Origin of the sequence: Kitasatospora sp. NBC_01266 (assembly GCF_036242395.1) — a bacterium.
Classification (GTDB): Bacteria; Actinomycetota; Actinomycetes; order Streptomycetales; family Streptomycetaceae; genus Kitasatospora.
Window position 1 is genome coordinate 6,524,104 of record NZ_CP108458.1, and the last position, 57,671, is coordinate 6,581,774.

At 72.0% G+C, this 57,671-nt stretch carries 46 protein-coding genes and 2 pseudogenes (1 of these 48 running past the window's edge); 24 read left to right on the top strand and 24 right to left on the bottom strand.

The annotated features are described in order from the left end of the window. Positions 1–574: 574 nt before the first annotated feature. The 5 genes from OG403_RS28160 to OG403_RS28180 all read left to right on the top strand — a co-directional run bounded on the left by OG403_RS28160 (position 575) and on the right by OG403_RS28180 (position 5,692). Positions 575–1,756 (top strand): tryptophan dimethylallyltransferase family protein, encoded by a 1,182-nt coding sequence (locus OG403_RS28160; protein WP_329569135.1) that lies wholly within the window; start codon positions 575–577, stop codon positions 1,754–1,756. A gap of 220 nt (positions 1,757–1,976) precedes the next feature. After that, positions 1,977–2,756, top strand: a complete 780-nt coding sequence (locus OG403_RS28165) for an SDR family oxidoreductase (RefSeq protein WP_329569137.1) — start codon at positions 1,977–1,979, stop codon at positions 2,754–2,756. 156 nt (positions 2,757–2,912) lie between these two features. Next, complete coding sequence (cynS, locus tag OG403_RS28170) at positions 2,913–3,380, top strand: cyanase (protein WP_329569139.1); 468 nt, start codon at positions 2,913–2,915, stop codon at positions 3,378–3,380. A 172-nt stretch (positions 3,381–3,552) separates the two neighbouring features. After that, positions 3,553–4,137, top strand: coding sequence for a PadR family transcriptional regulator (locus OG403_RS28175; RefSeq protein WP_329569141.1), 585 nt, complete (start codon positions 3,553–3,555; stop codon positions 4,135–4,137). Continuing rightward, positions 4,130–5,692, top strand: coding sequence for an FAD-dependent monooxygenase (locus OG403_RS28180; protein ID WP_329569143.1), 1,563 nt, complete (start codon positions 4,130–4,132; stop codon positions 5,690–5,692). Before OG403_RS28175 ends, OG403_RS28180 begins: the two co-directional genes overlap by 8 nt. Positions 5,693–5,802: 110 nt before the next feature. Here OG403_RS28180 and OG403_RS28185 read toward each other — a convergent pair whose 3' ends face one another. The 7 genes from OG403_RS28185 to OG403_RS28215 form a co-directional block, all read right to left on the bottom strand. Beyond that, positions 5,803–6,624: a hypothetical protein gene (locus tag OG403_RS28185; protein WP_329569145.1), complete on the bottom strand. Its 822-nt coding sequence runs from the start codon at positions 6,622–6,624 to the stop codon at positions 5,803–5,805. A 212-nt stretch (positions 6,625–6,836) separates the two neighbouring features. Further along, positions 6,837–9,356, bottom strand: coding sequence for a collagenase (locus OG403_RS28190; protein WP_329569147.1), 2,520 nt, complete (start codon positions 9,354–9,356; stop codon positions 6,837–6,839). Between the two features lie 169 nt (positions 9,357–9,525). Then, entirely contained in the window at positions 9,526–10,482 is a 957-nt protein-coding gene (locus OG403_RS28195) for a LysR family transcriptional regulator (protein ID WP_329569149.1), read from the bottom strand. 129 nt (positions 10,483–10,611) lie between these two features. After that, positions 10,612–11,898, bottom strand: a complete 1,287-nt coding sequence (locus tag OG403_RS28200; protein ID WP_329569151.1) for a DUF3533 domain-containing protein — start codon at positions 11,896–11,898, stop codon at positions 10,612–10,614. Positions 11,899–12,064: 166 nt separating this feature from the next. After that, complete coding sequence (locus OG403_RS28205) at positions 12,065–12,907, bottom strand: siderophore-interacting protein (RefSeq protein ID WP_329569153.1); 843 nt, start codon at positions 12,905–12,907, stop codon at positions 12,065–12,067. A gap of 75 nt (positions 12,908–12,982) precedes the next feature. Continuing rightward, positions 12,983–13,375: a nuclear transport factor 2 family protein gene (locus tag OG403_RS28210; protein ID WP_329569154.1), complete on the bottom strand. Its 393-nt coding sequence runs from the start codon at positions 13,373–13,375 to the stop codon at positions 12,983–12,985. Between the two features lie 121 nt (positions 13,376–13,496). Further along, positions 13,497–14,687: an FAD-dependent oxidoreductase gene (locus OG403_RS28215; protein ID WP_329569156.1), complete on the bottom strand. Its 1,191-nt coding sequence runs from the start codon at positions 14,685–14,687 to the stop codon at positions 13,497–13,499. Positions 14,688–15,071: 384 nt separating this feature from the next. Between OG403_RS28215 and OG403_RS28220 the strand changes: the two genes are divergently transcribed. The 5 genes from OG403_RS28220 to efeB all read left to right on the top strand — a co-directional run bounded on the left by OG403_RS28220 (position 15,072) and on the right by efeB (position 21,677). Further along, complete coding sequence (locus tag OG403_RS28220) at positions 15,072–16,124, top strand: extracellular solute-binding protein (RefSeq protein WP_329569157.1); 1,053 nt, start codon at positions 15,072–15,074, stop codon at positions 16,122–16,124. 14 nt (positions 16,125–16,138) lie between these two features. Beyond that, positions 16,139–17,794, top strand: a complete 1,656-nt coding sequence (locus OG403_RS28225; protein WP_329569159.1) for an ABC transporter permease — start codon at positions 16,139–16,141, stop codon at positions 17,792–17,794. Next, entirely contained in the window at positions 17,791–18,909 is a 1,119-nt protein-coding gene (locus tag OG403_RS28230; RefSeq protein ID WP_329569161.1) for an ABC transporter ATP-binding protein, read from the top strand. The genes OG403_RS28225 and OG403_RS28230 overlap by 4 nt, the downstream gene beginning before the upstream one ends. Positions 18,910–19,092: 183 nt before the next feature. Continuing rightward, positions 19,093–20,307, top strand: coding sequence for a hypothetical protein (locus OG403_RS28235; protein ID WP_329569163.1), 1,215 nt, complete (start codon positions 19,093–19,095; stop codon positions 20,305–20,307). Beyond that, positions 20,304–21,677, top strand: a complete 1,374-nt coding sequence (efeB, locus tag OG403_RS28240; RefSeq protein WP_329569165.1) for an iron uptake transporter deferrochelatase/peroxidase subunit — start codon at positions 20,304–20,306, stop codon at positions 21,675–21,677. Before OG403_RS28235 ends, efeB begins: the two co-directional genes overlap by 4 nt. An 84-nt stretch (positions 21,678–21,761) precedes the next feature. On the opposite strand, the gene OG403_RS28245 is transcribed toward efeB, so the two are convergent. Together OG403_RS28245 and OG403_RS28250 are read right to left on the bottom strand one after the other, a co-directional pair. Continuing rightward, positions 21,762–22,076 (bottom strand): hypothetical protein, encoded by a 315-nt coding sequence (locus tag OG403_RS28245; protein WP_329569167.1) that lies wholly within the window; start codon positions 22,074–22,076, stop codon positions 21,762–21,764. Positions 22,077–22,078: 2 nt separating this feature from the next. Beyond that, positions 22,079–22,510 carry an ATP-binding protein gene (locus tag OG403_RS28250; RefSeq protein WP_329569169.1) on the bottom strand — a complete coding sequence of 144 codons (432 nt, stop codon included), beginning with the start codon at positions 22,508–22,510 and terminating at the stop codon, positions 22,079–22,081. Positions 22,511–22,781: 271 nt separating this feature from the next. Here OG403_RS28250 and OG403_RS28255 point away from each other — a divergent pair, with 271 nt between their 5' ends. The 4 genes and pseudogenes from OG403_RS28255 (at position 22,782) to OG403_RS28275 (ending at position 24,883) form a co-directional block, all read left to right on the top strand. Continuing rightward, positions 22,782–23,663, top strand: a complete 882-nt coding sequence (locus OG403_RS28255; protein ID WP_329569171.1) for a helix-turn-helix domain-containing protein — start codon at positions 22,782–22,784, stop codon at positions 23,661–23,663. Beyond that, the gene (locus OG403_RS28260; protein WP_329569173.1) at positions 23,653–23,856 is read left to right on the top strand and encodes a DUF397 domain-containing protein; all 204 of its coding nucleotides are present in this window, start codon (positions 23,653–23,655) and stop codon (positions 23,854–23,856) included. Before OG403_RS28255 ends, OG403_RS28260 begins: the two co-directional genes overlap by 11 nt. Further along, positions 23,802–24,071, top strand: a complete 270-nt coding sequence (locus tag OG403_RS28265; RefSeq protein WP_329569174.1) for a DUF397 domain-containing protein — start codon at positions 23,802–23,804, stop codon at positions 24,069–24,071. The genes OG403_RS28260 and OG403_RS28265 overlap by 55 nt, the downstream gene beginning before the upstream one ends. A 56-nt stretch (positions 24,072–24,127) precedes the next feature. Next, a pseudogene (locus OG403_RS28275) lies at positions 24,128–24,883 on the top strand (DUF6879 family protein). A 156-nt stretch (positions 24,884–25,039) separates the two neighbouring features. Here OG403_RS28275 and OG403_RS28280 read toward each other — a convergent pair. Then, positions 25,040–25,699, bottom strand: coding sequence for a TetR/AcrR family transcriptional regulator C-terminal domain-containing protein (locus tag OG403_RS28280; RefSeq protein WP_442911002.1), 660 nt, complete (start codon positions 25,697–25,699; stop codon positions 25,040–25,042). A 104-nt stretch (positions 25,700–25,803) separates the two neighbouring features. On the opposite strand from OG403_RS28280, the gene OG403_RS28285 reads away from it, so the two are divergent. Then, positions 25,804–27,261 carry an FAD-dependent monooxygenase gene (locus OG403_RS28285; protein ID WP_329569180.1) on the top strand — a complete coding sequence of 486 codons (1,458 nt, stop codon included), beginning with the start codon at positions 25,804–25,806 and terminating at the stop codon, positions 27,259–27,261. Between the two features lie 48 nt (positions 27,262–27,309). Here OG403_RS28285 and OG403_RS28290 read toward each other — a convergent pair whose 3' ends face one another. The 4 genes from OG403_RS28290 to OG403_RS28305 all read right to left on the bottom strand — a co-directional run bounded on the left by OG403_RS28290 (position 27,310) and on the right by OG403_RS28305 (position 32,307). Beyond that, the gene (locus tag OG403_RS28290) at positions 27,310–28,668 is read right to left on the bottom strand and encodes an ABC transporter ATP-binding protein (RefSeq protein ID WP_329569182.1); all 1,359 of its coding nucleotides are present in this window, start codon (positions 28,666–28,668) and stop codon (positions 27,310–27,312) included. Between the two features lie 17 nt (positions 28,669–28,685). Then, positions 28,686–30,422, bottom strand: coding sequence for an ABC transporter permease (locus OG403_RS28295; RefSeq protein WP_329569184.1), 1,737 nt, complete (start codon positions 30,420–30,422; stop codon positions 28,686–28,688). A 213-nt stretch (positions 30,423–30,635) separates the two neighbouring features. Further along, positions 30,636–31,175 (bottom strand): universal stress protein, encoded by a 540-nt coding sequence (locus tag OG403_RS28300; RefSeq protein WP_329569186.1) that lies wholly within the window; start codon positions 31,173–31,175, stop codon positions 30,636–30,638. Between the two features lie 217 nt (positions 31,176–31,392). Continuing rightward, positions 31,393–32,307 (bottom strand): hypothetical protein, encoded by a 915-nt coding sequence (locus OG403_RS28305; RefSeq protein ID WP_329569188.1) that lies wholly within the window; start codon positions 32,305–32,307, stop codon positions 31,393–31,395. Between the two features lie 288 nt (positions 32,308–32,595). Here OG403_RS28305 and OG403_RS28310 point away from each other — a divergent pair, with 288 nt between their 5' ends. The 4 genes from OG403_RS28310 to OG403_RS28325 all read left to right on the top strand — a co-directional run bounded on the left by OG403_RS28310 (position 32,596) and on the right by OG403_RS28325 (position 39,886). Then, on the top strand, positions 32,596–36,555 hold the full coding sequence (locus OG403_RS28310) for a Pls/PosA family non-ribosomal peptide synthetase (protein ID WP_329569189.1): 3,960 nt from the start codon (positions 32,596–32,598) through the stop codon (positions 36,553–36,555). Between the two features lie 96 nt (positions 36,556–36,651). Beyond that, positions 36,652–37,101, top strand: a complete 450-nt coding sequence (locus tag OG403_RS28315; protein WP_329569191.1) for a hypothetical protein — start codon at positions 36,652–36,654, stop codon at positions 37,099–37,101. Continuing rightward, positions 37,098–39,023 (top strand): GMC family oxidoreductase, encoded by a 1,926-nt coding sequence (locus OG403_RS28320; RefSeq protein WP_329569193.1) that lies wholly within the window; start codon positions 37,098–37,100, stop codon positions 39,021–39,023. The genes OG403_RS28315 and OG403_RS28320 overlap by 4 nt, the downstream gene beginning before the upstream one ends. Continuing rightward, the gene (locus OG403_RS28325) at positions 39,020–39,886 is read left to right on the top strand and encodes a hypothetical protein (RefSeq protein WP_329569195.1); all 867 of its coding nucleotides are present in this window, start codon (positions 39,020–39,022) and stop codon (positions 39,884–39,886) included. Before OG403_RS28320 ends, OG403_RS28325 begins: the two co-directional genes overlap by 4 nt. A gap of 10 nt (positions 39,887–39,896) precedes the next feature. Here OG403_RS28325 and OG403_RS28330 read toward each other — a convergent pair whose 3' ends face one another. Beyond that, entirely contained in the window at positions 39,897–40,595 is a 699-nt protein-coding gene (locus OG403_RS28330) for a mechanosensitive ion channel family protein (RefSeq protein WP_329569197.1), read from the bottom strand. Positions 40,596–40,826: 231 nt separating this feature from the next. Here OG403_RS28330 and OG403_RS28335 point away from each other — a divergent pair, with 231 nt between their 5' ends. Further along, positions 40,827–41,306 (top strand): BP74-related protein, encoded by a 480-nt coding sequence (locus OG403_RS28335; RefSeq protein WP_329569199.1) that lies wholly within the window; start codon positions 40,827–40,829, stop codon positions 41,304–41,306. A gap of 63 nt (positions 41,307–41,369) precedes the next feature. Here OG403_RS28335 and OG403_RS28340 read toward each other — a convergent pair whose 3' ends face one another. Together OG403_RS28340 and OG403_RS28345 are read right to left on the bottom strand one after the other, a co-directional pair. Further along, a complete protein-coding gene (locus OG403_RS28340) occupies positions 41,370–41,924 on the bottom strand; it encodes a GNAT family N-acetyltransferase (protein ID WP_329572616.1) in 555 nt (184 codons plus the stop codon). 122 nt (positions 41,925–42,046) lie between these two features. Continuing rightward, positions 42,047–42,826, bottom strand: coding sequence for a hypothetical protein (locus OG403_RS28345; protein ID WP_329569201.1), 780 nt, complete (start codon positions 42,824–42,826; stop codon positions 42,047–42,049). Between the two features lie 119 nt (positions 42,827–42,945). Here OG403_RS28345 and OG403_RS28350 point away from each other — a divergent pair. Together OG403_RS28350 and OG403_RS28355 are read left to right on the top strand one after the other, a co-directional pair. Further along, a pseudogene (locus OG403_RS28350) lies at positions 42,946–43,398 on the top strand (hypothetical protein); the annotation flags it as partial. A gap of 65 nt (positions 43,399–43,463) precedes the next feature. Beyond that, entirely contained in the window at positions 43,464–44,618 is a 1,155-nt protein-coding gene (locus OG403_RS28355) for an IS701 family transposase (protein ID WP_442911037.1), read from the top strand. Positions 44,619–44,781: 163 nt separating this feature from the next. Here the strand turns inward: OG403_RS28355 and hemC (OG403_RS28360) are convergent, their stop codons facing one another. After that, a complete protein-coding gene (hemC, locus tag OG403_RS28360; RefSeq protein ID WP_329569203.1) occupies positions 44,782–45,708 on the bottom strand; it encodes a hydroxymethylbilane synthase in 927 nt (308 codons plus the stop codon). Between the two features lie 99 nt (positions 45,709–45,807). On the opposite strand from hemC (OG403_RS28360), the gene hemC (OG403_RS28365) reads away from it, so the two are divergent. Continuing rightward, positions 45,808–46,746, top strand: a complete 939-nt coding sequence (hemC, locus tag OG403_RS28365) for a hydroxymethylbilane synthase (RefSeq protein WP_329572619.1) — start codon at positions 45,808–45,810, stop codon at positions 46,744–46,746. A gap of 144 nt (positions 46,747–46,890) precedes the next feature. Here hemC (OG403_RS28365) and OG403_RS28370 read toward each other — a convergent pair whose 3' ends face one another. After that, positions 46,891–49,197, bottom strand: coding sequence for a glycosyltransferase family 39 protein (locus OG403_RS28370; protein WP_329569205.1), 2,307 nt, complete (start codon positions 49,195–49,197; stop codon positions 46,891–46,893). A gap of 466 nt (positions 49,198–49,663) precedes the next feature. Continuing rightward, positions 49,664–50,647, bottom strand: a complete 984-nt coding sequence (locus OG403_RS28375; RefSeq protein ID WP_329569207.1) for a phospholipase D-like domain-containing protein — start codon at positions 50,645–50,647, stop codon at positions 49,664–49,666. A gap of 285 nt (positions 50,648–50,932) precedes the next feature. Between OG403_RS28375 and OG403_RS28380 the strand changes: the two genes are divergently transcribed. Continuing rightward, positions 50,933–52,378, top strand: coding sequence for a glyceraldehyde-3-phosphate dehydrogenase (locus OG403_RS28380; protein ID WP_329569209.1), 1,446 nt, complete (start codon positions 50,933–50,935; stop codon positions 52,376–52,378). 86 nt (positions 52,379–52,464) lie between these two features. On the opposite strand, the gene OG403_RS28385 is transcribed toward OG403_RS28380, so the two are convergent. The 4 genes in view from OG403_RS28385 to OG403_RS28400 are tightly spaced (each overlapping or abutting the next) and all read right to left on the bottom strand, a layout consistent with a single transcriptional unit that may run on beyond the window. After that, positions 52,465–54,396, bottom strand: coding sequence for a TOMM precursor leader peptide-binding protein (locus OG403_RS28385; RefSeq protein WP_329569210.1), 1,932 nt, complete (start codon positions 54,394–54,396; stop codon positions 52,465–52,467). Continuing rightward, positions 54,389–55,873 (bottom strand): hypothetical protein, encoded by a 1,485-nt coding sequence (locus OG403_RS28390; RefSeq protein WP_329569211.1) that lies wholly within the window; start codon positions 55,871–55,873, stop codon positions 54,389–54,391. The genes OG403_RS28385 and OG403_RS28390 overlap by 8 nt, the downstream gene beginning before the upstream one ends. Then, on the bottom strand, positions 55,867–57,282 hold the full coding sequence (locus OG403_RS28395) for a nitroreductase family protein (RefSeq protein ID WP_329569213.1): 1,416 nt from the start codon (positions 57,280–57,282) through the stop codon (positions 55,867–55,869). The genes OG403_RS28390 and OG403_RS28395 overlap by 7 nt, the downstream gene beginning before the upstream one ends. Then, on the bottom strand, positions 57,279–57,671 hold the 3' portion of the coding sequence (locus tag OG403_RS28400) for a thiopeptide maturation pyridine synthase (protein ID WP_329569215.1). It continues 774 nt past the right edge of the window; the window shows 393 of its 1,167 coding nt (coding positions 775–1,167); its start codon lies beyond the right edge, outside the window; it ends in the stop codon at positions 57,279–57,281. The genes OG403_RS28395 and OG403_RS28400 overlap by 4 nt, the downstream gene beginning before the upstream one ends.

Consider the following 57,671-nt stretch of genomic DNA (forward strand, 5'->3'; position numbering starts at 1 on the left):
CTGCGCGGGGCTCCGGAACGCGGCGACCGGCGTCCGGGTCGAGGGCACACGGAAGGGCACCAGGCGGCCTGGTGCTCATGCGGTTCGACGTCGTGTAGCGATCATGCCAAATGCTGGGGCGAAGTGGAGTGCCATGTTCATGTTTTCGGCTCTTCTCGCACACAGCTCGCCGCTGGCGCCGTGACCGGGGGCAATCCCAGCATGCATATGGCTGCGACATGTCCGGCCAGGCAATCTCCATCGGATCGGACCTGCGCTCTCCCGCTGCCGTGCGAGTAGCGAAGCGGCTACGGAAGGTCAGTCATATTGGCTGGAACAGGTGCCCGCCGGTAGGCCAGAGCGGACAAGCTTGGGCAAAGCGCGGACTCAACTCGCCCTGCGATGGGAAGATCGCGCTCGTTTCGGATCGTCCGCGCCACAGATCCCTCAGCGCTCTCCATGCATTCCGGCCTGTCTCGCAGGTCCCGCACGTCTCGCAGGTCCCGCACATCCCAGACGTCACGCACACCTCGCGCACCTCACATACGCCGCACCCACCCATGCCCCGGCTCGCCCGGGGGGACAGGGAGATCCGATGGAAGCCCACGGAACCGACCACCGCGCGGCCGCCGCCGCCGACTTCAGCCCGGACTCGGGCGTCATCGCCGAGATGGTGGGGCGCCCGCTGCGTTTCGACTCCACCCGCTACCTGCCGACGGACAGCTACGCGCAGGTCGCCACCGACCGCGTCTGGCGTGCCCACCAGAGCCTCGGGCTCACCGGCGAGAGCCGCGAGTCGATCCTGGCCCTGCTGGCGGAGTTGACCGAGCCCTGGGGCCGCCTGCCGGTCGGCACGCCCCCCGAGCGGGCCTGCTGGGTCTCCATCGACGGCATGCCCTTCGAGGCCTCGGTCGCCTGGGTGAACGGGACGGCCGGCGTCCGGCTCTCCCTCGAGCCCCCGGGCGAGGGCACCGCCGTCTCCCGGATGCGCGAGGCGATGGCCCTCACCCGCCGCCTGGCCGGCCGACCGGGCGTCTCCGTCGACCGACTGCTCAAGATCGAGGACCTCTTCGTCGAGGACGATCCGCAGGGGTTCTTCACCATGGCCCACGCGCTCGCCTGGCGGCCCGGCGCCCACCCCCAGTACAAGATCTGGCTCAACCCGGCGGTGGCCGGCCGCGAGCAGTCCGCCGACCGCGCCGAGCAGGCGATGCTCCGCCTGGGCCTGGAGCGTCCCTGGCGCGCCCTGGTCGACCACCTCGGCGGCTTCACCTCGGCCCACGAGCCCGTCGCCATCGCCCTGGACCTGGTGGACGGCGAGGACTTCAGGGCGCAGGTGTACCTGGCGCACTCCGGGGTGAGCGCGGCGGAGATCGACGCCAAGGCCGCCGTCGCCCACGACCACGTCCCCGGCCTGTTCGCCCGCGCGCTGCACCAGATCAACGGCCCGCACGACGCGGCGGCCTGGCAGCGCAAGCCCCCCGTCACCACCTTCGCCCTCGACACCCGCCACGAACTGCCGAGCGCGACCATCTACGTCCCGCTGATCCCGGTGCACGACAGCGACGCGGCGGCCCGCGACCGGGTGGCGGCCTTCCTGCGCGCCGAGGGCTCCCCGGCGGCCGACCCCTACGCCGCCCTGCTCGACGACCTCGCCGACCGCCCGCTGGCGCGGTCGCTGACCCAGAACTTCATGTCCTACCGGGGCGGCGACGCCTCGCGCTTCTCCATCTACCTGGCGCCGGGCACCTACCGGGCAGCCGATGAACTGGACTGACCAGCGCCAGAACTGACGATGCGTCCGGGGCTGCCGTCCCGCCCGCTCGGTGCCGAGGGCCTCGGTAGCGGGCCGATCGATCCTGGCGCAACGCTGACGTAGGCGTTCTGGTGGGACGGCAGTTCGCGTCGCACACTGAGGAGGCAGGGGGCTCCGGGTGGCGCACGAGTGGCACGCGGGGCCGGAATCGACCGGGGTGGTACGAGGGGGAGGGACGATCATGGGGGAACTGGACGGCAGGGTCGCACTGGTGACGGGCGGCTCGCGCGGGATCGGGCGCGCGGTCGCGTTGCGCCTCGCCGCTGACGGGGCGCTGGTCGCGGTCCACTACGGGGGCAACGAGGCGGCCGCCGCGGAGACCGTGGCGCGGATCGCCGAGGCCGGGGGGCAGGCGTTCGCGGTGCGGGCCCGGTTCGGCGAGAGTGGTGCGGTGGACCGGTTGTTCGAGGGGTTCACCGCCGGGCTGGCGGAACTGGGGGCGGACGGTCTGGACATCCTGGTCAACAACGCGGGTATCCACTCGGCGAGTTCGATCGGGCAGCTCACCGAGGAGGAGTTCGAGCGGCTGCTGGTGATCAACGTGAGCACGCCGGTCTTCGTGGTCCAGCGGGCACTGCCGCTGCTGCGGGACGGTGGGCGGATCGTCAACATGGGCTCAGCGGCCACCCGGATCGCGGAGCCCCGCCAGATCGGCTACACCGCCACCAAGGCGGCGCTGGCGGCGCTCGGCCCGTCGCTCGCCAACGAGTTGGGCCGGCGCGGGATCACGGTGAACACCGTCAACCCCGGGGTGGTGCTGACCGACAAGATCGCCGACTGGGCCGCGGTTCCCGAGGCGCTGGCCAGCCTCGAGGCGATCACCGCGCTCGGCCGGATCGGTGAGCCGGAGGATGTCGCGGACGTGGTGGGCTTCCTGGCGGGTCCGCAGGGGCGCTGGGTGACCGGCCAGACCATCGACGTCTCCGGCGGCACCTATCTCGGACCGATCGCGGCCGGATGATCCGGCCGGGGTGCGGGCTCGGATGTCGAACATGTCGCTCGGAAACCGATTCTGACGGACCGTTGGCACCGAAGAGCTAGCCTGTCGGGCGAAGCGCGCTGGAACCGCGCTTCGCCCGCACGGCCGTACCCGGCCCCCGTGAAAGGACCCACCGGAATGCACGCGCACGCCGATCCGCAGGCCCGCCGGCAACTCGCGCTGGAAGCAGTCGAAGCGAAGATCCGCAAGGACCTCAGCTGGCAGCAACTCGCCGACGCCGCCGGGCTCTCCCCGGCGTTCGTCACCGCGGCGCTGCTCGGCCAGCACGCCCTGCCCGCCGACGCGGCCAAGGCCGTGACCGAGTTGCTGGGCCTGGACGAGGAGGCCGCCCGGCTGCTGCAGACGATCCCGCTGCGGGGCGGCACCGGCGAGGCCGTCTCCACCGACCCGACCATCTACCGGTTCCACGAGGTGCTCCAGGTCTACGGCACCACCCTGAAGGCGCTGATCCACGAGCAGTTCGGCGACGGCATCATCAGCGCGATCAACTTCACCCTGGACGTCAAGAAGGTCGACGACCCCGAGGGCGGTCACCGCGCGGTGATCACGCTCGACGGCAAGTTCCTGCCCTACAAGCCGTTCTGACCTCCGAGGGCCGGACTGGACCGGATCGGGGGAACGCCAACTGTCGGCGCGCTACGCCACCCAGCTGATCGCGCTGCGCGCCGGGCGGTCGACGGCCCCGCTCGCGAGCAGTACTCGGATCCGAGTAGTAGGATCCGAGTAACCGCGAGCCCGACCCCGACCGTGGAGTGAGATGACCGCCAAACGACCGGCCAACCCCTTGGCCCTCGCCGTGCTGGGCTTGCTGCTGGAGCAGCCCATGCACCCCCACGCGATGGCGACCGTGCTTCGGGAGCGCCAACTGGACTCGGCCTTCAAACTGACCACCGGATCGCTGTACGACACGGTGCGGGCCCTGGTCCGAGACGGCTGGATCGAGGCGACCGACACCGAGCAGCTGGGCGGTCGCCCGACGCGCACCATCTACCGGCACACGCGTGAGGGGCAGCGGTACTTCGTCGAGTGGCTGGACGAACTCATCCGCGAGCCGTCCCGGGAGTACCCGAAGTTCCTGTCCGCGGTCAGCTACCTGGGCGTACTGGGACGGCAGCGGGCGGCACAGGCGCTGCGTGAACGGGCGGCGGCCTTGCGGGCCCGCGCCGCCGAGGGCGAGCAGGCGTATCGGGCCGCCAGGGAGGAGCACCAGGTGCCCCGGCTCTTCGTGATCGAAGCGGAGTACGCCCAGGCGATGCTGCAGGCGGAGTTGCAGTGGGTGTCGCGCACCGCCGAGGAGATCGAGCAGGGCGCCCTGCCATGGCCGGAGGCCCCCGATGCCTGACACGCCCGCGCCGGCGACAGCACGGACCGAGCCGCCGGCAGGCACACCGTACGGCGACGCGGACGTCCTGGTGGTGGGAGCCGGACCCGCCGGCCTGATGCTGGCCTGCGAGCTGGCGCTGGGCCGGGTGCGCACCGTGCTGCTCGAGCGGCACCCCGCCCCGCCGGGCTTCTGCCGCGGCTTCAACCTCAACGCCCGCAGCCTGGAGCTGCTGGACCGCCGCGGCCTCGCCGATCGCTTCCTCGCCGAGGGCCCCACCGTGCCGACCACCGCGTTCGTCGGGGCGGCCCAGCTCAACCTGGCCGCGATGCGCAGCGAACACCCGTACGTACTGGGCATCGCCCAGACCCGGGTGGAGGAGCTCCTCGCCGAGCGCGCGATGGACCTGGGCGTGCGGATCCTGCGCGGTCACCGCCTGACCGGACTGCGCCAGGACGACAGCGGGGTGCATGCCGAGGTCGACTCCCCGGACGGGCGGATGCTGCTGCGCTCCGGCTGGTTGGCCGGCTGCGACGGCGGCCGCAGCACGGTGCGCAAGCTGGCCGGCATCGGCTTCCCCGGCACGCCCGCAACCCGCTTCACCCTGCTCGGGGACGTGGTCCTGGCGGACCCGCAGGCGATCCCGTTCGGAGTGACGGCCGGCGCGAACGGCACGGTGTTCGCCATCCCGCGCCCCGGCTATGTCCGGTTGATCACCAGTGACCCCCAGCCGCCGGACAACCGGGACGAGCCGGTCACGCTCTCCGGCTTCCAGGACGTGCTGGACCGGGCGCTGGGGCGGCGGGTGGAGATAGCCGAAGCCCGCTGGCTCACCCGGTTCGGCGACGCGGCCCGGCTGGCCGAACGGCTGCGACACGGCCGGGTGCTGCTGGCGGGCGACGCCGCGCACATCCATCCCCCCGCCGGCGCCATCGGCGTCAACGCGGCCATCGACGACGCGATGAATCTCGGCTGGAAGCTCGCTCTCGTGGCGCGCGGACAAGCCCCCGAGGACCTCCTGGACACCTACCACGCCGAGCGGCACGCGGCAGGTGCCAGGCTGCTGCGCAACACCCGGGCGCAGCAACTGGTCGCGGCGGAGGGGGAGCGGCTGGCGCCGGTGCGCGAACTGCTCGCCGAGCTGGCGCGGGCCGAGCAGACGGCCGGGTACCTGGCCGAGGAGATCACCGCCGTCGCCACCCGCTACCCCGTCCAGCACGGCTCCGGCCACCCCTGGGAGGGCAGGATGGTGCCGGACGTCCCACTGGAACGGAACAGCCTGCTCTCGCTGCTCGCCCGCACGGGCGGCGGAGCACTGCTGGTGGACGGGAGCACGGGAACGGACTCGCTGCGCGCGGTGGCAGAGCCGTGGACGGACCGGGTGACCGTGCTGTCGGCCCAGTCTGACACCCTGCCGGACACATCCGCAGTACTCGTCCGCCCGGACGGCCACGCCGCCTGGACGGCGACACCCTCGGCACCGCAGCGCACCACCGCCCAGCAGTTGCGCGAAGTCCTGCACCACTGGTTCGGGCCCCCGGCAGCGGTGACAGGGCCGAAGACGTCCGCTGCTTAGCGGTGTCGTGGGTCTTCGGACAGGTCAGTGAGCGGGCAGCGACCCGCAGGTCCGGCGCGCCCTCGGGTGGGGGCGAGGGCGCGCCGGACCGGTCGGCTCGGAGTTGCGGGTCAGGACTGCAGGGTCTCGCCCTCGAACGGGCTGCAGTTCGGGTCGTTCGGGTACGAGGTGACCGACCAGCCGGCCGGCAGGGTCGAGTTGGAGCAGGCCACGATGCCGTTGTAGATGGTGCTGTACTGGAGCCCCTCGTACTGGCCGCAGCCGCCGTAGCTGCCCCAGACCCGGGTGATCACGTAGCCGCTCGGGGCCGGGCCGGCGCCCACGCCGCAGGCGACGATGCCGTTGTAGACCGGGGTGAGGACCTCGGTCCCGTAGCCGGCACAGGGGCCGCCGGTGCCGTCGGAGGTGGCCACGTAGTTGTTCCACTTGATGGTGAGCTGGCAGGCGGTGATGCCGGGGTACTCCTGCTGCAGGGTCATCTGCTGGCCGCTGCACGCGTTGGCGGTGCCGGAGCTGATGTTGGTGATCACGTACGGGCTGGGCAGCGTGCCGCCGAAGCAGGCCACGACGCCGTTGTAGGCCTGGGTGATGGTCTGCGTCTCGAACTGGTTGTCGCACTGCGACTGGGCGGTGGTGGTCCCGGCGATGATCACGTACGGGTACGGCACGGCGACGCCGACCGTACAGAGCACGGCGCCGTTGCTCGGCAGCGCGACCGTGTACAGCAGGTAGCCCTGGCACGCGCTGGTCGGCGACACGGCGGTGACGATGTAGCCCGCCGGGACGGCCTGGTTGGCGCAGACCGACGACACGGTGTGCGGTGTCGCGGCCTGGGCGTTCGCCGCGCCAGGCAGCAGGAAGGCGAAGAACGCCAACGCGGCGGCCACGGGCACGGGGAGGACTCGGCGCAGCAGTTGCTTGAGACCGTTCACGGACATGCTCCTCGGATCGGATCGGGATGCATCGAGTACGAGTACGGGTACGGCCGTGAGGCTAGCAACTGATGTGAATGATCGTCAGAAATCAATTCACTTTGGCTCATTAGTTGTCGACTGTGCGAGGTCCCGCCCAAGAGGTGCGGGGCTGCCGGTCGTTCCCGCTGGGGGCGGGAACGACCGGCAGCCCCGGGGTGGGCGCGGGTGGCTCAGTACTGCGTGGTCACCGTGACGCCGCTGAACGCGGTCTGGGCGTACAGGCTGATGTAGCGGTAGCCCGCCGTGCTGTTGGTGACGGTGAGGCTCTGGGCGCTACCGGAGTTGGTGGACTCGGCGGTGTAGGTGGTGTTGCTGGCCCAGGTGGTGGGGTCGTAGTAGAGGTACGCGGTCCCGGTGCCGCCGCTGGTGCTGACCTGCAGCGTGCTGGTCCCGGCGGGCAGGTAGATCCACAGGTAGTCCAGGTTCCCGGCGGTCGCGGACAGGTTCGCCCGGGAGCAGTTCTGGTCCATCTGCTGCGGGTTGGCGTCCGTGCACGGGGTGGCGGCGCCGCTCACGGTCACCGACTGGGAGGTGCTGGCCGTCTTCCCGCTGCTGTCGGTCACGGTCAGCGTGACGGTGTAGGTTCCGGCCGCCGCGTAGGTGTGCGAGGGGTTCTGCGTCGTGGCACTCGCCCCGTCGCCGAAGTTCCAGGCCCAGCCGGTGATGCTGCCGCTGCCGGACTCGGTGGACCGGTCGGTGAAGGCGGTCGTCAGCCCGGTGGCCGCCGCGCTGAAGGCGGCCGTCGGGGCGCTGGAGGTGCCGCCCGCGATGCCGTCGAGCCAGGTGTTGAAGTCGGCGTCGTAGCGGGTGCCGATGGTGTTGGCGTAGTAGTCGTAGCCGGCGGTGTAGTTGCCGACCCGGTAGTCACCCAGGATCGTCTGCAGGTCGGCGGGGTGTTCCTCGACCATGTAGCGCACCGCCAGGTAGCTCCACGGGAAGACCCGGTCGTCGTTGCTGTTGGCGTAGGTGGTCTGCCACAGGGTGCTCAGCGGGTAGGTGTGCTCACCGGCGTCGGTCACCGCGTCGGTGTCGGTGATGCCCCGGTAGCCGTAGGTGATGTAGCCGGAGATGCCCTCGATCCACCAGATGTTGGGCTCCACCTCCATGTCCGCCCAGGTGCCCATGGTGTCGTAGCGCGCGTCGAGGAAGTGGGTGTACTCGTAGTTGAGGTTCCAGATGTTGTCCGTGTAGCCGTCGGTGCTGGGGTCCTGGTACAGGATCGAGTAGTCCTGGTTCCCGGGCGTGGACGGGGTGTTGTAGATGGTGATGCCGCCGTTGTTCGTGGTGACGCCGTAGATCACCGGGGCGTAGATCTCGTAGTTGAGCGAGCTCGAGAAGACCACGATGTTGTCGGTGTCGTTGTACTGGCCGGGGATCGGACCGCTGTCCTTGACCACGTTCTGGAAGTACGCGTCCTGGCCCGCGAGTTCGTCGCAGGCGGCGGTCAGATCGGCCGAACTGAGTGACTGCGCCAGGATGTTGATCTCGGAGTTGCACGGGTGCGTGGTCGGCAGCGCCGCCGCGGTGGCCTGGGCCACCAGGTTGCAGACGCCGTAGTACGAACAGTCGGCCGCGTCGAAGCCGTTGGCCTGCTGCGCGACGGACATCCACAGCGCGGCGGTCGAGCCGGAGATCGACGAGGCCTGCAGCAGGCCCAGCATCAGCGGCCGGACGGTGGGCTGGAGCGCGGGGAACTGGACGTACGCGGCGAGGTCGTTGCCGGCGTCGGCGTCCATGAAGGTGTTGGCACCGCCGAGCATGGCGGTGTGGCCGAGCGCGAAGGAGTCGAGCGAGTTGATGACGCCCGGGTTCGCGGTCAGCGCGGTGACGAAGGCGGGGTTGTACTGGCCGCGCCACAGCGGGGTGTAGACGTCGTAGATGACGGCGTCCATGCTGTAGTCGGCATCCCAGGAGCTGTTGTACGCGCCGAGTATCTGCTGGTAGGAACTGAGGTAGTCGCCCTGCAGGTTGGCGCTGTCGGTGAGGATCACGGCGTCGCCCAGCACATCGCCGTTGTCCGCGGAGACATCGGTGATCCGCGGGCTGGCGAAGTAGGTGTTGAGGGCGTTCTCGACGTCCGTGGACAGGGTCGCGTCGTAGGAGCCGACGTCCGTCGCGTCGCCGTACTGGACGTAGTAGCCGGCCCGCAGGTAGAGGATGAGCTGCCAGATGCCGGTCGAGTCGTCACCGGTGTAGTTCGCCGCCAGGCTCTGGTAGGCCTGGGCCACCGGGATCATCTGGGATTCCTTGAACACCTGCTGCGCGTCGCTGCCGGTGATCGTGAACAGCGAGTTGATGCAGTCGGTGGTCGAGCTCTCGACGTACGAGGCCAGCGCCGAGCCGCTCAGGGCGCCGAAGGCGGCCGGGGTGCAGGACTGCGCGGCGACGGGTCCGGCGGCCCGCCGGTCGGTGGCGGCCTTCGCCGTCTTCGTGGTGGCCCGCGAGGTCGGCCGGCGCGGCGGGAGCTGGCCGGCGCCGAGCCGGCCGTACTGGACCGCGGAGGCGTCGGTGCCGCCGAGGACGGCGCCCGCCGGTGCGGGTTCGGCCGACTGGTGCGACCCGGTGGCGGGCCGGGCGGTGCCCGTCGAACCTGTCGCGGCCGAGGCCGGGACGGTCGACACGCCCATGAGCATGGCGAGTGCCGCGGTGGAGGCGACGAGGAGGCCGGGCAGGAAGGATCGGTGGTGCATCACTGCTCCTTCGGGACGGTTGTCCGCTTCACGCGTCGTGGGGGAAGCGTGTGACGCACCGTCTCATCGCCCGGCAGCCCGGACAATAAGTCCGGAAACAGCTATTGCACCGTGCATGCCACAACATCCGTGGCGGTTCCTTTGCCGAGGGCCCGCTACCGAAGGCCTGTTACGGGAGCGTCCCGTGGTAGGTGCGCGCCGCCCAGGCCTGGAAGTGCGGCGCCTGGGCGATCAGCTCCCGGTAGGAGGCGGCGGCCGAGCCGAAGAGCGTCGTGACGACCTGCTCGGCGATGCTCTCCTTGCGCCAGGCCAGCAGGTAGCGGCACCAGATCGGGGTGCCGATCAGGGGCCTGACGATGACGCCGGGGACCGGCCGGGTGGTCGCCTGCGTCAGCGAGATGCCCAGGCCCTCGGCGATCATGTTCTGCAACTGCAGCCGGTCGCCGAGGAACTCGTGCACCACCGCCGGGGTGAAGCCGACCGCCTCGCAGGCCGCGTAGAAGACGCCCGGCCATCCCGCGCCGTCGTCGGGGGTGATGAACCAGGAGTCCTCGGCCAGGTCGGCGAGCGAGATCTCCGCGCGGTGCTTGAGCCGGTGGTCCGCGGGCAGTGTCACGAACGAGGGCTCGGTGACGATCCCGCGGTGCTCGACGGCCTCGGAGTGCCGCAGCTCCAGCCCCGGGTAGTCCACGCCGATCGCGGCGTCCAGCTCGCCGCTCTCCAGGAGTTCGACGATCTGGGAGGACTCGTAGACGCTGCTCACCGTCAGCAGCAGCTCGGGCAGCTCGGTCCGTACCCGCCCCACCATGCCGGACAGGATCGGGGAGTTGGTGGCGGCCAGCCGCAGCACCGGTCGCGGCATCCCCTCCTCGGCCGGTCGCCGGCCGATCGCCTCGGCGCGGGCCAGTACGTCGCGGGCCCGGGTGACGACCTCCGCACCGTACCGGGTCAGCCGCACCCCCACGGTGTTGCGCTCGAACAGCGGCTCGCCGAAGTGGCTCTCGATCCGCCGCAGTTGGGTGCTGAGCGCCTGCTGCGAGCAGCCCATCTCGGCTGCGGCCCGCCCGATGCTCGCCGCGTCCGCGATCGCGCGCAGCGCCCGTAGATGCCGAAGCTCCAACTCCATCCGTGCTCCCCTGCGTCCTCGGCGGTGCTCGGGCAGTCGAGTTGATGGTAAGTCAGCGGAGCAGGGGTGACGACGGTCAGGTCGGGGGAGCAGTGGCGACGACGGTCGGGTCGGGGGAGTTGGCGGCGCTCAGGCGAACTTGGGGACCAGCCGGTGCAGGCCCCTGCGGTCGTAGTAGTGGGTGACGGCCAGGCCGACGGCCAACGCCAGGACCGTGGCGATGGCGATGGCGATCCAGGCGCGGAGCAGTCCGGCGTCGGCGCGGGCGTCGAAGTAGAGGATGGCGCGGGTACCGTCGCTGAGTTGGCGCATCGGCTCGAATTCGGCGAACCAGCGGTAGACGGTGGGCAGCGCCTGCAACGGGATCGTCGCACCGGAGGAGGGCAGCGCGACGGCCACGAAGACGAACATGCTGACCAACTGTCCGATACCGCCGAACGCGGCGTTGATGGTCTGCACGCCCAGGCCCACCGCCGCGGTCGCGCAGAACGAGTAGACCCAGAGCAGCGGCAGGTGCGAGGCGTCGATGCCGACGATCGCGATGCCGCCGACCATGATCAGCGTGGTGGTCACCACGGCGAGCCCCAGGGACATGCCCCACTTGGTGATCAGCGTCTGGGTGCGGTCGATCGGAACCACCGGGCGGCGGCTGTGCCAGGGGCCCAACTCGCTGTCCGCGTAGCCGAGGCCGACGTCGACGCCGTTGCTGATGACGTTGGCGCCCAGGAAGCCGGAGAGCACCAGCAGCAGGGTGTAGTAGAACGCCGTCAGCCCCAGGCCGCTGTGCGAGCCGATCGGGTGGCCGACCTGGACCGAGACCGTGATCGGGTCGGCGAGCAGCAGCCGCGTCGCGCTGCTCTGGCCGCCCGGGGCGGCGGCGGTCAGCTCGCCGCCGAGCTGCAACGAGGCCTGGTGGGCGGCCTGCTGGGTGATCGAGGAGGCCAGCGAGGAGGCCAGGCTGCCCACCCCGGGGTTGGTCAGCGCGTTCACGGTGGGGCGCGCGGGCGGTTGGGCGCCGGTGCTGCCGAGCGCGGCGACGGCCGCGGTGAAGCCGTCGGGGACCTCCAGGACGCCGTCCAACTTCCCCGAGGCCAGGCCCTCCTGGGCGCCCGCCTGGTCCAGCACCCGCCAGGAGACCTGCTCCTTCGGGTCGGGGGCGGCGGCGACACCGGAGGTGAGCTGGGCGCCCAGGTTCTCCGGGTGCCCGGCCACGGTGGCGCCGCGGTCGGCGTTGACCAGGCCGATCGGCAGCCGGTGCAGGTTCCCGGTCGGGTCCGCCACCCCACCCAGGTAGAGCAGGGAGAGCAGCAGCGCCAGCAGGGCGACGACGCCGCCGGGGAAGTACCAGGCCTTCGGGTTGCGCAGCACCTGCCCGGCGCGTACCTGCCTCGGCGCGGGTTGTGGCGGAGTGGTCATGGGGCTGCGGCCCTCCCGGTGGCATCGGTGCGATCCCTCGGCAAGGTAGTGGCTCCGCCCGCCCGGCATCCCGTGACCCGCCCGCGCGCCGGCCACGGTGCCCCGGGTGGCTGAGCGGGCGCCCGGGGCAGCGCGGGCAGGGGCAGGTCCTTGGGCAGCTCGGCCGTCAGCCGGCCTGCTCCTGCTCGGCCTCCACCTGGGCGTTCCACTCGCGCTTGGCCGCCCGCCAGGCCTCGTCGCTCTGCCCGAACCGCCAGTAGCCCGAGATCGACAGCCGCTCGCGCGGCACGTCGTGCTCCACGCGCAGCAGCCGCCGCAGCTCCTTCACGAAGCCCGCCTCGCCGTGCACGAAGGCGGACACCGCGCCGGCGGGGAAGTCCAGCGCGGCCACCGCCTCGACCAGCGCCTCGCCCACCGGACGCGCACCGCGGTGCAGCCAGCTGACCTCGACGCCGGCGGGCGAGACGATCTTCTGCTCCTCGGCGGCGTCCGCGACCTCCACGAAGGCGCGCACCACGGCGTCGGCCGGCATCCGCTCCAGCGCCGCGGCGATCGCGGGCAGGGCGCTCTCGTCGCCCACCAGCAGGTGCCAGTCGGCGGTCAGGTCCGGGGCGTAGCCGCCGCCGGGGCCCAGGAAGCGCACCGTCTCGCCGGGCCGGGCCCGCGCCGCCCACGGTCCGGCCAGGCCCTCGTCACCGTGCACCACGAAGTCGACGGTCAGCTCGCGCAGCGCCGGGTCCCAGGTCCGCACCGTGTAGGTCCGGGTGACCGGCCACTGCTCGCGCGCGAACTCCTCGCGGATCCGCGCGATGTCGAAGGGCTCCGGGTAGCTGACGCCCTCGGGTGCGAAGAGCACCTTGATGTAGTGGTCGGTGAACTCCGTGGCGTCGAAGCCGTCCAGCCCCGCACCGCCGAGGACCAGCCGCACCATGTGCGGCGTGATCCGCTCGGTGCGCAGTACCTGTGCTTCGCGGGCCTGCGGTGTCCTGCGGGTCGGCTGCTCTGCCATGGGGTCCCCTGTATGACGTCGTGATGATCTAATTACTTAGGCTTACCTAAGTTAGCACTCCGGGTGCGGTCGCGGTCAGTCCCCGGCCGCCTCCCGGGCGATCCGGTCGAACTGGGCGCCCATCGCCTCGGCCAGCGCCTGCGCGGCGGAGAGCGGGCGGACCATCACGGTGAACTCGTCGATCCTCCCGTCCTCGTCGAAGTGCAGGAAGTCGCAGCCGTGGATCTGCCGCCCGGACACGGTGGCGGTGAAGACGAAGGCGTGGTCGCGACCGCCCGGGTCGGCGATCTCGCGGACGTAGCGGAAGTCCTCGAAGACGCGCAGGACGCCGCGCAGGATCGCCGCGGTGATCGCCTTGCCGGGGTAGGGCTTGAAGGCGACGGGGCTGGTGAAGACGACGTTCTCGGCCAGCAGGTCCTCGACGGCCTGCTCGTCGCGGTCCTCGACGGCCTTGCGGAACGGGTGCACGGGCCAACCTCGCTTTCTCATCGTCGAACAGGTGTTACCGAGGAGTATGGAGGCGATCGCCCGCGCCGTCGATCAGCGGGAGGCGCCCCACCGAGCGCCTCCCGCTGATCGGGTGTCCGCGCTAGCTCTGGCCGACGCGGCGCTGCCCGGTCGCCCGGGAGGCGGCGACCAGCGGGAAGGCGTAGCCGGTCATCCGGCGCTCGTAGTCGCGCACCGCCTCGACCAGCGGCGCGCCGGCGGCCCGGGTGAGCGCGAGCAGGAGTTCCCCCGCGTCGCGCAGGGCGGTGTTGGCGCCCATGGCCAGCACCGGGCTCATCGCGTGCACGGCGTCGCCGATCAGGGTGACCGGGCCCGGCTCCCAACCCGGCACCGGGGCGGCGGTGGAGATCCGCAGCGGGAACAGCGAGTCGGTGTCCCACAGCCGCAGCAGCTGGTGCACCTGCGGGTGCCAGTCGTCGGGGTCGAGCAGACCCACGGCCAACTCCCGTAGCGCGGCCGGGGCCAGGCGGCGCAGCTCGGCGAAGTCGGGCACGGCGGGATGGCCGGCCGGAGCCCCGACCAGGCAGGCGAGGTAGTCGTCCGCCGGTGCCAACTCGACCGGCGGGACCAGGGCTTGCCCCGCCAGCTCGGGGCGTTGTGCCAACTCCACCGGCCCCAGGCCCAGATGGGGGCGGCCGGGGCCGCCGGTGACCACGGTGAAGACGGCCTCCAGCGCCCAGGCGGGGATCGCGGCGCGGGTGGCGGCGGTCAGCGGGATCCGGCCGTAGATCAGGCGCAGTCCGGCGTCCTCGACCTCGGCGTGCGGCAGCAACTGCCGCCGTACGGCCGAGCCCACGCCGTCGGCGCCCACCAGCAGGTCGGCGGTGGCGGTGCTGCCGTCGGCGAACCGGGCGGTGACGGTGCCGTCGGCCTCGCGGCGGTGGTCCAGCAGGCGGGAGCCGAAGCGCACCCGGCCCGCGAGCCCGGCCAGCAGGATCTGACGCAGCGTCGGCCGGTTGACGGCCAGCGGCCCCTGCGCGTCGCCGGTGGCACCCTGCGCGGCGGCGGCCCGGTCCGCGAGCGCATTGAGCTGCGGGTCGCGGACCAGCACCCGGGCGGGCGGGGCGCCGGCGGTGGCCAGGACCAGGTCGAACAGCGGCGCGGGCAGGCAGCGCCGTAGGCCGGTGCGGCCGGGTTCGTCGAGCTGGATCCGGTAGCCCTGCGGACGCGCGCCGGGATGGGCGTCACATTCGTGGACCTGGACTGAGAAGCCCTGCCGGTGCAGTCCTTGGGCCAGCGCGAGGCCGCCCAGGCCGGCGCCGATGATGATCACACGGGGTTGCTGGTGCACAGTCCTCTGCCTTCGTCGATGAGACACGAAGGAAGGCACTGGCTCCCCGCAGCGGGGACGAACACCGTGGTCGGTGCCGCTCCGAAACACCATTCAGGAGCGAGTTTTTCGCGCATTCCGATGAAGCGGGCACACCGTAGCACGCCACGCGGCGGCGGGTTCGTGAGGGTTTCCTGTGAGCCTCCTGGATACCCGCCCGGAGAAGCCTGAGAGAAGGGTCTCGGAGGCGGGGGGCCGGTTCCCGCTCTCAGAACTTAGGTATACCTTAGCTAACGCCTCCCCGGTCCGGGGCTGGCGTCCCTCCCCCCTGTGTCGTAGCTCAGGCATGCCCGGCTGTCGTCGTGCCTGTTCCGGAAAGGCATATCCATGCGACGTATCGCCATGAGACCGGTCGGCCTGCTCGCGGTGGCGGCCCTGGCCGCCGCCGCGCTGGCGGGTTGTTCCAGCTCCGGCTCCGGGGGAGCGTCCGGCTCCGCCTCCGGCACGCAGGCGCTGACCCTCTACAACGGGCAGCACGAGCAGACCACCGACGCGCTGGTGGCGGCCTTCACCAAGGACACCGGGATCAAGGTCAACGTCCGCAGCGACGACGAGGACGTGCTCGCCAACCAGATCGAGGCGGAGGGCTCGCACGCGCCCGCCGACCTCTTCTACACCGAGAACTCCCCGGCGCTGATGCAGCTGCAGAACAAGAACCTGCTGGTGCCGGTGGACAAGTCCGCGCTGGCGCAGGTCCCCGCGCAGTACGACTCGCCGCAGGGCGACTGGCTCGGCGTCTCCGCCCGGGTCAGCGTGCTGATCTACAACACCAAGATGCTGACCCCCGCCCAGCTGCCCACCACGCTGGCCCAGCTGGCCGACCCGCAGTGGAAGGGCAAGCTGGGCCTCGCGCAGGGCGAGACCGACTTCCAGCCGATCGTCACCTCGATGGTCAAGTCGCAGGGCGTCGCCGCCACCAAGACCTGGCTCAACGCGGTGAAGAACAACGCCGGTTCGAACCTGTACCCGGACAACGAGACCCTCACCTCGATGGTGGACAGCGGCAAGGCCGCGATCGGCATCATCAACCAGTACTACTGGTACCGGCTGAAGGCCGAGAACAAGGGCGCGGTGAACTCCGCGATCGCCTCCTTCGCGCCGAAGGACCCCGGCTACGTGCTGGACGTCTCCGGTGCCGGGATCCTCGCCTCCAGCAAGCACCAGGCCGAGGCCCAGAAGTTCATCGCCTTCCTCGGCTCGGCCGAGGCCCAGAAGATCATCGCCACCAGCGACAGCTTCGAGTACCCGATCGGCTCCGGGGTGACCACCGCGCAGCCCGAGACCCCCTTCGACCAGCTGAAGCCGACCGACCTCAGCGTCGCGGACCTCGGCGACGGCTCGCAGGCGATCACCCTGCTCCAGCAGGCCCAGCTCCTCTAGGGCGGCGGCCTCCCATGGCGAACTCCATCGACACCGTCGCGACTTCGGCGGGCCCCGGGCCCGCCGGGGTGCCACGCCCGCCCACCGGATTGCCGCAGCCGCCCGCCGGGTTGCCGCGGCCACGGGCCGCCCGGCGCGGCCGGCGCCTGCCCTGGCTGCTCACCGGCCTGTCGGTCGCGGTGGCCGCGCTGCTGCTCGTGCCGCTCTGCTTCCTGCTGATCCAGGCGAACCAGGCCGGCTGGTCCAGCATCGCCGGACTGATGTTCCGGCACCTCACCTGGGTGCTGCTGCGCAACACCGTCGAGCTGACCGTGATCGTCACCCTCTGCTGCGCGGTGCTGGGCACCGGTGCCGCGTACTGCGTGGAGCGGGTGGCGCTGCCCGGACGACGGCTCTGGGCGGTGCTGCTGGTGCTGCCGGTCGCGCTGCCGGACTTCGTGGTCGGCTACGCCTGGTCCTCCTGGGTGCCGTTCGCCCACGGGCTGACCGGGGCCGTGACCGTGATGTCGCTCTCCCTCTACCCGCTGGTGTACCTGCCGGTGGCCGCCGCGCTGCGCGCCGGTGACGCCGCGCTGGAGGAGCAGGCGCGCAGCCTGGGCCGCGGCCCGCTGCGGGCGTTCGCCCAGGTGACCCTGCGGCAGATCCGCCCGGCCCTGCTGGGCGGCTGCCTGCTGGTCGCCCTCGCGCTGCTCGCCGAGTACGGGGCGTTCGAGATCCTGCGCTTCCAGACCTTCACCACCGAGATCTTCACCGAGTACCTGGAGAGCTTCGACGGTCCCGCGGCCTGCGCGCTGTCGCTGATCCTCGTGGTGCTCAGCCTGGCCGTGCTGCTCGCCGAGTACGCGGCGGGCGGCGGCGGGCGGGTGGCCCGGCAGGTGGCGGTGCGCGCCCCGCGCCGGGCCCGCCCCGGGGTGCTGGGCGGTCTGGCGATCAGCCTGGCGCTGACCGCGCTGAGTTCGGCCGCCCTGCTGCTGCCGGTGGGCACCCTCGCCTACTGGTGCGTGGTCGGCGGCTCGACCACCCTGCCGCCCGCCTCGCTGCTCGGCGCGGCCGGACAGACCGCGCTGTACGCGGTCAGTGCCGCCGCGTTGACCACGGCGCTGGCGCTGCCGGTCGGCCTGCTCTCGGTGCGGCACCGCAGCCGGTTCACGGTGCTGCTGGAGCGCAGCACCTACCTGGTCCAGGGCCTGCCGGGGCTGGCGATCGCGCTGGGACTGGTGTTCTTCGGGATCCGCTACGCCTTCTCGCTGTACCAGAGCCCGCAGTTGCTGGTGATCGGCTACGCGGTGATGTTCTTCCCGCTGGCCCTGGTCGCGGTGCGCGCCTCGGTGGCGTCCGCGCCCGTCGGGCTGGAGGAGATCGGCCGTTCGCTCGGGCGGCCGCGCTGGTCGGTGGCGCTGCGGGTGACCCTGCCGCTGGTCGCGCCGGGGCTGGCGGCCGGCTTCTGCCTGGTCTTCCTCTCCGTGGTCACAGAACTGACCGCGACCCTGATCCTGATCCCGACCGGCGCGCACACCCTGGCCACCCGGTTCTGGGAGTACGAGTCCGACCTCTCCTACGGCGCCGCGGCCCCCTACGCGGCGCTGATGGTGGCGATCGCCGCCGTGCCCAGCTACGTCCTCGGCCGCTGGTTCGACCGGGTCAGAGCCCGACAGGAGCAATCCGCATGACCAGTCTCACGCTGAGCGGGGTCGCCAAGTCCTACGGCCGCCAGCCCGTGCTGCACGGTGTCGACCTGGAGGTGCCGGCCGGTGCGCTGGCCGCCGTGCTCGGCCCGTCGGGCAGCGGCAAGACCACCCTGCTGCGGGTGGTCGCCGGGTTCGAGCGGGCGGATGCGGGCACGGTCAGCCTGGGCGGCCAGGTGGTGGACGACGGGCGGCGCCAACTGCCGCCCGAGCGACGGAAGATCGGCTACGTGCCGCAGGACGGCGGCCTCTTCCCGCACCTCACGGTGGCCGGCAACGTCGCCTTCGGACTGCCCGGCCGCGCCCGGCGGCACACCGCCGCGGTCGGCGAACTGCTGGAGCGGGTCGGCCTGACCGGCCTGGACGGGCGCTACCCGCACCAGCTCTCCGGCGGCCAGCAGCAGCGCGTCGCGCTCGCCCGCGCACTCGCCGTCCGCCCGCAACTGGTGCTGCTGGACGAGCCGTTCTCGGCGCTGGACGCCGGCCTGCGGGCCAGCATCCGGGCCGACGTGCAGACGATCCTGCGGGAGTTCGGGGCCACCGCGATCCTGGTGACGCACGACCAGGACGAGGCCCTGTCGATGGCCGATCTGGTGGCGGTGGTGCGCGACGGGCGGATCGCCCAGTGCGCGACCCCGCACGAGCTCTACCGGCGGCCGGCGGATCCGCAACTGGCCTCCTTCGTCGGCGAGGCCAACCTGCTGCCCGGCACCTTCGAACCGGAGGGCGGCAGCGGCCCGGCCACGGTGCGCACGGTGCTCGGCAGCCTGCCGCTGCACGCCGCGCCCGAGGGGTCCGGCAGCGGGCCGGCCCTGGTGCTGCTCCGCCCCGAGCAGGTCGAGGTCCGTCCGCTCGCCGGGGAGCACAACGACGACCTGGACCTGGACTTGGCCGCCGTGGTCGCCGACTGCCGCTACCACGGTCACGACACCGTGCTCCGCTGCACGCTCGACGGGCCCGACCGGGACCCGGCGGGGGAGCGGTTGGAGATCACCGCGCGGTTGAGCGACGGCGCGGCCTGGCCGACCGGAAGCCGGGTCGGCCTGCGGGCCCGGGGACCGGTCACCGCCTGGCCGGCTCCGGCTGCCGCTACCACCTAACCCGCGCCGCCGCTTTCGTCCTTCACAACCCCTGGCGACGAGTCGCCAGGGGAGCGGTACCCCCTGCCCGATTCCGGGCAAGGTCAGGCAAGGCTTGCCTATCCAATCGGTATCCACCGTGTCACCACCGTGTCCCCACCGTCCGTTGACCGCGCCTGTGTGCGGCACCGAAAGGACCGACTCATGCGACCCACCAGACCCGCCAACCGAACCCGAGCCGCACGGGTCCAGGCCCTGGGCGCCGTGCTGTTCGCGGTGGCTCTCGCCGGGTGCTCCTCCTCGTCCTCCGCCGGATCGGCCGCCTCCGCCGCCGCCTCGGCCCCCGCTCCGGCGCCCTCCGACAGCGCGCAGTCCGCCACCGACCAGCCCCAGTCGGGCTTCCTCGCCGGTCTGCACACCACCAGCACCCTCGCCTCGACCATCCCGGAGAACCTCGACGTCAACCCGTACGCGGTGCTGGTGGCCTCGACCACCGCCGGGAAGATCACCAAGGGCAACGTCCTGGTGGACAACTTCAACAGCAAGGCCAACTTCCAGGGCACCGGCACCACGATCGTGCAGATCGACCCGCAGGGTCAGCTGACCACCTTCGCCCAGATCCCGGCGAACCAGCCGGGCTGCCCCGGCGGCATCGGGCTGTCCACCGCGATGACCCAGCTCAGCTCCGGCTACGTGATCGTGGGCAGCGCGCCCAGCACCGACGGCACCACCGCCACCCAGGGCGCCGGCTGCCTGCTGGTGCTCGACCCGCAGGGCCAGGTGGCCTCCACCATCCAGGGCGGACAGCTCGACGGCCCGTGGGACCTGACCGCCACCGACCAGGGCAGCAGCGCCACCCTCTACGTCACCAACACGCTGCACGGCATCCAGGCGGTCGGCCAGCCGGTCCAGCAGGCCGGCACGGTGGTGCGCGTCCAGCTGACCGAACCCGCGAACGCGGCACCCACGGTGGCCTCCGAGACGGTCATCGGCAGCGGCTTCCCCGAGCAGGCCGACCCCAACACCTTCGTCGACGGCCCGACCGGGGTGGCGCTGGGGGCGGACGGCACCCTCTACGTCGCCGACCGGCTGGGCAACCGGATCGCGGCCATCCCGCAGGCCGCCACCCGCACCGACAGCGCGGGCACCGGCACCACCCTCACCACGGGCGGCCGGCTCGACGGCCCGCTGGCGATGACCCTGGCCCCCAACGGCGACCTGCTGGTCACCAACGGCCTCAACGGCCAGCTCGTCGAGGTCACCCCGGCGGGCAAGCAGGTCGCCAACGCCTGGCTCGACCAGGACCAGGCGCAGACCCCGGCCGGCAGCGGCGACCTGTTCGGCCTCGCGCTGACCGCCGACCACACCGGTGTCTACTTCGCGATGGACGACAACAACGCCCTGGGGGTCATGAAGTGACGGACCAGCAGCCCACCGAACCGGCCGAGCCCGAACCGGCCGAGCCCGAATCGGCCGATGGTGCGGCGACCGAGACGGCCACCGACGCCGGACGCTCGCGCAGCGCGCTGGGCCGGCGCGGCTTCCTGGCCGCCGTCGGCCTCGGCACCGGCGCGGCCGCCGCGCTGGGGGCCGGCGTCGCCGTGGCCGTGGAGAGCGGCGGCAGCAGCGGCAGCCAGAACGAGAGCGGCACCATGCCGTTCTGGGGCACCCACCAGCAGGGCGTGACCAACACCCCACAGGAGCAGACCTACTTCGCGGCCTTCGACCTCCTCACCGAGAAGCGCTCCGACGTCGAGGACCTGCTGCGCACCTGGACCCAGCAGGCCGCCGAACTCACCGCGGGCAACCCGGCGGTGAGCACCGCGCAGCGCCCCACCGCCCCGCCGGTGGACACCGGCGAGAGCCTGGACCTCGGCCCCGCCCAGCTGACCCTCACCTTCGGCTTCGGCGCCACCCTGTTCACCAAGGACGGCACCGACCGCTACGGCTTGGCCGCCCGCCGCCCGGCCGCCCTGGTGAACCTCCCGGTCTTCCACGGGGACCAGCTGAACGCGGCGACCACCGGCGGCGACCTCACCATCCAGGCCTGCGCCTCGGACCCGCAGATCGCCTTCCACGCGGTCCGCCAACTGGCCCGCGCCGCCGCCGGGGTGGCCCAGATCCGCTGGGTCCAGGCCGGCTTCAACCAGGCGGCCAAGACCAAGGGCACCGTCCGCAACCTGATGGGCTTCAAGGACGGCACCGCCAACCCGCCCACCAGCTCGGCCACCCAGATGAACCAGTACGTCTGGGCGGGCAGCGACGGGCCGTCCTGGATGGTCGGCGGCACCTACCTGGTGGCCCGGCTGATCCGGATCAGTCTTGAGCACTGGGACACCATGTCGCTGAACACCCAGGAGGCCGTGATCGGCCGCCACAAGGTGTCCGGCGCCCCGCTGGGCGGCACCCGCGAGGCCGACCCGATGGACTTCACCGCCCGCAACAGCGACGGCACGGCCACCATCCCGCTGAACTCGCACATCAGGCTCTCCTCGCCCGCGATGAACGGCGGGGCCCAGATGCTGCGCCGCTCGTACAGCTACAACAACGGCGTGAGCCCGTTCGTCGAGCGCTGGCCCCCGTGGAAGCAGGCCCTGGAGTACGACGCGGGACTGCTGTTCTGCTGCTACCAGAACGACCCCCGGACCGCGTTCGTGCGGATCTTCGAGCGACTGGCCCTGTCCGACGCGATGAACCAGTTCACCACCCACACCGGCAGCATCCTGGTCGCGGTACCACCGGCGGCGGCGGGCCCGGGGCACTGGATCGGCGAGCAGCTCTTCGCCTGACCGGCTACTCGTTGAGCCCCGTCGGCCTGCCTGAACTGGCAGGCCGGCGGGGCTCCTTCAACCGCGCATCGCCAGGGGCAAAGGTCAGCCAGGCCCATGGTCAGCGGTCTTCGCGGTCACCTCGGGCTCGGACCAGCGGATGCTCAACACGTGCGGCCCGTCCGGCAGTTGGAGCGTCAGGCTCCTGGCGCCCTGGAGCGTCAGCAGCTCCAGGGTCCGCTCCTCGGCGTGCGGGTCGGTCAGCCAGCAGGTGACCAACTCCCGGTCGCCGTCCAGGGGCAGCAGCCTCGCCGAGTCCCAGAGTGCGGCCAACGCGTCCGACAGGCGCGCGAACCGCGCCGGGGGCGTGATCCCCGCGATCTCCACCACCACAGGACGCGTGGGTTGCTGGTGCGCCACGGCTACGCCACCGCCGGGCTGGGCGTGCAGCAGCACCACACGCGCTTGCCGATGCCGTCGCGCGGGCCCCAGCCCCACTTCTCGGAGAGCTTGTCGACCAGCAGCAGGCCGCGCCCCGACAGTCCGTCAGTCGTGTTCCGCAGCACGGGCGGGGCGTCGGAGGAGTCGTCCACCGAGATCCACAGCAGGTCCGCGTCGGCTTCCAGCCCCACCCGGATCAGCCTGCCGGAGCGGGTGCCGTGGATCAGCGCGTTGGTCACCAGCTCGCTGACGAGCAACTCCCCCTTCTCGAAGAAGAGTTCGCCGCGCTCGACGCGCGGCAGGAAGTCGCGCAGCAGCCTTCTGGCGCGGGCGGGGGACCGCTGGCTCTTCGGCAGCCAGAGGTGGTCCTGGGTGTTGGGCAGCGGCGGCGGGTTGTCGGTCGTTTCAGACATGGCGAAGCCCCTTGTGCGGCACGGCTGTTGACTGAAGCGGGCGCGAGACTGGGCGCCCCGGGACGGCCGGACTGGGGGCAAAGGGATGCCCGGTGACGAGCCGTCATGATCACGGTCTGTCGTGGAGTGCTCCACTCCCCGTAGCATGCTCTCGTGGAGCGATTTCATGCAAGTGCGACCTCGTGAAATTGCACGGGCTCGCAAGAGCCTTGTGATCACGGAAGGAGGTGGCAGACTGTGACCCGACGTCAACCAGCAAGGAGCGACCGGCATGGACAGTCCCACCGTGCTTCGACGTAGGCTCGGCTCCGAGCTGCGTCGGCTGCGCGAGAGGTCGGGACTCCAGGCGAAGGATGCCGCCAATGCCTTGGGTTTCAGCCCGGCGAAGGTCTCGAGGATCGAGTCAGGCAGCATCACCCTCAAGGAAGTGGACGTCCGCGCCCTGCTGAAGCTGTACGGCGTCGCTGATGAGAGCGACTTGCGCCAGTTCGTTTCATTGGCGCGGCAGAGCACTCAGCGGGGATGGTGGCACGATTACGGGAACACGCTCCCCGAGTGGTTTCAGACCTATGTGGGCCTGGAGGGTGACGCATCGCTCATCCGGACCTATGAACCAGAGCTTGTCCCCGGCCTTCTCCAAACGCGGGATTATGCCCGCGCCATTCTTGAGGTCTCGCCGCCGGCGCACCCTGAGAATGACCCCGAGCGCCGCCTGAAGGAAATTGAGCGAAGGCTGGACCTGCGTATGCAGCGGCAAGAGGTCTTTCAACGCACTGACCCGCCGGTGATCCAGGCAGTCCTCAGTGAGGCCGTCCTGCGGCGCCCGGTGGGCGGAGCGGAGGTCATGCGCGCTCAGGTTAGGAATCTTGTCACGGTTTCCCGGCGGCCTGATATCACCATCCAGGTCCTTCCGTCGGGAGCTGGCGCGCACCCTTCCATGAGTATGCCGTTCAGCATTCTCTCGTTCTCGGATGTTCCTGGCGACATCGTCTATATCGAGGCGCTGACGAGCAGCCTGTACATCGAGAAGGAGTCGGACATCAGGCGCCATGAGCTTGTTTTTGAACGGCTGATAAACTCCGCCATGACTCCGGAGGAGTCTGTCTCCTGGATGGAAGAGCTAGCAGTAGAGGGGTACGGAAATGGCGGCTGATCTGAGGTGGCGCAAAAGCAGCTTCAGTGGCAGTGAAGGCGGCAACTGCATCGAGGTGGCCGATGGCGTCGCTGGCGCCGTGCCGGTGCGGGACAGCAAGGATCCCAGCGGGCCCGCCTTGATCTTCGGGGCTGAGGCATGGCGCCTGTTCGTCGCCGACGTGCGGTCCGGCGAGCTGTTCACCCGCCTCTGACTTCGCCCGTGATCGTTCGGCGGCCCGCGCGCCCGACAGCCCCTAGGGGTTGGGACAGGGTTGACGTGACGACAACGGTGTGGTCCAAGTCCAGCTACAGCAAAGGGCAGCAAGTCTGCGTAGAGGCAGGTGTCGGGAGCCTTGCCGCCGTGCCGGTGCGGGACAGCAAGGATCCGTACGGCCCCATGCTGACGCGTTGTTCCCTGATCTCCTGACAGATTCCCGACGCGCCACCATGCTTGGGGATCGAACCGACCGAGGGGAGTACGACATGGCACGACGCTTGCGGGTGATCGGCAGCACCTCCGGTGTGGGTGACTGCCCGACGCTCTATGAGGACTTGGACACGGGCGAGGTACTCGTTCAGGGCGCCCTCGTGACGGACCCTGACGACGTGGCGCAGCTCAAGTAGGTGAAGGACGATGAGGGTTTCGTTGTCGTCCCGCGCGAGCTGATGGTGAGATTTGCGCCGAAGGAGTCGTCATCCGTTCCGGAGTTCGTGCCGCAGCAGAAGATCACTGAGTTCATCAACGACGGCTTCGAGCACACTGCTTGGCGGTTGGAGACCCGGATCGGCTACCTGTCGGACAAGCAGATGCCCTCGTACGACGAGTTCCTGCGGACCGGTGACACCGCTGGGGAGGTCGGGCACCCGTGGTTCGACAACGTCCGGCGCATGGTGGGCAAGGGCAAGCGGTTCGAGCGGGTGCGGCTGGTGGACAACCCGCCGACCGAGGGTCAGCGGTACCTGCTGGCCTGTGCCCGGACCAACGTGGCGGCCGGTGAGGACATCCGGTGCATGTGGCGTTCCGACGCCGATGGGGCGGGGCTGGCCGGGCTCTCCGACTTCTGGTTGTTCGACTCCCGTACGGTCGCTCGGTTCCACTTCGAGGGAGAGCGCACGGTCGGCATGGAGTTGGTGACGGACCCGCTGGAGGTTCTGCGGGCTTGCCAGGTCCGGGACGCTGCCTGGCACCACGCGACGCCGTACGTCGACTTCCTGCCTCAGGTACCTTCCGCCGTGTGAGCACGGACTTTCAGGCGACGGTCAGCGACTCCGATCGACCGGCGAGGGGCCGGGGTCAGCGCGGCGCCAGTACCCGGGACACGGCTGCCGCCACCGCCCGCCCCGCCGCACCGAACGGCGCCTGCGGGTCGAACTCCTCGCTCAGCCAGGCCGGACTCAGGCGCGGCCGGTCGGTGCCAGTCCCGGGACGGTCGCCGCGATGCCGGCCACCATGATCGCCAGCCCGCGTTCGAACTGCTCCTCGAAATCGGCGAAGAGCGTCTCCCCTGCGGCGACCGAGAGTGGGTGGTCCAGGCCGATCCGCTGGGCCCGTTCTGCCAGGTCGAAGGGCGGCTCCTGGTGTCCGGGCAGCGGGTGGACGGACTGCTCCTCGATGACGACGCCGACGGTGAAGGCGTAGGTGGTGGACGAGGCCAGCACGGCTTCCTTCAGGGTGAAGCCCGCGCCGATCAGGGCGCCGAGGTGGCGCTCCATCAAGGTGGCGTGGTCGTTGCCGGTGAAGTGGGTGCCGCTGAAGACCTTCGCGCCGTCCCGGTAGCCGAGCAGCGCGTGGCGCAGCCGCCGGGCGGCGCTGGTGATCCAGTCCTGCCAGGGGGCGTCGGGTCCGGGGAGCGGCTCGACGGCCATCCGCCGGTACATCTCGGTGGCCATCGCGTCCAGCAGCGCCTGCTTGTTGGCGAAGTGCCAGTACAGGGCCGGTGCCTGGACGTCGAGTTCCTTGGCGATCCGCCGCAGGGTCAGGCCGTCGAGGCCGGTCTCGTTGAGCAGCCGCAGTGCGGTGTCGGTGACCTGGTCGGGGTCGATTTTGCTTGCCACGCCTCCCATCCTCTCAGTCGCTCAGGGGAGAGCGCTCTTGACAACTTAACAGCGTTAAACCCACACTGCTGAAGGAGGGCACTTAACAACGTTAAGGAGTGGCTATGGACCACGCACTGATCGACGTCCTGGTGGTGGGTGCCGGCGGCACCGGGCTCACCCTCGCCTGCGACCTGGCCAGGCGCGGCGTGTCCGCGCTGGTGGTCGAGCAGCAGGACGCGCTCTTCCCCGGCTCGCGCGGCAAGGGGCTGCAGCCGCGCACCCAGGAGGTCTTCGACGACCTCGGGGTGATCGCGGCGGTCCGGGCCGCCGGCGGGCCCTACCCGAAGATGCTGGCCTGGCAGGGTGAGAAGCGGGTGCGCGAGTGGGAGCTGATCGAGCCGGCCCCGGCCGAGCCCGGCGTCCCGTACCCGAATCCGGTGATGATCCCGCAGTGGCGGACCCAGCAGATCCTCCACGCCCGGCTGCTGGAGCTCGGCGGCTCGGTCGCCTTCGGCACCCGCCTGGCCGGCTTCACCCAGGACGCCGACGCGGTGACCGCCGAGCTCGCGGCGGCCGACGGCGCCACCAGGACGGTTCGCGCCCGCTACCTGGTCGCCGCCGACGGTGGGCGCAGCACGGTACGCCGGGCGCTCGGCATCGCGATGGAGGGCGAGACGGTCGACCCCCGGCCCTCGCTGGTCGCCGACGTGCGGATCGAGGGCCTCGGCCGGGACAACTGGCACAGCTGGCCCGAGGCGCCCGGCGGGCTGCTGCTGCTCTGCCCGCTGGCGGGCACCGAGACCTTCCAACTCTTCGCCCAGTACGAGACGGGGGAGCCGGACACCTCGTTCGACGCCATCCGCGAGCTGGTCGGCGAGCGGACCGCGCTCGGCGCCGAGGCGGTGCGTGAGGTGCTCTGGGCCTCCGACTTCCGCCCCCGGGCCGCGCTGGCCGAGCGCTACCGGGAGGGCCGGGTCTTCCTCGCCGGGGACGCCGCGCACGTCCACTCGCCGGCCGGTGGCCAGGGGCTGAACACCAGCGTGCAGGACGCCTACAACCTCGGCTGGAAGCTCGGCCGGGTGCTGCGGCACGGCGCCCCTGACGCCCTGCTGGACAGCTACCAGGACGAGCGGCGCCCGGTGGCCGCCGGCGTCCTCGGACTGAGCACCAAGCTGCACCAGGGCACCTTCGTCGGCGGCTCAGGGCCGGTGCAACGCGGCAAGCAGACCTCGCAGTTGGGCGTCGGCTACCCGGACAGCACGCTGAGCGTGGAGCGGCGCACCGACCTGCCGGCGGAGGCGTTGCGCGCGGGGCAGCGGGTGCCGGACCTCGGGTACGCCGGCTCGGCGCGCCTGTTCGACCTGCTGCGCGGCCCGCACGCCACCCTGCTCGCGGTCGGCATACCGGCCCCGGAACTCGATGACCCGGAGCTCCTGGTGCGGGAGTTGGACGAGCTGGCGGGGTTCGGCCCGGGTCTCTTCCTGATCCGTCCCGACGGCTACCTCGGGCTGGCGACCCGGGACGCGGCCGACCTGGCGAGCTATCTCGGTCTCGTCACCGGCGTCCGCCAGCGCGTCTGACCAGCCCGGCTGCCCAGCCTGTCTGACCGGGCGCGGCGGGCGGCCCCGCTACCGCACCCCGATCGGCTGGGGTTCCAGGACCAGCCGGCCCTCCGCCTTGTCGTACGCGAAGAGTTCGCCGTACCGGCCCCAGTCGATGGCGGTGTCGAGCTGGCGGCGGGCGTCCTCGTCGGAGAAGCCGCGGTGCAGCAGGTCCAGGAACAGCCCCTCGCGCAGCACGTGGTCGCCGGCCGTGGTCAGCGCCTGGACGATGGCGCGCACCAGCGGGGCGTGGGCGACGGCGTGCCGGGCGAAGAGCTGCTTGCTGGTGAGGATGTCGGCGGCGGCGAACTCCCGGCCCGCCGGGGTGAGCGCGAGGCGCGGTCCCTCGGTGCGGGCGAGGTCGAGCAGCACGGCGGCGTCCACCAGCGGCAGCAGGTCGTCGACCTCGAAGTTGAGCTCGTCGGCGAGTTCGGCCATGCCGTCCTCGCCGCCGCGCGCGGCCAGGATCTCCAGCAGGCCGGAGAGTCCGCCGGGGCTGACCTTGGGCAGCGGCGTGCTGGTGGGCGTGGTGGCGGCGGCCTGCCGGGCGACCGTGTGGTCGGTGCCCGCGCCGCGGGCGTCGGCGGCGGCCTGCTCGCGGTCCGTCAGGATGCCGTAGACGGTGTCGACCAGGTCCTCGAAGACCGGGTCGCGCCGGTCGCGGGGCCGGGGCAGGTCCACCGCGAGTTCGGCCTTGATCCGGCCGGGGTTGGAGGAGAGCACCAGGATCCGGTCGGCCAGCAGCACCGCCTCCTCGATGTTGTGGGTGACGATCAGCACGGACTTGACCGGGGCTTCCTTGCCCTCCCAGAGCCCGACCAGCTCGTTGCGCAGGTTCTCGGCGGTGAGCACGTCCAGTGCGGAGAACGGCTCGTCCATGAAGAGCGCGTCCGGCTCGACCACCAGCGCGCGGGCGAAGCCGACCCGCTGGCGCATGCCGCCGGAGAGCTCCTTGGGGTAGGCGCCCTCGAAGCCGTCCAGGCCGATCAGGTCGATCGCCTTCAGCGCCCGCTCCCGCCGCTCCGCCTCGCCGACGCCCTGGGCCTGCAGCCCGAGTTCCACGTTCTGCTGGACGGTCAGCCAGGGCAGCAGCGCGAAGCTCTGGAAGACCATCGAGACACCGGGGTTGGCGCTGTTCAGTACGGCGCCCCGGTAGCTGACGCTGCCGCCGGAGGGGGCTATCAGCCCGGCGGCGCAGCGCAGCAGGGTGGACTTGCCGGAGCCGGACTTGCCGAGCAGCGCGACGATCTCACCCTCGTGCAGGGTGAAGCTCACCGCGTCGAGCACCGGCAGCGCGTTGCCGTCGGGGCTGGTGAAGGTCTTGGTGACGTCCGTGACGGTGATGATGGCGCTGCCGGCGTCGCGGTGGTTCGTGGGGGCGGTCATGGACTCCTGCCTCGGGTTCAGAGGGCGTAACGGGTCTGGGCGATGCGGTAGAGGCGGCGCCAGACGAGCCGGTTGAGGGTGACCACATAGACGATCATGACGATGACGCCGATCAGGATCTTCGGATGGTCGCCGACCCGGGTCGCCTGGGCGATGTAGGAGCCCAGGCCGAAGGCGGTCAGGTGCTGGTGCCCGTAGTCGACCACCTCGGCGACGATGGAGGCGTTCCAGGCCCCGCCCGCGGCGGTGATCCCGCCGGTGACGTAGTACGGGAAGATCGCGGGGAGGATGAACGTCCGCCAGCGCAGCCAGCCCCGGACGCCGAGGTTCGCCATGGCCTCGCGCAGGTCACTGGGGACCGCCGAGGCGCCGGCTATGACGTTGAACAGGATGTACCACTGGGCGCCGAGCGCCATCAGCAGGATGCTGCCCCAGTTGAGCGTGATCCCGAGGGCGACGAAGGCGGCGATCGCGAACGGGAACAGGAAGTTCGCCGGGAAGCTGGCCAGCACCTGGACGACCGGCTGGGCGTAGCGGGTGATCCTCGGGTTCATGCCGATCCACACGCCGATCGGCACCCAGACCACGGTGGCGAGGCAGAGCAGCAGCAGGACCCGCCCGAAGGTGGCGGCGCCCTGTTCGAAGGCGTGGCCGAACTCGCCGAAGCCGACGGTGGACCGGAGGTAGTCGAAGGACTGCCAGCCGCCGTACAGCACGGCGGCGCCGACGACCAGGGTGAACACCACGTCCCCGGCCCGCCGGCGCAGCACCGGCCGCTCCAGCGGGTGCTCGGCCAGGCCGAAGGGACGGGTCGCGCTGTCCAGGGCGCGCCCGAGCGGGCGCAGCGCACCGGCCAGCAGCCCGGGTATCGCGGAGCGGCGCAGGGTGTTGAGGACCAGGCTGCGGGGCTTCTCGGCGGACTCGGACTCCTCGACCCGGAACCGCTCGGCCCACGCCGTCATCGGCCGCCAGAAGAGGAAGTTGACGCCGACCACCATCGCCACCATGACGGCGGTGGCGATGCCGATCTCGCCCAGGTCGCCCTTGGCCGCCGCGGCCGCGGCGTAGGAGCCGATGCCCGGCAGCGCGTACTGCTGGTTCAGCACGCTGATGCTCTCGGAGGCGGCCAGGAAGAACCAGGCGCCGCCGAAGCTCATCATGCCGTTCCAGACCAGCGGGATCATGCCGCTGGGCACGTCGATCTTCCAGAACCGCTGCCACTTCGTCAGGCGCATGATCCGGGAGGCCTCGTCCAGGTCCCGGGGCTGGCTGACCAGGGAATAGTAGAAGGCGAAGGTCATGTTCCACGCCATCGCGGTGAAGATGGCGAACACCGAGGCGCACTCCAGCCCCAGCTCGGAGCCGGGGAACAGGGCGATGAACGCGGTGACGGTGATGGACAGGAACGCCAGCACCGGGACCGACTGGAGGATGTCCAGGATCGGCAGCAGCACCTTCTCCGCACGCCGCAGCCGGGCGGCGGCGCTGGAGTACACGAAGGTGAACAGCACCGAGGCGATCAGCGCCGCGAACATCCGCAGCAGCGAACGCACGGCGTAGAACGGCAGGTTCGCCGGGTCGGTGGAGACCTGCGCCGGGGCGGTGCGGGGCAGGAACGGCGCGCCCAGCGAGGGGGCGAGCCGCAGCAGTCCGTACAGCAGGCCGACGAGCGCGAGCGCCACCATGATGTCGACCGGCCGCAGCCCAGGTCGCCGTAGGACGCCGCGGGTGGGCACCCGGTCCTCTGCTGCCACTGCCACGCCTCCGCAGACAGGCCGTAGCGACGCGGGCGAGGTGACCACGCCGACGAGCCGACTACGGCAGGGGGTTGATCATCACGGCGCCGATGCCACCGAAGCCATACTGGTGAGCGGACGGGGAACGCCCGTGCTATCCGTCTCCAGCAGGGCTTTTAACGCCTTCTGTACGGGAAAGTGGCACGCACCACGCCGCCTCCGGGCGCTCGTTCAGTGGGTCGGCGCCGGTTCGGTCGGCAGCTGCCAGGCGCGGTGGCGCCCGAAGGCCTCCCACTCGCGCTGGAGTTCGGGCTTCGGCACCACGAGCACCGGGCAGCCGGCGTGCCTGACGCAGTGCCGGGTCGCCGAGCGCCGCAGGGCCCGGCGCAGCGGGCCGCCGGAGCCGGCGCCGACCACCAGGAGGTCGTCGGCGCGCCCCGCCGCGTGCACCAGCACCTCACCGGCGCGGCCGCGCGAGACCTGGCCGTGCAGCCGCACGCCCGGCACACCCGCGCCCAGCGCCCCGGCGACCGCCTCGCGCAGCCGGGCCACCGCCTCCTCGCGCCTGGCCGCGAGCAGCGGCGGGCGGGGCGGGCGGCGGTAGGCGTACTCGGCGCCCAGCGGATCCCAGGCGAGCACGGCCAGCACCTCGGCGCCGGTCCGCCGCGCCTGGGCCACCGCGTGGTGCAGGGCCGCGATGCTGCCCAGCGAGCCGCTCACCCCGACCACGATCCGGTGCTGTCGCGACGCGTCCGATTCGCCCTGGTGCATGCCCGCCCGTTCTCGTTCGTCCGACTGCCCACAGCCTTACCCGATATGCGGCGCGCTGGAGCGCGTGTTGACACGCTTCTGACGGACCGGGCGGTGTTTGCGGCACCGGCGGGCGGCGGGCGGCGGGCGGTTTCGGGGTGGCGGAGTCGGGGTGGCGGGTTCGGGGGTGGCGGAGTCGGGGTGGCGGGTTCGGGGGTGGCGGAGTCGGGCCGAGGAGTCACGGCGAACGGTCGGTGACGTCGAACCGCAACTGGAAGTTGCCCTGCGGGTCCCGCTTGATGGCGCCTCCCGCGATCCGGAACTTCCTGTCGTCGGGAAGCTTCTTGATCTCGTTGAAGGTGGTGACGATGTTCTTCGTGGACTTGCCGTTGACGGTGGCGAGAACCTTGCCGTACGTCTCGTCGTTCGCCGCGAAAGCCACGCTGTCGGCTCCTTCGGGCACCAGCTCGCCGAGCGCCTTCTTGGCTTCGGGGCCGGAGATGTTCTGCCGGAAGATGCTGTCCGGGAGCCGGTCCGGCACGTCCTCGACCTTCGTCGGGACCTTGAGCATCGCCGTCTTGAAGTCCTTCGCGTTGAACATCGCCACGGCCCGGGACCACTGGTGGATGAAGGCCTCGCTCGCCGTGTACTCCTCCCCGGAGTTGCGGTAGTTCTCCATCATGACCGCCAGTGAGCCCTGCTCGTCGCGGCCGTAGAGGTTCTCGAAGCGTCCGCCGGACACCGGCGGCTTGCCCTGCGGATCCTCGGAGTCGACTTTGTAGTTGGCGCTCTGCTCCTCCAGGTCGACCAGCTGCTCGGGAATGGCCCGCCCGAACGCGCTGAGCGCCGGTGACCTCTTCGCCTTGGTGGCGGTGCGTTCGCCGTCGTCCGCCATGGCCTTGAGGTAGGTCTCCAGCCGTTCGTCCGCGGGTCGCAGCGCGCGCTGGACGGAGACGCCGCGGGCGGGCTGGCTGCGGGCGGGCCGGTCGCGGGTGAGCGCGGCGGTGACGGCGGCGTTGCCGATGGCGCGCTGGAGGGCCAGCAGGCCGGTGGCCGCAGTCGCCGCAGTCGCCGCAGTCGGCGTAGGGGAGCGCGGGGCGCTGCGCCGGTCGCCCGGGCGGGCGTGGTCCGGGTGTTCGTGGTGGGCGCGCATGGGCCGGGAATCTCCCTGGAGATGGCTGGACGTCAGCTCAAGAGTTGGTGCCCGGACGAACGATGACGAGGGGCGTGAGGGCAGAGGAAAGGGCAGGGGGTGGGCCCATCCGCGTGCGTCAAGGAGGCGCCGCCGGGGCAGATCTGGCTGCCCCTTCGGGCAAGTCCGCAGCCCGGGGGCAGTGCGGGCGGCTGTGAGCGAGTGCACAGAGTCACAAGAATCCCACAAGAAGTCTTCCTAGCCTGCGCCGCGACGAATGCACACGGCACTGCAGGGAGACAAGGACCCATGCTCAGCGGAGTCATGCCTGGCCTGGGTGGGTGGCCGGTGGCAGCCGCCGCACCGGCCCGCACCCTGATCGACGTTCTCGGCGCCTCCGCCGGGGCCTTCCCGGACGCGCCGGCCCTGGACACCGGCTCGGTCGTGCTGGACTACCGCACGCTGGTCCGCGAGGTGGACACACTGGCCGGTCGCCTGGCGGCGTTGGGCATAGGCACCGGTGACCGGGTGGGCGTGCGCGTCCCGTCCGGCACCGCCGATCTCTACCTGGCGATCCTGGGCGTACTGCGGGTGGGTGCGGCCTATGTGCCGGTGGACGCCGACGACCCGGACGAGCGGGCCGAGATGATCTGGGTCGACGCCGGGGTCTGCGCCGTGATCGGCGCGGGCTGCGCCGTCACGCCGAGCCTGACCGGCCACCCCGGCGGGCGCCCGCACGCTCCGACGCCGCAGGACGAGGCCTGGGTCATCTTCACCTCGGGCACCACCGGCCGCCCCAAGGGCGTGGCGGTCAGCCACCGTTCGGCCGCCGCCTTCGTGGACGCCGAGGCCAGGCTCTTCCTTCAGGACCGACCGCTGGGTCCGGGCGACCGGGTGCTGGCCGGCCTCTCGGTGGCCTTCGACGCCTCCTGCGAGGAGATGTGGCTGGCCTGGCGGAACGCCGCCTGCCTGGTCCCCGCCCCGCGCTCGCTGGTGCGGGCCGGCACCGACCTGGGCCCCTGGCTGGTCGAGCGCGGGATCACCGTGGTCTCCACCGTCCCCACGCTGGCCGCGCTCTGGCCGGCCGAGTGCCTGGCGCGGGTCCGGCTGCTGATCGTCGGCGGCGAGGCCTGCCCGCCCGAGCTGGTCGAGCGACTGGCCGGCCCGCACCGCGAGTTCTGGAACACCTACGGCCCCACCGAGGCCACGGTGGTGGCCTGCGCCGCGCTGCTCACCCCCGGGCAGCCGGTGCGGATCGGCCTGCCGCTGGACGGCTGGGAGCTCGCCGTCGTCGACCGCGAGGGCCGGCCGGTCGACTGGTACGAGACCGGTGAGCTGCTGATCGGCGGCGTCGGCACCGCCCGCTACCTGGATCCGGCCAAGGACGCCGAGAAGTTCACCAGCAGCCCGCACCTGCGCAGCCCCCGGGTCTACCGCAGCGGCGACCTGGTCCGGCTCGAGCCCGAGGGCCTGATCTTCGTCGGGCGCGCCGACGAGCAGGTGAAGCTGGCGGGCCGGCGGATCGAACTCGGCGAGGTGGACGCCGCCCTGCAGGCGCTGCCTGGGGTGCGGGCCGCCGCCGCGGCCGTCCGGGACACCCCCGCCGGTGGCCAACTGCTGGTCGGCTACCTGGTCCTGGACCACCCGGGGCAGGAGTTCGACACCGCCGCCGCCCGCACCCGGCTGCTGGAGCGGCTGCCGCAGTCGCTGGTGCCGGTGCTGGGACTGGTGGACGAGCTGCCCACCAAGACCTCCGGCAAGGTCGACCGGGCAGCCCTGCCCTGGCCGCTGGCCACCGCCGGACCCGAGCAGAGCGCCGGCCCCCGGCCCACCGGCACCGCCGGCTGGCTGGCCGACCAGTGGCAGGCCCTGCTCGGCCAACCGGCCGGTGCCGACAGCGACTTCTTCGCGCTGGGCGGCACCAGCCTGGTCGCGGCCAAGCTGGTCACGCTGCTGCGCACCCACTACCCGGCGATCTCGGTCGCCGACGTGTACGCGCATCCGGGCCTGGGCGCGATGGCCCGCCGGCTGGACGAGTTGGGCGGGCCGCCCAGTGAGCAGCGCCTGGTGCGGCCCACGCCGCGCCGGGCCGGGGTGCTCCAACTGCTCGTCCTGGTCGTGCTGTACGCCGTCACCGGGCTGCGCTGGCTGCTCGGGCTGGCCGTGCTCGACGACCTGACCGGCCTGGCCGGCCCGGTGCTGCCGTGGACCCCGTACACCCCGTGGTGGCTGCTCGGCGCCGGCTGGCTGCTGCTGTCCAGCGCCGTGGGCCGGCTGGTGATCGGCGTCACGGCGTCCCGGGTGCTCACCGCGGGCGTCCGGCCCGGCAGTTACCCCCGGGGCGGCTCGGTCCACCTGCGGATCTGGGTGGCCGAACGGGTGGTGGGGGCGTTCAACCTCGCGGGGCTGACGGGCACGCCGTGGGCCGGTTACTACGCGCGGGCGCTGGGCTGCCGGGTCGGCAGCAGCGTCGACCTGCACACCCTGCCGCCGGTGACCGGCCTGGCCCGGTTCGGGACCGGCTGCTCAGTGGAGTCCGGGGTGGATGTCGCGGGCTGGTGGCTGGACGGCGACGTGCTGCACGTGGGTGCCGTCGAGGTTGGCGCCGGGGCCCGGGTCGGCACCCGGGCCACCCTGATGCCCGGCGCCCGGGTCGGCGCCGGGGCGGAGGTCGCGCCCGGTGCCTGCGTGCTGGGCGAGGTTCCGGACCGGCAGCGGTGGCACGGCTCGCCGGCCCGCCCGATGGCCGGGGCCGAAGCCGCCGGAGCCGACTGGCCGCTGCCCGTGCGGCAGCACTCCCGCTGGTGGCAACTGGCCTACGGCGTGGCGCTGAACGGCCTGGGCCTGCTGCCGCTGCTCGCCGCGCTGCCCTCGCTCGCGGTGGTCTACGGGCTGCTCGACCACGACCGCACGCTGGGCTCGGCGCTGGACCGACTGCTGCTCACCACACCGCTGCTGGTGGCGCTCTCGATGAGCTGCTACGCGGTCCTGCTGATCCTGCTGGTCCGGCTGTTCAGTTGGCCGATCCGCCCCGGCCACCACCTGGTGTACGGCCGGGTGGGCCTGTGCGTCTGGGTCGTCACCCGGCTGATGGAGACCGCGCGCGGCTCGCTCTTCCCGTTCTACGCCAGCCTGTTCACGCCGGTGTGGCTGCGGCTGCTCGGGGCCCGGATCGGCCGCCGGGTGGAGGCCTCCACCGTGGTCGCGCTGCCCAGCATGATGCGGGTCGGCGACGGCGCCTTCCTCGCCGACGACACCCTGGTGGCGCCGTTCGAGGCGCGCGGGGGCTGGCTGCGGATCGGGCCCTCGCGGGTCGGGCGGCGGGCCTTCCTCGGCAACTCCGGCATCGTCGGCCCCGGCCGCGACCTGCCGGACAACGCGCTGGTCGGAGTGCTCGCGGACGCTCCGCCGCACGCCGAGCCGGGCTCCTCGTGGCTGGGCCGGCCCGGTATCGCGCTGCCCCGGGTGGCGCAGAGCGGCGACCCGAGCCGCACCTACGACCCGCTGCGCCGGCTGGTGCTGGCCCGGGCCGCCGTCGAGCTCTGCCGGTTCCTGCCGGTGGTCTGCGCCGCACTCCTCGGCGACCTGGTCTTCGGCATGCTGCAACTCGCCCTGGACGACGACGGCCTGGCGACCGCGGCGGCGTTCGGCGGGCTGGTCCTGATCGGCGCCGGCATCGTCGCCTGCCTGACCACCACGGTGGCGAAGTGGACGCTGGTCGGCCGCTTCCGGACGGCCGAACACCCGCTCTGGTCGAGCTTCGTGTGGCGCAACGAGCTGTACGACACCTTCGTCGAGCAACTCGCGATGCCCTGGCTCGGCCAGTCGCTGATCGGCACCCCGTTCCTCAACCTCTGGTTGCGCAGCCTCGGTGCCCGGATCGGGCGCGGCGTGTGGTGCGAGACCCACTGGCTGCCGGAGACCGACCTGGTCGACCTCGCGGACGGGGTGAGCGTCAACCGCGGCTGCGTGGTGCAGACCCACCTCTTCCACGACCGCGTGATGCGGCTGGACACCGTGCGGGTCGGTGCCGGTGGCACCCTGGGCCCGCACTCCATCGCGCTGCCCGGCTCGGTGGTCGGCCCGGGCGCCTCGGTGGGGGCGGCCTCGCTGGTGATGCGCGGCGAGGAACTGCCCGCCGGCACCCGCTGGCTGGGCAACCCGGTCGCCGCCTGGCCCGCCGAGACCCCGGCCGGCGACCGGCCGGCCCGCCCGCACGGCCGGGCCCGCCACCGCGCCGGGCGAAGCGCTGCCCGCGTCGGGTCCTGAGGACGGTCGCGCCTGCCTGGACCCGGCCGATTCGGGTGGCGGTGCATAACTGCCCGGACTTCGAGGAATGATCACAGCGGCATCGATGCCATGATCATGACGAGCAACCGGGGGGTCCGGGTGACCGACGACCAGTTCATCGCGATGTCCGCGGTGCTGACCGGCTTCGGCGGCGAGGAGTTGCGCGCGACCGGGATGGCGGCCGAGTACCGGGCGCTGGTGCTGGAGCGGGCGGGGGCGGAGCCGTTGGCCCGGCTGGTCGCGGCGGCGGACGGGTCGGGGCCGCCGCGCCTGGACGAGGAACCGGTCCGGGAGTTGGCGCGGGCCGTCGCCCACCTCTGGTACCTCGGCGCCTGGCCCGGCTTACCGGCCGCCCAGGGGGCGCACGTGGTCTCCTCGCGCGCCTACGAACAGGGCCTGGTCTGGCGGGCCTTCGGCGGCCACGCGCCGGGCGCGGTGGCCCAGGGGTTCGGCAGCTGGGGCGACCCGCCGCCGGGTGGTCCGCCCGGCGGCGCGGCGCGGACCGACCCCGGGGTGCCGCGATGAGCGGTCCGGGCAGCCGCCGCTGGGACGTCATCGTGGTCGGCGCCGGGTTCGCCGGATCGCTGGTCGCCAAGCAACTGGCGGACCACGGCTGGCGGATCCTGGTGCTGGAGGCCGGCCACGGCGCGCCCGATCCGGCGCAGGCGCACCTGGACGCGCTGGCGGCGCACCGCACCGCGTCCGCCAAGGTGCCCAACTCGCCCTACCGGACCAGCGAAGCGGCGCCGTCCCCCGACGTGACCGACCTGGCGGGCCTGGCCGAGGGCGGATTCCGCGCGGACGGGTACTTCGTGCAGCGCGGCCCGCTGCCCTACGCCAGCGGCTACCTGCGGGCCAACGGCGGCACCGGGCTGGCCTGGACGGGCCTCGCACCGCGGATGCACCCCGAGGACTTCCGCGCCGGCGACTTCGGCCACGGCCGCAACTGGCCGATCGGCTACGGCGACCTGGAGCCGTACTACCGCGCCGCGGAACGCGAGATCGGGGTGGCCGGTGACGCCGAGGAACAGCGCGAGGCGGTCGGCCTGCCCTTCCCCGACGGCTACCGCTTCCCGATGCACGCGATCCCGCGCAGCTACCTGGACCAGGTGATGGCGACCGCCCTGGACGGCCGGTGCGTCCGGGACCCGGACGAGGCGGCGCCGACCCGGCTGCGGGTGGTCACCACGCCGCACGCCCGCAACGGCCGGCCCGACCCCGGCTACGACGGCGGCGCCGGCTACCGGCCCGCGCCGGCCCCCGGGCAGCGCGGCGGCGGGGAGCTGTGCCAGGGCCACGCCAGCTGCGTGCCGATCTGCCCGGCCCAGGCCAAGTACACGCCGCTGAAGACCCAGGCCCGCTGGGGCCCCTCCGTCACCCTGGTGACCCGCGCCGTCGTCACCCGGGTGCGGATCGGCGGCAACGGGCAGGCCACCGGCGTCGAGTACCGCAGCTACCGCGAGGACGGCACCGCCCACACCAGCCACACGGTCGACGCCGACCTGGTGGTGCTGGCCGCGCACGCGATCGAGAACGCCAAACTCCTGCTCGCCTCCGGCGCCGCCAACAGCAGCGACCAGGTCGGCCGCAACCTGATGGACCATCCGGTGCTGCTCACCTGGGGCCTGATGCCCCAGCAGATCGGCGCCTACCGGGGCCCCGGCTCGACCTCGGGCCTCGAAGGCTTCCGGTTCGGCGCGGCCCGCGCCCGGCGCGCCCCGTTCCGGGTCGAGATCGGCAACTGGGGCTGGACCTGGGCCCTGGGTCCGCCCGACGGCCGGGTCGCCGAACTGCTGCGCGGCGGCGGCCCGGACGGGCGCGGCCTGTTCGGCCCGGAGCTGCGACGCACCCTCGGCGACCGGATCGGCCGCGAGATCGCGTTCCAGTTCGAGATGGAGCAGGACGCCGACCCGGCCAACCGGGTCACCATCGACCCCCGCCACCGCGACGCGCTCGGCAACCCGCGCCCGGTGCTGCACTACGACCTCTCCGACTACGTCAAGCGCGGCATCGCCGCCGCGAGGAGCGTCTCCGACCAGCTCTTCGCGCTGCTCGGCGCCGAGGACCACACCCGCTTCGAACCCGGGCCGGCCTGGCCCGGCTACTTCGAGTACCAGGGCCGCGGCTACGCCTACCGGGCCGCCGGGCACGGCGCCGGCACCCACATCATGGGCGACTCGCCCGCCGGTTCCGTGGTCGACCAGTGGCAGCGCTGCTGGGACCACCCCAACCTCTACGCGGTGGGCTGCGGCAGCATGCCCACCGTCGCCACCTCCAACCCCTCGCTGACCATGGCCGCCCTCGCGCTGCGCAGCACCGAGGCGATCCACCGCGACCTGCTCGCCCGCCACCGCAGCGCCCCCGCCCAAGGTGCCCCTGCCCAGGGTGTCGCTGCCCAGGGTGTCGCTGTCGCCGACCCCGCACTCCAAGGAGCCGAGACCCCGTGAACCACGACCAGCCGCTGCCCCTGCCGCCCGTCCCCGCGCCGTACCAACTGCCGTTCCACTACGGCGCACTGCACAACATCGGCATCGACTACCTGGTCGACCCGGCCCCGGTGCGGGAGGTCCTCGCCGAACGCCACCCCGAGCTGACCGCCGCCGACTTCGACGGGCGGGCCTGCGTCTCGCTCAACTACCAGCTCTACTTCGCCCAGTACCCGAACGGCGGCGGGATCACCCAGGAGATCGAGGTCAACATCATCGCCCACCCCACCGGCGCCGCCGGGCGGTTGGGCGCGATCGGCTACCAGGAGTACGCGCGCGGCGTCGACCAGACCAAACTCCTGGGCATCGCCCGCATCCACGTCCTGTGCGACAACCCGCTCGCCATCGACGCCGGCACCAAGCTCTACGCCGAACCCAAGTACCCCGGCTGGTTCGAGACCACCATGCCCTCCCTCAACGGCCCCGCCGAGGACCGGACCTGGTCGATCAGCTGCAAGCGGGCCGCCTTCACCGCAGACCGCGGCGGCATCGAGCGGCAGGACCACACCCTGTTCTCGTTCCGGGCCGACCTGGCGGGCCTGGCAGCCTCGCTCGTCAACAACACCCCGATCACCGGCTACGGCACCGATCCGCGCCACGGCCTGCTGGCCGGCCCGATGAACGTCTACCAGCCCTACCAGTACCACCCGTTGGACGGCACCGCCGCCGACCGGGTCGGCCTCACCGTCAGCGACCCCGCCAGCGGAGTCGGGCGCCACCTGGCCGACCTGATCGGCGAGAGCCCGGCCGCCGCCGTCTGGACCTACCAGTCCGCGCCGGTGGCCGCGCACAACCGCCCGTACTACCTGCCGTCCAAGGCCTGACCCGGGGAGGTCAGTTCGCCACGTCTCGGCCCTTCTCCGGGAACTTCGTCCCTGGGGCGAGCGGAATGACGGCGGCGTTCAGCACCGCGCTGTTGGGCAGCAGCATGGGGCCGTCGAGCGTGTCGAGTTCGACGAAGAGCAGGGTCATGTCGCTGACCTCACCCTGGATCCGGCCGCCGAGCGCGCCGGACTGGAGGCTGATGCTCTGACCGAGCTGGAAGGGGCGGGCGGTCAGCAGCACCAGACCGGCGAAGATGTTGCCGAGCACCGGCTGGGCCGCGATGCCGACGATGACGCCGGTCAGGGCGCCGCCGAGGATGAGCCTGCTCCACGGGACGTCCAGCAGGCTCAGGGTGCCGATGATGACCAGGGCGTAGCCGGTGAGCAGGCAGAGCATCCGCAGGGCGACGATCCGGGTGTCGCCGAAGCGGTTGGGGACCAGCTTGAGCAGGTCCTGGGTGGCGCCGCGGACGGCGACCAGGGCGAAGACGAGGAAGACGACGGCGCTGGCCACCGCGATGCCCCGGTCGGTGAGCCGGTGCCGGGAGGCCGACTCCCCGAGCAGTCCGCCGTAGTAGGTGGAGACGACGAGCCCGCTGATCGCCAGCGTCGTGGTGACGACGGCCTGCCGGGTCCGGATGACCCCGCGCAGCGGCAGCCGAAGGTCCAGGTGGGGCACGCGGTGACTGCCGGTGCGGTTCTCGTCCATGGCTGCATTCTTCCAAGCTCCCGCCGTTGCCGTGGAGTCGAGCGGGGCTGACGAGACGTCACTTCATGCCGGGGTCGCCGACTGGACAACGGCCCTATGAGGCAATGTTTCCCGGGAACTTGGAGTCCTTTGGTGCAATCTTGGCACAAGGATGACCATCCCATTTCCTTCGTGCTTACGGTCGTTGCACCCGGGCCGTGGACGCGGCCCGACAGGCACTGGAGGTTTCCCATGCGACGCACCCTCACCAAGGTCGGCAGCCTCGCGGCGGTCTCGGTCATCGCCCTGGCGCTGGCCCAGCCCGCCCAGGCGGCGCAGCGCACCGGCGCGGGCGCGCGCCCCGCGGACGCGGTGGCGCCGGCCTACTTCGAGTTCGCCGACGGCACGGACACCTTCGTCTTCGAACTGACCGACCCCGCCAGGATCCAGCAGGCCCGCGACATGCTGAGCGGCGTGGACACGGCGGACACCGGCGTCATGGGCACGGTCGTCAAGACCCCCGCCCCGTACAACCAGCCCTGGAACTTCCAGCTCGACCCGAACTCGGTGAAGTTCTTCGGTATGGCCACCGAGGTCTGCGACTCGAGCATCCGCTACGTGAACGACCACCTCGACGAGGTGGGCGGCGCGCTGCTGCCCAACTCGACCTGGTGCCCGTGGCACTCGAAGCTGACCCGCGAGGTCACCGCGCCGCAGGACCAGGCGCGCTGACACGTTCCGTTCCGGCCGCCGGGAGCTCCGGCGGCCGGAACGGACGCCTTTGTCCGTACGGGCCTACTCCGCCAGTAGCGGCGTGATGGCGGACGGGCTGACGAACTCGGCGGCGAGCGCGTCCATCATCAGCTCATCGCAGACCCGGCCGAGCCAGTACCCGGCCTCGCGGAGCGTTCCGGCGGGTCGGAAGCCCGCTCTCTCGTAGGCGCGGACGCCCGCCCTGTTCGGGGCAAGGACCTTGAGCCAGACCATCCGCAGATTGGTCACGTGGAAGGCGTAGTCGAGGACGAGGCGGGTGGCGGCGGTGCCAAGGCCCTTGCCCCGGGCCTCGGCGGCGAGCATCACGACGTACTCGGCGGTGCGGACGGAGGGATCGGGCAGCAGGGTGGCGACGCCGGCCGGGACCGGCTGTTCGCCGGTGAGGTCGTAGACGGTGAAGCGGATGTTGTCGCCGTGCAGCTGGTGGGCCATGCCCTCGGTGCGGGCCTCCAGTGACTCGGGCTGCTGGCGGCCGTAGCCGACCAGGAGCACCGGGTCCTGTTCCCAGCGCCAGTACGTCTCCACCAGGTCGGCGCGGTAGGGGCCGAGGCCGCAGGTGGTGTCGCGGACCCAGATGATCGGCTCAGGGCTGGCGGTGATGGCGGGCTTCGAGGGTGAGGACGGGCGTGTAGGCGAGAGTGGAGGTCGGTTCGGCGACCGGTGTGCCGTCCACAGTAGGCCGATTCGGTGGTTCAGGCTCAGCTGGCGAGAGCCTCCCCGAGCCGTGCGTGAGCCGGGCCGGCGAGGGTTCGGTGCAGGGCCTCAGCCCGGGACCGGACCAGCCCGTCCCGGTACGCCGCAGGCAGCTGCTCCCAGACCCCGACTGCCATGTCGGCTGCGGCGGCTGGGTCGCCGTCCTTGCTCAGACAGGTCGCGGCGTCCATGGTCAGCAGGGCACGGGTCATCACGGACGGCGACCTGGTGAGGGCGAGGGCCGCTTCCTGTTCGGCGTTCGCCTCACGGGTGCGGCCCATCAACGTGAACGCCTGCGACAGGTGGACGTGGTGCTTCTGCAGCGGGTAGCCGAACCAGGTGTCGGCGGCCTGCACGGTGTTGAGGCGTTCGGCGATGTTGCGGGCATCGGCGACCGCGCGAAGGGCCCCTTGGTGGTCGCCGGTCGAGGCCAGGGCCCGTGCGGTGACGGCGGCGGCCAGGGCAGCGGCCGCCGTGGGGTTTCGGCCTGCCTCGCGGCGGGCGCTGCTGGCCAGGCTCGCAGCGGCATTCGGGGCGCCGTAGTTGAGCGGGACCATCGCGTGCCGGGCCAGGACCCAGGCCAGCATGTGCCGGTCGCCGGACTCGCGGGCGGCTTTCTCGGCGGTGGCGAACCAGCCGTGGGAGTCGCGCTGATCGCCCCGGTCGTGCTGGATGATCGCGACCAGTCCAGTGATTCCGGCGGCTGTTCGGGCTAAGTCGACTCGGCTGTCGGCAGGGTGTGAACGGCTGAGGACGTCCTGTAGAAGATCGAGGTCCTGACGCATCTGAGTCAGCACGACCTCCGGCGCCCGGCCGTTGTAGCCGCCGCGGTGGCGCTCGAACGCCCCGTCGAGGTAGGCGAGATCGCCGGCGTCGGAGCCGGACAGGCCGGGGCGCCACCGCCTGTGTGCGCCACGCCCTGGACGGCCACGGCCACCGGGACGTGGCGACCATGCCGCACTTGATCTTCGACTCTGCTCTGTACGAGGGCTACCGGGCCACGATGCGGGCCACCCCCGCTTCCGGGGCCCACCGGCCGTTCCAGATCAGCCCGCGCCAGCCGGAGACCGCAGTGGGCACCGGCCTGGCCTTCGTCGGCGAGGGGGCGGACATGCTGCTGCTGGAGCCGGGGATGTTCTCGGTGGACGTGCTCACCACCCTCAAGCGGAAGACGTCGGCGCCGCTGATGCCGTTCTCCGTCTCCGGCGAGTACACGCGCCTTGCCCCGCTCGACCTGGCCACCGGGCGACGGGACTTCCGGCCGCTGCTGGAGCTGTTCACGATGCTCAAACGCTCCGGCGCCGACTGGATCATCACCTACGCCGCCGGCGACCTCGCCCGGCTGCTGACCGGCTAATACTGCAACTGCACTTGCGTGACGATCATGGTTTTGGCTCGTTGAAGTGACTGTGTGCTGAAGAGCTGACGGTTGAGCAGGTCGAGTCGTGGTCCGATGGCATAGCCGGGTTCCATGCCCGGTTCGCCCACCATTTCGGCAGGTCGGAGCCCCGCGAGCGGGCGCTGGACTACCTGAGGGGGCTACTGGCCCCGCTGGAGCGGAAAAACGGCTGGACGCTGTCCGAGCAGGTCGGGCAGCTGCGCCCGGACTCGGTCCAGCGCCTGCTCAACCACTCCGAGTGGGACGAGGACGCGGTCCGCGACGACGTGCGCGACTACGTGGTGGAGACCATCGGCACCAGGGACGGCATCCTGATCGGAGACGACACCGGCTTCCTGAAGAAGGGCACCAAGTCCGCCGGCGTCCAACGCCAGTACACCGGCACCGCCGGCCGGACAGAGAACAGCCAGATCGGAACGTTCCTGGCCTACGCCTCGACCAAGGGCCGTGCGCTGATCGACCGGGAACTCTACCTTCCCGTCTCCTGGACAGATGACCGCGAGCGCTGCCGAGCTGCCGGCATCGACGACGAGATCCCGTTCGCGACCAAGAACGAGCACCTCAAGTGGATGCTGCAGCGCGCGATCGACGCCGGGGTCCCGTTCGCATGGGTGACCGCCGACGAGGCGTACGGGCAGGTGAAACACCTGCGCTCCTGGCTGGAGGAACGAGGCGTCGCCCACGTGCTGGCCACCAAGGTCAACGACACCGTCATCACCACCAGTTGGGCCGATATCCGCGTGGACTCCCTGATCGCCGCCCTGCCCCGCCAGGCATGGAAACGCCTTTCCGGCGGGCAGGGCGCACACGGCGAACGGATATACGACTGGGCCCGCGTCGCGATCCGCCCCGTATGGGAGAACGGCTTCGGGCACTGGGTCCTGGCCCGCAGGTCGGTGAGCGACCCCACCGAGATCGCCCACTACGTCTGCTACGGCCCCGTCGACACCCGCCTGAAAGACCTGGTCAAGGTGGCCGCGGCCAGGTGGGCCGTGGAGGAGTCGTTTCAGATCGCGAAGAACGAGTGCGGCCTGGACCACTACCAGGTCCGGCTCTACCGCGCCTGGTACCGCCACATCACCCTGTCCATGGCCGCACTCGCCTACCTGACCGCCCTACGCGCCCAGGAAGCCACAAAAGGGGCACCGCAGACGACGAGCAAGACCTCATACCCCTGAGCGTCCCGGAGATCCGCCGACTGATGGGCCACCTCGTCAAACCCCGCCACCAGACCAACGAACACCATCTGCACTGGTCACGCTTCCGACGACGCAGCCAAGCCCGAGCACGCCGATCCCACTACAAACGCCGAGGCCACACTCCCCAGATGCGGTTGCAGTACTAAGCGGCCGGGCGGATCTGGGCCAGGATCGCCTCGGCGCCCTGGCCCAGGAGAAGGCCGGCCACCTGAAGGCCCAGCTTCTCCGGCTCCGAGACGGGGCCGGAGAGGCGGGCCTCAACCTGCTTCGTCCCGTCCAGGGAGGTGACCTGCGCGTGCAGCGACAGCGTTTCGTCGCTGGCCTTCGCGTAGGCGCCGACCGGCACCGAGCACCCACCGTGCAGCTCGGCGAGCATCGCCCGCTCGGCCCGCACCTCCGCATCCACCACAGCGTCCCCGGCCGTGGCCAGGATCTCGCGGGCCGGCTCGTTGTCCTCGCGGATCTGAATCCCCAGCGCCCCCTGGCCGGGCGACGGCGGGAACTGGTCGAGCGGCAGCAGTTCGCCGATCGCATCGTCCAGGTCGAGCCGCGCCAGCCCGGCCGCCGCCAGAACGACGCCGTCCAGGTTCATCGTCTTGAGCTTGTTCAGCCTCGGTGGCACGTTGCCGCGGATCGGCACGAACACCAGGTCCGGGCGGACGTGCAGCAACTGCGCGATCCGGCGGGCCGCCGAGGTGCCGACCCGGCCGGCCTGCGGCAGGCCCGCCAGCGTCGAGCCGCACAGCGCGTCCCGCACGTCCTCACGGCCGGGCGGAGGCAGCAGGACCAGCCCCGACGGGTTGCTGGTCGGCAGATCCTTCAGCGAGTGGACGACCACGTCCACCTCGCCCCGCACCAGCGCGGCTTCCTGCTCGGTGGAGAACGCGCTGCCGCCCGAGCGGGCCGACACCTGCGAAAGGGCCGTCTTCCGGTCCCGGTCACCGCCTTCAAGGATCACCTGGTGGCGGAACTCGACGTCGGGAAAACGCTCCCGCAGTGGCGCCAGGAACTCCCTGACCTGCGCTCGCGCCAGGTGACTTGCCCGCGATCCGACAATCAGCGTCCGCATTCCCCAACTCCAAGCATCTGAGCAGATGTTGACCGCATGCTACTCGAACATGGCTCGACCTTTTTCCGACGGTTTGTCGGAATCGCGAAAGGAGATCGAATGCCGTCCACCCACCGCACCATCCGCATCGGCGCCCGCGCCTCGGCCATGTCGCTCGCTCAGGTCGCCCGGGTCCGCGCCGACCTGGCCGCCCTCCATCCTGGCGTGGCCACCGAGTTGGTGCCGTTCGTCGCGGCCGGCGACCGCGAGCCCGGCGAGCAGGCCGAGCTCCACGACAGGCGCGCCTTCACCGGCTGTATCGAGGACGCCCTGCAGACGGGGGTTTGCGACCTCGCTGTGCACTGCATGAAGGACGTGACCGGCGACCCGCTGGTCACCCCAGGCACCGTCTTTGCCGCCTACCCGGCCCGCGCGGACATCCGCGACGCCCTGATCCACCCTGGCGGCCGCACCCTCGACCAGCTGCCGCCCGGCACCCGGGTCGCCACCTCGGCGGTGCGGCGCGTCGCCCAGCTCACCCGCAGCCACCCCCACCTGGAGCTGGTGCCGATCCGCGGGACGGCGAACCTGCGGCTGGCAGCCCTCGACGCCGGGGAGGTCGATGCCCTGGTGCTGGCCGCTTCCGGGTTGGAGCGAATCGGCGAACAGCACCGGATCAGCGAGATCCTGACCGTCGAGCAGATGTGCCCGCCGCTGGGGGCCGCCGTGCTCGGCCTGCAGTGCCGCGAGGAAGACACCGACCTGATCGCTCTCCTCGCCCCGCTCGGCGACCGTGCGACGACGCGGGAGATCACCGCGGAGCGGGCTTTGCTGAACGTCCTGCGCGGGCACTGCAACAGTCCGATCGCAGGGTTCGCCCGGTCTTTCGAAGACGGGCACCTCGGCCTTCGTGCGATGGTCTTCTCGCCGGACGGCGCCACAGTGCTGGAGGCCCGGCAGTCGGCAGGTCGGCTCAGCCCGGAGGCCCTCGGCAGGGGAGTTGCCGCCACCTTGATCCGTGATGGTGCTCGCGACCTGATCGACTCCATCGAGCACTGACCTACCTCGCGTCAGTGCCCCGCCCGCCCCCGGAACCTGTCCGGGCGTGGGCTTCCGGCCGCTTCATCAGGGTCCTGCCCTGGGGCGCTGACCCGCGCTCGGCGCCGCTCCGGCCGCCGGGGTTGCCGGCGGCCGGAACGCGGGTTACTGCGAGCAGCTGTAGAGGGTGCCCCCCGTGCCGTCCGGGTCGCCGAAGATGGCGCCCATGCCCGTCGGGTCTGCGGCGGCGGGCGGCTGGCTCACGCCGAAGGCCGAGGCGGGGACCTCGGTGCAGCTCTGCTTCACCCAGTCGCCGATCTGGCTGACCGGTGTGCTGCCGCCTCCGCCGAAGAGCACGCCGAGGCCGCCGCCGCTCTGCAGCAGGACGAAGTGCAGTTGGCCGTTCTGCACCAGGGAGCGGAAGTGGCTCAGGGACGGCTGGGGCACCGAGCCACTGAACCCGCCCATCGGCATGACGGTGTCGCCGGTGGCCAGGATGTAGGGCGAGGCCGAGGTCCAGTTGTCCACGGCCAGGACGTACTTCGCGCTGTCCTGCCGGGTCTTGACGTAGTCGTACAGCTTGCGCTGGTCGGCCGAGAGCGTGGTGCTGATGTTGCCGCCGGGCCCACCGAAGCCGGCCGGGGGGCGGATGCCGCCGGGCCGCGTCCGGTCAGCGCCGCTCGCTCGCCCCGGCCCTCCGCCCGGCCCGGCCTGGCTGAAGAGCTTCGTGATCATCGAGCCCAGGCCTGCGGCGGGTCCGGCGCCGGCGTCGAACGAACTGCCCGCGTACTTCTGGTCGAGTACCGAGGCGGACCAGGCCACCGGGGTGACGACGGCTCCGGCCAGGCCGGCGGCCAGGCCGATCAGCAGCAGGCGGGAGGGCGCGCGATTGCTGAGCCGGCCCCACAGCATGCCGGCGACCCCGAGGGCCGCGGCGGCCAGCATCAGCCACTTCAGCCAGGGCAGGAAGCCGGGGGTGAAGTGGCCGAGGTACCAGGCCCAGGCGGTCTCGGCCGCGACGGCGACCGGCAGCAGCCAGGCGGCCCGGCCACCCTTGCGGTAGGCGTCCCAGAGCAGTACGCCGCCGGTGCCGGCCAGGGCGGCCACGGCGGGTGCCAGGGTCGACATGTAGGCGGTGTGCGGGATCGAGCTCATCTTGCTGAACACCAGGCCGACCACGGTCAGCCAGGTGCCCCACATCACGAACCCGCCCAGCAGCCGGTCGGTGCGGCCCGCGCGGCGGCGCGACCAGAGGCCGAACGCCAGGCCGAGGAAGGCGAACGGGTAGAGCCAGCCGACCTGCGGGCCGAACCTGTCCTGGAACAGCTTCAGCCAGCCGCCGTTCATCCCCGGGAAGCCGCCGCCCCCGCCGCCCGGAGCACCGCCTGGCCGGGCGAAGCCGCCACCGGGAGCGGCGCCACCAGGGGCGGCGCCACCGGGAGCCGAGGGCACTGCGCCTGCTGCCCCCGGCGCGCCGCCCCCGAAGCCCGCGTCCGCGCCTCGTGCCCCGCCCCCGAAGCCCCTGCCCGGTGCGCCGCCCTTGCCGCCCCCGCCCCCGCCGCCGAAGCCCATGGCGGGCACCGACCCGGGCACGTGGATGCCGAACCGCTCCAGTCCGTTGTAGCCGAAGACCATCGAGACCGCGCTGTTGTTGGTGCTGCCGTCCACGTAGGGCCGGTCCTTGGCCGGTACGACCGTCATCATCAGCACCCAGGAGAGCGACACCGCCACGCAGACCGTGCCCGCGAGCAGCAGGTGACCCAGCCGCCGACGCAGCCCGACGGGTGCCGCCACCAGATACCCGAGGGCCAGGGCCGGCAGGATCATCCAGGCCTGCAGCATCTTGGCCTGGAACCCGACGCCGACCCACACCCCCGCGAAGACCAGGGACCGCAGCCGCGCGTCCAGCACCGCGCGCTGGTAGCAGTCGGCCGCCAGCACCAGGCAGAAGACCAGCCCGCCGTCCTCCATCGAGTGCCCGAACATCGAGGCGACCACGGGCGTGAAGGTGAGCGCCCCGGCCGCGGCGAGCCCGGCCCTGGGGCCGGCCCAGCGGCGCACCATCCGGTACATCACCAGGACGCAGATCACGCCCTCGATGCACTGGGGCAGCGCCACCGACCAGGCGTGGAAGCCGAACAGGCGCGCGGACAGGGCCTGCGGGACGAACGAGCCGGCGATCTTGTCGGGCGTGATGGTGGCCCCGGGGTCCAGCGCCCCGAAGAGCAGCGCCTTCCAGCTCACCGACATGCTCTTCACGGAGTCGGAGTAGAAGAGCGCGTAGTCGGCGTAGGTCAGCTGCCAGGCGTAGAGGACGGCGGCCACGGCCGCGGTCACCAGCAGGGCGGGTCTGGCCCAGGCGGGTTGGTCGGCGGGGGAGCGCCAGAACTCCCAGGGCCGGCGGGTGCTCCCGGAGCCGTGCCCGGGAGTCAGCTCGGAATTGGGGGGATGACCGACGACGGTCGCGGACAAGGCGGAACCTCCTGCTGGACGGGAGTATCGACCGAGCTGAGCGGCGACTGGCCCCTCGGTGTTCGGTCCCCCGCCGTGCGCCGACCCCGCCCACCGACGGATCCCAGTAGCTGTCCTGCACCTGACACCATCATCCGACCTGACGTTCCGTCAAACAGGTTAAACAGATGAGAAGTTCCTGGGAGACCTTCGGTGCCAGGCACAGCCCTACCCGGCCGCAGCCCGGTTGATGTCCGCTGCTGCCCGTCCGCCGCCCGGAGGGAAGTGTTGCGGGCGCGTCGGCGGTTCCGCGCGCCGTCGCCGACCTCGACGCGTCGATGCGTCGATGATTCGCCAGCCCGCCGGGCGTCCCGTCGCGGCGGATGAGTCAACGGCTCGCAGACGACGCGGAGCAGGGCACGCGCCGGGGGATGGCCCTGGCGTGTGCCCTGCTCTCGGACTCCGGTGGCGATGACGGGCCGTCGGGTCAGACGGAGGCGCCGCCCGCGTAGTCGCTGTTGAACGCGTTCTCGACGACCGACTCCACGCCGGTGTCGGTGAGGATGATCCCCAGCTCGCGGTTGTTGTCGAGCGAGTTGGTGGTCATGTTCATCGAACCGACCTCGACCGCGGCGGTCGACAGGCCGTAGTCGGCCACGATCGCCTTGGCGTGGACGTAGAAGCCGGTCGAGGAGGAGTAGCCGACCACGGTGCCGCCGGCGTTCTCGATCTCGGAGATCTCCGAGGAGTACGAGGACGGGTTCTCGACCACCACGCGCACGGTCACGCCGTTCTGCGCCTGGTTGGCGATCGCGTCGACCACGGCCGGGTCGCTGAGCTCCTCCTCCTCGACGTCCAGCGTGGTGGTGGCGCCGTTGATGATGGAGAGCAGTCGGGTGCGCGCGTCGGTGGGGGACCAGAGCAGGTTGTCGCCGTCACTCGGGGTGATCGACTGGCCGGTGTAGTCGGCGTCGAAGACCTGCTCGATGGAGTTGACGTCGTTGGCGTCGTTGTCGAAGACCCCGTAGTCCCGGCTGGTCGAGTAGTACTTCGAGGTCAGGTTGCCGCTCAGGACGAGCGACTCGCTGCCGTCGACCGTGATGGTCTTCTGGTGCGTGTAGACGAACTGGGAGGACGACCAGACCACACCCACGCCGGCCTTGGTGAGGGTGTTGTACGCCGCGTTGTTGGTCGAGGTCTCCTTGCGGTCCAGGATCACGCGCACCGTGACACCCGCGTGCTCGCGGGCGATCAGGTCGTTCACCGCGGTGGTGTCCTGGAGCTCGTACATGGTCATGTCGAGCGTCTTGGTCGCCGAGTTGATGAAGTTGTAGATCGTGGGCTCGCTGCTGCTGAGCGAGAAGGCGAACGCCGAGTACGTGCTGGTGGCGTGGGCCGGCACACCGGCGGCGAGGGCCGCCGCACACGCTGTGACGGTGATGGCCGTGCGCCGCATGGACTTGCCGAACATGCTTCTCTCCCTACAAGTTGTCTACACAACAAGTGACTTGCTGCTCTCTGCAGAGCAGAACACCACGCGCGTAGACCCCGCGGAAGGTGCCGGCGGGTTAACTTGTCATGTACTTAGGAGCGGTTTCCTGACCATTCAGGCAAGCCGGGCAGCGGAGCGCGGGCGGCGGGAGCGGTCGGGGCGACAGTGAGCAACCTCTCGCGGCGCTCAGGCCGGTCCGCCCGCATGGCCACCAGGGCCGATAGCTAATATGAGAGCATCGCTCCTAGCTCGAAAGATGAACTTGTGACTGTCAATGAAGACGTGTTCACGAACTGGAAGAACCGCGAGGAGATCGCGGAGTCGATGATCCCGATCATCGGGAGGCTGCACCGGGAGCGGGACGTCACCGTCCTGCTGCACAGCCGCTCCCTGGTGAACAAGTCGGTGATCAGCATCCTCAAGACTCACCGGTTCGCCCGCCAGATCGCCGGCGAGGAGCTCTCGGTCACCGAGACTCTTCCGTTCCTGCAGGCCCTCACCACGCTCGACCTGGGCCCTTCCCAGATCGACATCGGCATGCTCGCCGCGACCTACAAGACCGACGACCGCGGTCTGTCGGTGGCGGAGTTCACCGCCGAGGCCGTCGCCGGTGCCACGGGCGCCAACAAGCTGGCCCGCCGCGAGCCGCGTGATGTCGTCCTGTACGGGTTCGGCCGGATCGGCCGCCTGCTCGCCCGCCTGCTGATCGAGAAGGCCGGCTCGGGCAACGGTCTGCGGCTGCGGGCCATCGTCGTGCGCAACAGTGGCGGTGAGGACCTGGTCAAGCGCGCCTCGCTGCTGCGGCGCGACTCCATCCACGGCCAGTTCCAGGGCACGATCACCGTGGACGAGGCGCGCAACAAGATCATCGCCAACGGTCACGAGATCACCGTGATCTACTCCGACGACCCGACGACGGTCGACTACACGGAGTACGGGATCAACAACGCCATCCTCATCGACAACACCGGCCGGTGGCGGGACCGCGAGGGCCTCTCCAAGCACCTGCGCCCCGGGGTCGACAAGGTGGTGCTGACCGCGCCGGGCAAGGGCGACGTCCCCAACATCGTGCACGGCGTCAACCACGACACGATCAAGCCGGACGAGCAGATCATCTCCTGCGCCTCCTGCACCACCAACGCGATCGTCCCGCCGCTGAAGGCGATGGCCGACGAGTACGGCGTGCTGCGCGGCCACGTGGAGACCGTCCACTCGTTCACCAATGACCAGAACCTGCTGGACAACTACCACAGCTCCGACCGCCGTGGTCGTTCGGCACCGCTCAACATGGTGATCACCGAGACCGGTGCCGCCTCGGCCGTCGCCAAGGCGCTGCCCGAGCTGAAGGCGCCGATCACCGGCAGCTCGATCCGCGTCCCGGTGCCGGACGTCTCGATCGCGATCCTCAACCTGCAGCTGGCGCGCGAGACCAACCGCGCGGAGGTCCTCGACTACCTCCGCAACGTCTCGCTGGCCTCGCCGCTCAAGCGCCAGATCGACTTCATCAGCGCTCCCGACGCGGTCTCCAGCGACTTCATCGGTTCGCGCCACGCCTCGATCGTCGATGCCGGTGCCACCAAGGTCGATGGCGACAACGCGATCCTCTACCTGTGGTACGACAACGAGTTCGGCTACTCCTGCCAGGTCGTCCGGGTCGTCCAGCACGTCTCCGGCGTGGAGTACCCGACCTACCCGGTCCCGGCGGTCTGACCCCGGCGAACGCCGGTCTGATCCCGCATCCCGCCGCCCGCACCCGTCAGGTGCGGGCGGCGGCTTTGTGCTTTCCTGACGCACCGTCAGGGAAACGGGTGCGGGTGGGGGTTGAGGGCGGGCGGGGTCAGGGCGGCGGGGGTGCGGCCGAGCCGGTGCGGGACGGTCAGCAGGCGGGGCAGGCCCTCGGTGCGGCGCAGCTGGTGGCCGAAGGTCATCGGGAGCAGGCCGGGGACGATGACCTTGGCGCAGGCCAGGTCCGCCGCGCGGTGGACCGAGGTGGTCTGGTCGACCACGATCACCTCCAGGCCGTCGCTCGCGTAGCGGTCCACCAGGGCGTCGAGGTCGGCCCGCAGGTCGTCGCGGGCGGGCCACGGGTAGGCGGCGGACAGCTCGCGGATGTCGCGGCGGCCGTTGGCGGGCGAGAGCAGGAAGTCGAAGCGGTCGAAGGTGCCCGGGTCGCAGTAGAGCAGCGCGTGGTCGTCCATCTGCCGGACCAGCTCCGGGTCCGCGCGCATCGCGGCGGCCCGCTCGCGCTGGTCGGGATAGAGCGACAGGTAGACCTCGGTGACGGCGGACAGCTCCTGGAGGGCGGCGGCGATGCCGCGCTCGGGGTGCAGCGCGGAGCCGGCCGCGCAGAACGCCTTCGGGCGCGCCGGGGCCGCGCCGTCGAGCGAGTCGCTGGTCGAGTCGTCGATCGCCATCGCCCAGAAGCTCGGCACCCGCTGCTCCATGGTGATGTCGAACACTTCGATCCGGTAGCCGGTGCGCGCGGTGATCCGCTGCGCCATCAGCGGGACCCGGGTGTCCCGGGCGCCGCTGAGGTCGATCGACGGTGCGGGCATCCGGGCGTACCAGGTCAGCAGGAAGGCGTCGCGTTCGGCGAGTTCGAGCAGCCCGTACAGGGCGGCCTCCTCCAGGCAGCTGCCCAGGGCGCAGCCGTTGGAGATCTCCGAGACGAACGGCCGCACCCGCTGCCCGTCCGGCTGGTGGCGGCCCACCCGGTAGTAGGCCAGGCTCTCCGGGACGAGCACCGGCTCGGCCCGGGTGAAGGAGTAGCCCCAGACCCAGGGGAGTTCCAGCTCCTCGTGGTAGCGCTGGAACGGGAAGCCGGGCTCCGCGTAGCGGTGCGCCGGGTGGCCGCCCACGCTCGCCGGGTCCAACGCGGCTGCGCCCAGGGCGCGGTGGCTGCCGGTGACGACGGTGCGGCGCCCGCCGGGACGCCCGCCGCCGAGCCGCTCCAGGGCCTCGGCGAGGGCGGTCACCCGGGCGGAGCGGTAGTCCAGCGAGCGACCGTAGCCGCCGTCCACCGAGTCGGGCGGCCCGGTGACCGAGGTGACCATCGGGAAGGCGTACACCCCGCGCGGGCGGACGTTCTTGATCACGCCGGTCTCGTCGTCGACAAACAGCGCCTCCAACGCCTCGGTCTCGGCGGTCAGTTCGCGCAGTCGCAGGACGGCCGGATCCGGCTTGGGCAGCGGCACGGCGCGCACGGTGGCGAGTTCGGGCGAGTCGGGCGGCAGCGCGGCGCAGGCGGGGCAGTGCGGGTCCGGCAGGAAGCGGTGCCGGGAGATGCCCAGCGTGCTGAGGTCGATCATCACCACCTCGTCCGCCGGCGCGGTCAGTTGACGATGCGTCAGGGTGGCTGCCAGCTCGGCGGCCAGCGGGGTCAGCAGCGGCGAGACCGTCGCGGCCAGCCGGTCGGCATGCTGCCTGGACAGTTCGGCGTGCTCGGTGGCGTCCTCGCGGGCGCCGGCCCGGCGCTCGGCCACGCACACGTCGCAGCCGGGGTGGCCCGGGCGCACCAGCGGGCCGATCACGATCCGGTCCAGCTCGCCGCGCACCGCGAGCCAGGCGCCGCCCTCGGCCCGCGCGGCGGTGGCGAGCCGGTCGGCCGCGCCGGGGGAGTCGGCGGCGAGGACGGTGAGCGGGCGAGGGGCGAGCGGCTGGACGGCGGCGAGGGCGCTGCCGAGCAGCCCGTCGTCGTGCCTCAGCTGGACGGGGTGCAGGTCAGGCATGGTGGCTCACCGCTTTGACGACGTAGGGGAGGACTGCGGCCAGCGCGGGGTCGTGGTCGAGCGGCACCAGCACGGTGTCCGGCCCGCCGTGGCCGCGCCGGGCGGCGGCGACCGCCGCGTCCCAGTCCCGGCCCGAGCCGACGCCGGGCTCGGCGGGCTCGGCGGGTGAGTCGGGTGAGCCGGCCGGGGCGGCCGGGTCGGTGAAGACGGCGGCGGCCGGCACCAGGACGGCTTCGCCGCGCTCGGGGGACCAGGCCCAGAGTGCCGGGCGGCCGTCGGCGCCGGGCAGGCAGCGGCGCGGGTCGAGGCAGCGGGCGGCATACCGCTCCAGCGCGCTGCGGGCGGCGGCGATCCGGGCGGCGGCGAAGTCCACCCCGCTGCCGCGCACTTGGTGGTGCGTGCCGTCGGCCGGGTCGCGGAGCGTCGCCCAGGTCGAGCAGTCCGGCAGTTGGAGCAGTGAGCCTTCGTCGATCTCGGCGAGCAGGCCGGTGCGCGGGTCCACGCAGCCGATCGCTAGCCGGGAGAACGTCTCGTCGGCCATCGCCGGGCCCTGCGCGAGCCCGCTGATCCGGGCGCGGAACTGCTCGCGCGTCTGCGCGGTGGCGGGCAGAGCGGCGGGATGCGGGTGGTAGCGGTGCCGGGTGGTGGTGAGCGTGGCCAGGTCCAGCCGGAGCAGCTCGCGCGGCGCGGGGGCGGGCGGTTCGGCGGCGGGTGGTTCGGTGGCGGTGTACGCCTGCTGGAGCAGGTGGACCAGCAGGGCGGCGATGACGGCGGTCGGTGCGGCGCCGGGGTCGGGGTCGGTGCCGGTCGGTGTGGTCGCGGTCGGCGCCGGTCGGCTGCCGGTCACCCGCAGCCAGGCGCCCGCCCAGCCGCCGCCCGCCGGGTCCTCGCCCGGCCGCCGGACCGGGCCGAGCCAGGCCGCGTCGCCGTGGTGCGCGGCCTGGGCGAACCACTGGCCGCCGCTCCCGCACAACTCGTCGAGCCGGTGCGCGAGGTCGACGGCACCGGGCCGGGCCAGGTGCAGCACGGCGTCATGCGTGGTCGCCTGCTCGGCGATCAGCCGGACGTCGGCCGGGCCCAGCACCGTGACGGCGCCGGTGACCCCGCTGCGGCGCAGCGCCCGCTCCAGCGCCGCGCCCTCGGCCGGCCCGGCGACGGCGAGCACCCGCAGTCGGGTGTAGGCGCGTTGGCGCTCCGCCGGTCGTTGGTCCGCCAGATCCTCCAGCAGCGCCAGCGACTCCAGCCGGTCGAGCACACCGGTGACCAGCAGGTGGCGCTGCGGCGGCAGTTGGGCCAGCAGCTGCGCCACCGTGCGGGTGCCGTCCAGGAACGGTGCCAGGCGCTCGATCCAGCTGTGGATGCCGGGCTCGGCGAGCAGCTGGACCCCTCGGCTGCTGCGCACGTAGGCCGCGTCCTGCCCGGTGGGGACGGTGAAGACGTCGGCGCGCAGCCGGGGCAGGGTCTGCGGTGTCACCATCGGCCGGCTCCTCCTGTTCGGGTGTCGGCGGTTGGTGTGTCGGCGGTTCGGGCGCCCGCCGGCCGGCCGGGCTGCTGTTCGGGGGTGCTGCCGACCTGCGCGGGGCCCACCAGCGCCACCAGCAGGGTGGTCCTGGAGCCGGCCGCTTCCCCGAGCAGCGCGTCGGCGCCCTCGATCAGGAAGTCGCAGTGCAGCCGGCTGCCGAGCGAGCGGCCCGCTGCCCGGGACGGTACGGGCTGCGCCGCCGCCGCGAGGCAGACCCGCTGGCCGGCGATCCCGGCCGCCAGGTTCTGCATCCGGTACCAGCGGTCACCGAAGCGCGGATAGCCGCGCTCGTAGTCGCCGGTGACCAGGACGGCGAAGGCCGCTTCGTAGCAGGCGACGGCACTGGGACCGACCGGGAAGAGCGCGCCCGGCGGCGGCCCGTCGCCGACCCGGTGCAGCTGCCCCGAGCCGGGGTCGTGCCGGTAGCAGCCGGGGGCGACGCCCTCGACCCGGTTGACCAGACAGTAGGGCTCGATACCGGCGAACCCGTCGATGGCGCCGTCGCCCGAGTCGGTGACCCGGGCGGCGGCGAGGACGGCGTCGAGCTCCGCGCGGCTCACCGCCACGGGGTGGAAGCCGCCGCGCGCCGAGCGCCGCTCCCCGAAAGCGCTCGCCGGGAACGCGGCGGCACGGGGCGCGGTGGCCGGCGGTGCGGCGGCCGGCGGTGCGGTCGCCAGCGGCGGGGCGGCCGGGAGCACCTCGGCCGGCCCGGTGGTGACGACCGCCCGCACGCTCTCCACCGCCGGGTCGAGGCCGAGGAGTTCGGCCAAGCCGGCCTCGTCGAACCGGCTGTGCAACTGGGCGGTCAGCCCCGCCGCCGCCCAGAGCGCGAGCGCCTGCCCCGCCAACACGCCCGTGTCCAGCACCTGGAGCCGACGGCCGAACTCGCCGTACCGGACGGTGTTCCGCTCCCTAGCACAGCTGAGCACCAGGACCAGCGCCGGTTCGCCGACCGGGGGATCGGCGAGTCGGCCGACGATCTCCGCGCGCCGATCCGCGCCGCTCAACTGCTCCAACGCGTGGGCGGTGGGCAGATAGTGGGCCAGGCCGAGCCGCGGCGCCGCGACGTAGACCTCGCACGGGTACACCCCGCCGCCGGACGGCACCGGTCGGGCCGCCGTCACCCCGCCGATCGACCAGAGCAGCCGGGTCACCCCGTAGAGCGAGCCGAGCAGGTCGCCGAGCTGCGCGCCGGGGCCGATCTCGGCGGCGGGCGGGTAGTTGAGCGGGTGCAGCGGGGTGTGCGGGAAGCTTCGCGGCGCGGGCACCGCCGTGCGCGCCGTTCCCGGGCCGGCGGGGCGCGGCAGTCGGCTGCCGAACTCCTGGTGGTAGCGGCGGGCAGCCGCACCCGGTGGCGCCGTCACCGGCTCACCGTCCCGCTCGGCGTGTTGGGATGGGCCGCGACGAAGGCGAGCACGGTCTGCTCTGCGTCGACGCCGTAGGCCTGCTCGACGGCGCGGGCCGCGAGGTGGCAGAGCAGGTAGCGGCCGAGTCCCGGGATGCCGAGCCGGGCCAGGTGCAGATAGGTGTAGTTGAGCATCAACCGGTAGCGCTGGAACCGCTGATCGCGGAACATCAGCTCCCAGTAGGCGTGGTTGCCCACGATGGCCCGGTGGAACGGGCTGCGCTCCAGCAACTCGTCGAAGCTGCCGTCCGCGCGGTCGGGGATCTCCGGCGGCGGGATCAGACCGGCTGCCGCCAGCTCGGTCCAGCGCTGCCCCAACGGGTCGAGCGCGGCCACCCACTCCCGGAC

Bases quoted from the DNA above. Each gene is read 5' to 3' on its own strand.
- OG403_RS28300 (WP_329569186.1), bottom strand. From the start codon at position 31,175: ATGCACCAGGGCGAATCGGACGCGTCGCGACAGCACCGGATCGTGGTC.
- OG403_RS28310 (WP_329569189.1), top strand. From the start codon at position 32,596: ATGCTCAGCGGAGTCATGCCTGGCCTGGGTGGGTGGCCGGTGGCAGCC.
- OG403_RS28265 (WP_329569174.1), top strand. From the start codon at position 23,802: ATGGCGCCTGTTCGTCGCCGACGTGCGGTCCGGCGAGCTGTTCACCCG.
- OG403_RS28260 (WP_329569173.1), top strand. From the start codon at position 23,653: ATGGCGGCTGATCTGAGGTGGCGCAAAAGCAGCTTCAGTGGCAGTGAA.
- OG403_RS28205 (WP_329569153.1), bottom strand. From the start codon at position 12,907: ATGGCAGAGCAGCCGACCCGCAGGACACCGCAGGCCCGCGAAGCACAG.
- OG403_RS28305 (WP_329569188.1), bottom strand. From the start codon at position 32,307: ATGCGCGCCCACCACGAACACCCGGACCACGCCCGCCCGGGCGACCGG.
- OG403_RS28180 (WP_329569143.1), top strand. From the start codon at position 4,130: ATGCCTGACACGCCCGCGCCGGCGACAGCACGGACCGAGCCGCCGGCA.
- hemC (WP_329569203.1), bottom strand. From the start codon at position 45,708: ATGCGGACGCTGATTGTCGGATCGCGGGCAAGTCACCTGGCGCGAGCG.
- OG403_RS28160 (WP_329569135.1), top strand. From the start codon at position 575: ATGGAAGCCCACGGAACCGACCACCGCGCGGCCGCCGCCGCCGACTTC.
- OG403_RS28290 (WP_329569182.1), bottom strand. From the start codon at position 28,668: ATGACCGCCCCCACGAACCACCGCGACGCCGGCAGCGCCATCATCACC.
- OG403_RS28330 (WP_329569197.1), bottom strand. From the start codon at position 40,595: ATGGACGAGAACCGCACCGGCAGTCACCGCGTGCCCCACCTGGACCTT.
- OG403_RS28200 (WP_329569151.1), bottom strand. From the start codon at position 11,898: ATGACCACTCCGCCACAACCCGCGCCGAGGCAGGTACGCGCCGGGCAG.
- OG403_RS28250 (WP_329569169.1), bottom strand. From the start codon at position 22,510: ATGTCTGAAACGACCGACAACCCGCCGCCGCTGCCCAACACCCAGGAC.
- OG403_RS28190 (WP_329569147.1), bottom strand. From the start codon at position 9,356: ATGCACCACCGATCCTTCCTGCCCGGCCTCCTCGTCGCCTCCACCGCG.
- OG403_RS28285 (WP_329569180.1), top strand. From the start codon at position 25,804: ATGGACCACGCACTGATCGACGTCCTGGTGGTGGGTGCCGGCGGCACC.
- OG403_RS28255 (WP_329569171.1), top strand. From the start codon at position 22,782: ATGGACAGTCCCACCGTGCTTCGACGTAGGCTCGGCTCCGAGCTGCGT.
- OG403_RS28320 (WP_329569193.1), top strand. From the start codon at position 37,098: ATGAGCGGTCCGGGCAGCCGCCGCTGGGACGTCATCGTGGTCGGCGCC.
- OG403_RS28315 (WP_329569191.1), top strand. From the start codon at position 36,652: ATGACGAGCAACCGGGGGGTCCGGGTGACCGACGACCAGTTCATCGCG.
- OG403_RS28375 (WP_329569207.1), bottom strand. From the start codon at position 50,647: ATGTTCGGCAAGTCCATGCGGCGCACGGCCATCACCGTCACAGCGTGT.
- OG403_RS28345 (WP_329569201.1), bottom strand. From the start codon at position 42,826: ATGCGTCAGGACCTCGATCTTCTACAGGACGTCCTCAGCCGTTCACAC.
- OG403_RS28225 (WP_329569159.1), top strand. From the start codon at position 16,139: ATGGCGAACTCCATCGACACCGTCGCGACTTCGGCGGGCCCCGGGCCC.
- OG403_RS28335 (WP_329569199.1), top strand. From the start codon at position 40,827: ATGCGACGCACCCTCACCAAGGTCGGCAGCCTCGCGGCGGTCTCGGTC.
- hemC (WP_329572619.1), top strand. From the start codon at position 45,808: ATGCCGTCCACCCACCGCACCATCCGCATCGGCGCCCGCGCCTCGGCC.
- OG403_RS28230 (WP_329569161.1), top strand. From the start codon at position 17,791: ATGACCAGTCTCACGCTGAGCGGGGTCGCCAAGTCCTACGGCCGCCAG.
- cynS (WP_329569139.1), top strand. From the start codon at position 2,913: ATGCACGCGCACGCCGATCCGCAGGCCCGCCGGCAACTCGCGCTGGAA.
- OG403_RS28175 (WP_329569141.1), top strand. From the start codon at position 3,553: ATGACCGCCAAACGACCGGCCAACCCCTTGGCCCTCGCCGTGCTGGGC.
- OG403_RS28235 (WP_329569163.1), top strand. From the start codon at position 19,093: ATGCGACCCACCAGACCCGCCAACCGAACCCGAGCCGCACGGGTCCAG.
- OG403_RS28165 (WP_329569137.1), top strand. From the start codon at position 1,977: ATGGGGGAACTGGACGGCAGGGTCGCACTGGTGACGGGCGGCTCGCGC.
- OG403_RS28220 (WP_329569157.1), top strand. From the start codon at position 15,072: ATGCGACGTATCGCCATGAGACCGGTCGGCCTGCTCGCGGTGGCGGCC.
- OG403_RS28390 (WP_329569211.1), bottom strand. From the start codon at position 55,873: ATGGTGACACCGCAGACCCTGCCCCGGCTGCGCGCCGACGTCTTCACC.
- OG403_RS28195 (WP_329569149.1), bottom strand. From the start codon at position 10,482: ATGGAGTTGGAGCTTCGGCATCTACGGGCGCTGCGCGCGATCGCGGAC.
- OG403_RS28385 (WP_329569210.1), bottom strand. From the start codon at position 54,396: ATGCCTGACCTGCACCCCGTCCAGCTGAGGCACGACGACGGGCTGCTC.